At 40.8% G+C, this 57,671-nt stretch carries 51 protein-coding genes (2 of these 51 cut by a window edge); 25 read left to right on the top strand and 26 right to left on the bottom strand.

Translation table 11 applies throughout. From position 1 onward, the window contains the following. The 3 genes from LPA49_RS08030 to LPA49_RS08040 form a co-directional block, all read left to right on the top strand. Nucleotides 1-604, top strand: the 3' end of a protein-coding gene (locus tag LPA49_RS08030; RefSeq protein WP_036972767.1) for an efflux RND transporter permease subunit. It extends 2,528 nt beyond the left edge of the window; only the last 604 of its 3,132 coding nucleotides appear in the window; its start codon lies beyond the left edge, outside the window; its stop codon occupies nucleotides 602-604. Continuing rightward, nucleotides 604-2,007: an efflux transporter outer membrane subunit gene (locus LPA49_RS08035; RefSeq protein WP_065979144.1), complete on the top strand. Its 1,404-nt coding sequence runs from the start codon at nucleotides 604-606 to the stop codon at nucleotides 2,005-2,007. The genes LPA49_RS08030 and LPA49_RS08035 overlap by 1 nt, the downstream gene beginning before the upstream one ends. 129 nt (nucleotides 2,008-2,136) lie before the next feature. Next, nucleotides 2,137-2,754, top strand: coding sequence for a TetR/AcrR family transcriptional regulator (locus tag LPA49_RS08040; RefSeq protein ID WP_065979145.1), 618 nt, complete (start codon nucleotides 2,137-2,139; stop codon nucleotides 2,752-2,754). 25 nt (nucleotides 2,755-2,779) lie between these two features. Here the strand turns inward: LPA49_RS08040 and LPA49_RS08045 are convergent, their stop codons facing one another. The 6 genes from LPA49_RS08045 to LPA49_RS08070 all read right to left on the bottom strand — a co-directional run bounded on the left by LPA49_RS08045 (nucleotide 2,780) and on the right by LPA49_RS08070 (nucleotide 8,396). After that, entirely contained in the window at nucleotides 2,780-3,877 is a 1,098-nt protein-coding gene (locus LPA49_RS08045) for a HupE/UreJ family protein (protein WP_230236324.1), read from the bottom strand. 13 nt (nucleotides 3,878-3,890) lie between these two features. Next, nucleotides 3,891-4,889 (bottom strand): lipopolysaccharide assembly protein LapB, encoded by a 999-nt coding sequence (locus LPA49_RS08050; protein ID WP_118844950.1) that lies wholly within the window; start codon nucleotides 4,887-4,889, stop codon nucleotides 3,891-3,893. Nucleotides 4,890-4,932: 43 nt separating this feature from the next. Then, nucleotides 4,933-5,451 carry an Ig-like domain-containing protein gene (locus tag LPA49_RS08055; RefSeq protein ID WP_065979148.1) on the bottom strand — a complete coding sequence of 173 codons (519 nt, stop codon included), beginning with the start codon at nucleotides 5,449-5,451 and terminating at the stop codon, nucleotides 4,933-4,935. An 11-nt stretch (nucleotides 5,452-5,462) separates the two neighbouring features. Continuing rightward, nucleotides 5,463-7,055 carry a DUF4331 domain-containing protein gene (locus tag LPA49_RS08060; protein WP_065979149.1) on the bottom strand — a complete coding sequence of 531 codons (1,593 nt, stop codon included), beginning with the start codon at nucleotides 7,053-7,055 and terminating at the stop codon, nucleotides 5,463-5,465. A 124-nt stretch (nucleotides 7,056-7,179) separates the two neighbouring features. Beyond that, a complete protein-coding gene (locus LPA49_RS08065; protein WP_074989144.1) occupies nucleotides 7,180-7,869 on the bottom strand; it encodes an anti-sigma factor in 690 nt (229 codons plus the stop codon). Then, on the bottom strand, nucleotides 7,866-8,396 hold the full coding sequence (locus tag LPA49_RS08070; RefSeq protein ID WP_036972749.1) for a sigma-70 family RNA polymerase sigma factor: 531 nt from the start codon (nucleotides 8,394-8,396) through the stop codon (nucleotides 7,866-7,868). Before LPA49_RS08070 ends, LPA49_RS08065 begins: the two co-directional genes overlap by 4 nt. A 342-nt stretch (nucleotides 8,397-8,738) precedes the next feature. Between LPA49_RS08070 and LPA49_RS08075 the strand changes: the two genes are divergently transcribed. Then, nucleotides 8,739-10,358 (top strand): diacylglycerol kinase family protein, encoded by a 1,620-nt coding sequence (locus LPA49_RS08075; RefSeq protein ID WP_118844951.1) that lies wholly within the window; start codon nucleotides 8,739-8,741, stop codon nucleotides 10,356-10,358. Here the strand turns inward: LPA49_RS08075 and LPA49_RS08080 are convergent, their stop codons facing one another. Both LPA49_RS08080 and LPA49_RS08085 read right to left on the bottom strand, forming a co-directional pair. Further along, nucleotides 10,359-10,625 (bottom strand): VF530 family DNA-binding protein, encoded by a 267-nt coding sequence (locus tag LPA49_RS08080; protein WP_036972744.1) that lies wholly within the window; start codon nucleotides 10,623-10,625, stop codon nucleotides 10,359-10,361. It abuts the gene before it with no gap. Nucleotides 10,626-10,681: 56 nt separating this feature from the next. Beyond that, entirely contained in the window at nucleotides 10,682-10,978 is a 297-nt protein-coding gene (locus LPA49_RS08085) for a DUF1496 domain-containing protein (RefSeq protein WP_051501899.1), read from the bottom strand. A gap of 95 nt (nucleotides 10,979-11,073) precedes the next feature. Between LPA49_RS08085 and LPA49_RS08090 the strand changes: the two genes are divergently transcribed. Continuing rightward, complete coding sequence (locus LPA49_RS08090) at nucleotides 11,074-11,304, top strand: TIGR02647 family protein (protein ID WP_036972742.1); 231 nt, start codon at nucleotides 11,074-11,076, stop codon at nucleotides 11,302-11,304. Nucleotides 11,305-11,455: 151 nt separating this feature from the next. Then, nucleotides 11,456-14,137, top strand: coding sequence for a hypothetical protein (locus tag LPA49_RS08095; RefSeq protein WP_075593338.1), 2,682 nt, complete (start codon nucleotides 11,456-11,458; stop codon nucleotides 14,135-14,137). 40 nt (nucleotides 14,138-14,177) lie between these two features. Here the strand turns inward: LPA49_RS08095 and maiA are convergent, their stop codons facing one another. Together maiA and hmgA are read right to left on the bottom strand one after the other, a co-directional pair. Next, entirely contained in the window at nucleotides 14,178-14,807 is a 630-nt protein-coding gene (maiA, locus tag LPA49_RS08100; protein WP_230236326.1) for a maleylacetoacetate isomerase, read from the bottom strand. Beyond that, nucleotides 14,807-16,114: a homogentisate 1,2-dioxygenase gene (gene hmgA, locus LPA49_RS08105; protein ID WP_230236328.1), complete on the bottom strand. Its 1,308-nt coding sequence runs from the start codon at nucleotides 16,112-16,114 to the stop codon at nucleotides 14,807-14,809. The genes maiA and hmgA overlap by 1 nt, the downstream gene beginning before the upstream one ends. A gap of 103 nt (nucleotides 16,115-16,217) precedes the next feature. Here hmgA and LPA49_RS08110 point away from each other — a divergent pair, with 103 nt between their 5' ends. The 5 genes from LPA49_RS08110 to LPA49_RS08130 all read left to right on the top strand — a co-directional run bounded on the left by LPA49_RS08110 (nucleotide 16,218) and on the right by LPA49_RS08130 (nucleotide 21,143). Then, a complete protein-coding gene (locus tag LPA49_RS08110) occupies nucleotides 16,218-16,673 on the top strand; it encodes a MarR family winged helix-turn-helix transcriptional regulator (RefSeq protein WP_230236330.1) in 456 nt (151 codons plus the stop codon). Between the two features lie 96 nt (nucleotides 16,674-16,769). Further along, nucleotides 16,770-17,582, top strand: a complete 813-nt coding sequence (locus tag LPA49_RS08115; RefSeq protein WP_036972731.1) for a hypothetical protein — start codon at nucleotides 16,770-16,772, stop codon at nucleotides 17,580-17,582. After that, entirely contained in the window at nucleotides 17,582-18,622 is a 1,041-nt protein-coding gene (locus LPA49_RS08120; RefSeq protein ID WP_118844956.1) for an extracellular solute-binding protein, read from the top strand. Before LPA49_RS08115 ends, LPA49_RS08120 begins: the two co-directional genes overlap by 1 nt. Continuing rightward, nucleotides 18,622-20,121: an iron ABC transporter permease gene (locus tag LPA49_RS08125; protein ID WP_230236332.1), complete on the top strand. Its 1,500-nt coding sequence runs from the start codon at nucleotides 18,622-18,624 to the stop codon at nucleotides 20,119-20,121. Before LPA49_RS08120 ends, LPA49_RS08125 begins: the two co-directional genes overlap by 1 nt. 11 nt (nucleotides 20,122-20,132) lie before the next feature. Beyond that, a complete protein-coding gene (locus LPA49_RS08130; protein WP_075593341.1) occupies nucleotides 20,133-21,143 on the top strand; it encodes an ABC transporter ATP-binding protein in 1,011 nt (336 codons plus the stop codon). 379 nt (nucleotides 21,144-21,522) lie between these two features. On the opposite strand, the gene LPA49_RS08135 is transcribed toward LPA49_RS08130, so the two are convergent. The 3 genes from LPA49_RS08135 to LPA49_RS08145 all read right to left on the bottom strand — a co-directional run bounded on the left by LPA49_RS08135 (nucleotide 21,523) and on the right by LPA49_RS08145 (nucleotide 28,843). Then, complete coding sequence (locus LPA49_RS08135; protein WP_199525171.1) at nucleotides 21,523-24,612, bottom strand: TonB-dependent receptor; 3,090 nt, start codon at nucleotides 24,610-24,612, stop codon at nucleotides 21,523-21,525. A gap of 128 nt (nucleotides 24,613-24,740) precedes the next feature. Next, complete coding sequence (locus tag LPA49_RS08140; RefSeq protein ID WP_199525172.1) at nucleotides 24,741-27,947, bottom strand: TonB-dependent receptor; 3,207 nt, start codon at nucleotides 27,945-27,947, stop codon at nucleotides 24,741-24,743. Nucleotides 27,948-27,979: 32 nt separating this feature from the next. Then, nucleotides 27,980-28,843 (bottom strand): S1/P1 nuclease, encoded by an 864-nt coding sequence (locus LPA49_RS08145; protein WP_230236334.1) that lies wholly within the window; start codon nucleotides 28,841-28,843, stop codon nucleotides 27,980-27,982. A 217-nt stretch (nucleotides 28,844-29,060) separates the two neighbouring features. Between LPA49_RS08145 and LPA49_RS08150 the strand changes: the two genes are divergently transcribed. Continuing rightward, nucleotides 29,061-29,966: a hypothetical protein gene (locus LPA49_RS08150; RefSeq protein ID WP_230236336.1), complete on the top strand. Its 906-nt coding sequence runs from the start codon at nucleotides 29,061-29,063 to the stop codon at nucleotides 29,964-29,966. Continuing rightward, a complete protein-coding gene (locus LPA49_RS08155) occupies nucleotides 29,953-30,900 on the top strand; it encodes a hypothetical protein (protein ID WP_074989150.1) in 948 nt (315 codons plus the stop codon). The genes LPA49_RS08150 and LPA49_RS08155 overlap by 14 nt, the downstream gene beginning before the upstream one ends. Nucleotides 30,901-30,977: 77 nt before the next feature. Here the strand turns inward: LPA49_RS08155 and ushA are convergent, their stop codons facing one another. Continuing rightward, nucleotides 30,978-32,585, bottom strand: a complete 1,608-nt coding sequence (gene ushA, locus LPA49_RS08160; RefSeq protein WP_230236338.1) for a bifunctional UDP-sugar hydrolase/5'-nucleotidase UshA — start codon at nucleotides 32,583-32,585, stop codon at nucleotides 30,978-30,980. 75 nt (nucleotides 32,586-32,660) lie between these two features. Continuing rightward, nucleotides 32,661-32,858 (bottom strand): hypothetical protein, encoded by a 198-nt coding sequence (locus LPA49_RS08165; protein WP_036972706.1) that lies wholly within the window; start codon nucleotides 32,856-32,858, stop codon nucleotides 32,661-32,663. A gap of 248 nt (nucleotides 32,859-33,106) precedes the next feature. Here LPA49_RS08165 and LPA49_RS08170 point away from each other — a divergent pair, with 248 nt between their 5' ends. Next, nucleotides 33,107-33,847, top strand: a complete 741-nt coding sequence (locus LPA49_RS08170) for a peptidylprolyl isomerase (RefSeq protein WP_036972704.1) — start codon at nucleotides 33,107-33,109, stop codon at nucleotides 33,845-33,847. 47 nt (nucleotides 33,848-33,894) lie between these two features. Here LPA49_RS08170 and LPA49_RS08175 read toward each other — a convergent pair whose 3' ends face one another. Next, nucleotides 33,895-34,308, bottom strand: a complete 414-nt coding sequence (locus LPA49_RS08175; protein ID WP_230236340.1) for an MAPEG family protein — start codon at nucleotides 34,306-34,308, stop codon at nucleotides 33,895-33,897. Nucleotides 34,309-34,476: 168 nt separating this feature from the next. Between LPA49_RS08175 and LPA49_RS08180 the strand changes: the two genes are divergently transcribed. Further along, a complete protein-coding gene (locus LPA49_RS08180; protein WP_065979163.1) occupies nucleotides 34,477-37,356 on the top strand; it encodes an insulinase family protein in 2,880 nt (959 codons plus the stop codon). 52 nt (nucleotides 37,357-37,408) lie between these two features. On the opposite strand, the gene LPA49_RS08185 is transcribed toward LPA49_RS08180, so the two are convergent. Then, nucleotides 37,409-38,791, bottom strand: a complete 1,383-nt coding sequence (locus LPA49_RS08185) for a Na+/H+ antiporter NhaC family protein (protein WP_074989175.1) — start codon at nucleotides 38,789-38,791, stop codon at nucleotides 37,409-37,411. A 291-nt stretch (nucleotides 38,792-39,082) separates the two neighbouring features. Between LPA49_RS08185 and LPA49_RS08190 the strand changes: the two genes are divergently transcribed. Both LPA49_RS08190 and LPA49_RS08195 read left to right on the top strand, forming a co-directional pair. After that, complete coding sequence (locus LPA49_RS08190) at nucleotides 39,083-39,487, top strand: NUDIX hydrolase (protein ID WP_230236342.1); 405 nt, start codon at nucleotides 39,083-39,085, stop codon at nucleotides 39,485-39,487. Between the two features lie 10 nt (nucleotides 39,488-39,497). Then, nucleotides 39,498-39,989: a GNAT family N-acetyltransferase gene (locus LPA49_RS08195; protein WP_036972694.1), complete on the top strand. Its 492-nt coding sequence runs from the start codon at nucleotides 39,498-39,500 to the stop codon at nucleotides 39,987-39,989. Here the strand turns inward: LPA49_RS08195 and LPA49_RS08200 are convergent. The 3 genes from LPA49_RS08200 to LPA49_RS08210 are packed head-to-tail and all read right to left on the bottom strand — an operon-like array spanning nucleotide 39,972 to nucleotide 43,479. Further along, complete coding sequence (locus LPA49_RS08200) at nucleotides 39,972-40,589, bottom strand: membrane integrity-associated transporter subunit PqiC (RefSeq protein WP_230236344.1); 618 nt, start codon at nucleotides 40,587-40,589, stop codon at nucleotides 39,972-39,974. The two genes, LPA49_RS08195 and LPA49_RS08200, sit on opposite strands and share 18 nt — an antisense overlap. Continuing rightward, nucleotides 40,589-42,244 (bottom strand): intermembrane transport protein PqiB, encoded by a 1,656-nt coding sequence (gene pqiB, locus LPA49_RS08205; protein ID WP_036972689.1) that lies wholly within the window; start codon nucleotides 42,242-42,244, stop codon nucleotides 40,589-40,591. The genes LPA49_RS08200 and pqiB overlap by 1 nt, the downstream gene beginning before the upstream one ends. Then, nucleotides 42,241-43,479 (bottom strand): PqiA/YebS family transporter subunit, encoded by a 1,239-nt coding sequence (locus LPA49_RS08210; protein WP_036972686.1) that lies wholly within the window; start codon nucleotides 43,477-43,479, stop codon nucleotides 42,241-42,243. The genes pqiB and LPA49_RS08210 overlap by 4 nt, the downstream gene beginning before the upstream one ends. Nucleotides 43,480-43,618: 139 nt before the next feature. On the opposite strand from LPA49_RS08210, the gene LPA49_RS08215 reads away from it, so the two are divergent. Beyond that, nucleotides 43,619-44,395: an ABC transporter substrate-binding protein gene (locus LPA49_RS08215; protein WP_230236346.1), complete on the top strand. Its 777-nt coding sequence runs from the start codon at nucleotides 43,619-43,621 to the stop codon at nucleotides 44,393-44,395. On the opposite strand, the gene LPA49_RS08220 is transcribed toward LPA49_RS08215, so the two are convergent. Beyond that, nucleotides 44,384-45,184, bottom strand: coding sequence for a thioesterase family protein (locus LPA49_RS08220; protein ID WP_074989156.1), 801 nt, complete (start codon nucleotides 45,182-45,184; stop codon nucleotides 44,384-44,386). The two genes, LPA49_RS08215 and LPA49_RS08220, sit on opposite strands and share 12 nt — an antisense overlap. A gap of 239 nt (nucleotides 45,185-45,423) precedes the next feature. On the opposite strand from LPA49_RS08220, the gene dnaK reads away from it, so the two are divergent. Together dnaK and dnaJ are read left to right on the top strand one after the other, a co-directional pair. Beyond that, complete coding sequence (gene dnaK, locus LPA49_RS08225) at nucleotides 45,424-47,343, top strand: molecular chaperone DnaK (protein WP_065979170.1); 1,920 nt, start codon at nucleotides 45,424-45,426, stop codon at nucleotides 47,341-47,343. A 192-nt stretch (nucleotides 47,344-47,535) separates the two neighbouring features. Beyond that, nucleotides 47,536-48,672, top strand: a complete 1,137-nt coding sequence (gene dnaJ, locus LPA49_RS08230) for a molecular chaperone DnaJ (RefSeq protein ID WP_036972987.1) — start codon at nucleotides 47,536-47,538, stop codon at nucleotides 48,670-48,672. 59 nt (nucleotides 48,673-48,731) lie between these two features. Here the strand turns inward: dnaJ and LPA49_RS08235 are convergent, their stop codons facing one another. Both LPA49_RS08235 and LPA49_RS08240 read right to left on the bottom strand, forming a co-directional pair. Further along, nucleotides 48,732-49,862, bottom strand: a complete 1,131-nt coding sequence (locus LPA49_RS08235; RefSeq protein WP_182396610.1) for an HlyD family secretion protein — start codon at nucleotides 49,860-49,862, stop codon at nucleotides 48,732-48,734. Between the two features lie 3 nt (nucleotides 49,863-49,865). Next, nucleotides 49,866-50,210 (bottom strand): DUF3302 domain-containing protein, encoded by a 345-nt coding sequence (locus tag LPA49_RS08240; RefSeq protein ID WP_036972677.1) that lies wholly within the window; start codon nucleotides 50,208-50,210, stop codon nucleotides 49,866-49,868. 480 nt (nucleotides 50,211-50,690) lie between these two features. Between LPA49_RS08240 and ybaK the strand changes: the two genes are divergently transcribed. From ybaK to LPA49_RS08255, 3 genes are all read left to right on the top strand, one after another. After that, nucleotides 50,691-51,152, top strand: coding sequence for a Cys-tRNA(Pro) deacylase (ybaK, locus tag LPA49_RS08245; protein ID WP_065979172.1), 462 nt, complete (start codon nucleotides 50,691-50,693; stop codon nucleotides 51,150-51,152). Between the two features lie 118 nt (nucleotides 51,153-51,270). Then, the gene (locus LPA49_RS08250; protein ID WP_230236348.1) at nucleotides 51,271-51,753 is read left to right on the top strand and encodes a DUF3015 domain-containing protein; all 483 of its coding nucleotides are present in this window, start codon (nucleotides 51,271-51,273) and stop codon (nucleotides 51,751-51,753) included. A 45-nt stretch (nucleotides 51,754-51,798) separates the two neighbouring features. Further along, nucleotides 51,799-53,622, top strand: coding sequence for a DUF4105 domain-containing protein (locus LPA49_RS08255; RefSeq protein ID WP_065979174.1), 1,824 nt, complete (start codon nucleotides 51,799-51,801; stop codon nucleotides 53,620-53,622). On the opposite strand, the gene LPA49_RS08260 is transcribed toward LPA49_RS08255, so the two are convergent. The 3 genes from LPA49_RS08260 to LPA49_RS08270 form a co-directional block, all read right to left on the bottom strand. Next, a complete protein-coding gene (locus tag LPA49_RS08260; protein WP_036972668.1) occupies nucleotides 53,619-54,875 on the bottom strand; it encodes a Y-family DNA polymerase in 1,257 nt (418 codons plus the stop codon). The two genes, LPA49_RS08255 and LPA49_RS08260, sit on opposite strands and share 4 nt — an antisense overlap. Then, nucleotides 54,863-55,276 carry a LexA family transcriptional regulator gene (locus LPA49_RS08265; RefSeq protein WP_036972666.1) on the bottom strand — a complete coding sequence of 138 codons (414 nt, stop codon included), beginning with the start codon at nucleotides 55,274-55,276 and terminating at the stop codon, nucleotides 54,863-54,865. The genes LPA49_RS08260 and LPA49_RS08265 overlap by 13 nt, the downstream gene beginning before the upstream one ends. A 63-nt stretch (nucleotides 55,277-55,339) precedes the next feature. Then, nucleotides 55,340-55,774 (bottom strand): MarR family winged helix-turn-helix transcriptional regulator, encoded by a 435-nt coding sequence (locus tag LPA49_RS08270; protein WP_065979176.1) that lies wholly within the window; start codon nucleotides 55,772-55,774, stop codon nucleotides 55,340-55,342. Nucleotides 55,775-55,865: 91 nt separating this feature from the next. Between LPA49_RS08270 and LPA49_RS08275 the strand changes: the two genes are divergently transcribed. Both LPA49_RS08275 and LPA49_RS08280 read left to right on the top strand, forming a co-directional pair. After that, a complete protein-coding gene (locus LPA49_RS08275) occupies nucleotides 55,866-56,639 on the top strand; it encodes a siderophore-interacting protein (protein ID WP_230236350.1) in 774 nt (257 codons plus the stop codon). Between the two features lie 64 nt (nucleotides 56,640-56,703). Then, nucleotides 56,704-57,671, top strand: the 5' portion of a protein-coding gene (locus LPA49_RS08280) for an LLM class flavin-dependent oxidoreductase (protein WP_230236352.1). 28 nt of this gene lie beyond the right edge of the window; only the first 968 of its 996 coding nucleotides appear in the window; its start codon is at nucleotides 56,704-56,706; the stop codon falls past the right edge of the window.

The following is a 57,671-nucleotide window of genomic DNA, read 5'->3' on the forward strand; positions in this document are numbered from 1 at the left end:
TGAAAAAATAGTGAAACAGCTTCCGCCAGGTGTGGCATTTGAGTGGACCGGTATATCGTATGAAGAGCGTTTAAGTGGGGGTCAGGCACCGTTACTTTATGCATTGTCATTGCTGGTTGTATTTTTATGTCTTGCGGCATTATATGAAAGTTGGTCTGTGCCGGCTGCGGTGATGCTGATTGTTCCACTGGGTGTCTTTGGTGCGGGTGTTGCGTCATTTGTGTTTAATTTATCGAACGACATTTACTTGCAAGTTGGCTTATTAACAACCATAGGTTTAGCCTCTAAGAATGCGATTTTAATTGTTGAATTTGCGATTCATAAAATGGACGAAGGTATGAAGCTTGTTGATGCTGCAATTGCTGCTATTCGCTTACGTTTACGCCCAATCTTTATGACGTCAATGGCGTTCGTATGCGGTGTTTTACCGCTTGCGATAGCATCAAGTGCAGGCTCGGGAGCTCAAAATGCACTCGGTATTGCAGTGATTGGGGGCACGCTTGCTTCATCAACAATCGTGGTGTTATTCGTTCCGTTATTCTTTGTGTTAGTTCGTCGCGTATTTCCCGGCAAACAAAAAGTGAATAGTGAGGAGCAAGCATAATGAAACTTAAACTGGTCTCTATTTCAGTCGCGACCTTAGTGCTTTCGGCCTGTAATATGGCTCCTGACCTTGAACAGCGTGAATTACCTGTTGCACCACACTATGCAGATGAAACCAATGCGGGAAATATTAATGACCTGCATTGGCAAGCATTCTTTAGTAACGCGCAATTACAACAGTTAATTGAATTAACGCTCGAACATAACAAAGACATAAAAACGGCTGCACTTAATGTGCAGCAGGTGAGAGCGATGTATCAAATTGAGGATTCAAATCTGTATCCAAGTATCGATTTGAATGCATCGGGTACACGTCAACGTTTACCCGGGAGCCTAACGGGCACCGGTGAGGCAGCTATCAGTGAGAACTATTCTGCTACCGTGGGGTTAACCGCGTATGAGCTCGATCTTTGGGGAAAGGTTCGTAATCAATCTGAACAAGCTTTGCAAAATCTTTATTCTGCTGAGTATAGTTTATCCAGTGTTCGTATCAGCTTAATTTCTGAGCTGGTTAATGCATGGCTAAATTACGCAACGGATAAAGCACTGTTAGAGCTTGCTAATGACACATTAAAGTCGCAGCAAGAGTCACTTGCGCTTACGCGTAAAACATTTGCGCTTGGTGCAGCATCACAACTTACGTTATCGCAGCTAGAAAGTACGGTTGCGAGAGCGAAAGTAGATATAGCGAATTACCAGCGTTTACTTAAGCGTGATAAAAATGCGTTAGATTTTTTGGTCGGCCAATCAGTCAATGTCGATTTATTGCCTAAGCAAAGTATCGATACTGTACTTAGTATGCCTGAGGTGCCGGTTGGTTTACCGTCGGAGTTGTTAACGCAACGTCCTGACATTAAAGCTGCTGAACATGATTTACGTGCTGCAAATGCGAATATTGGTGTTGCTAAAGCGGCTTTTTACCCAAGTATTAGCTTAACAGCCAATGCGGGGACGGCATCAGCAGATTTAAACAATTTATTTGATGCAGGCTCGGGCACGTGGAGCTTTGTGCCTTCTATTAATTTGCCTATCTTTAATATGGGTCGTAACCAAGCAAATTTAGAGGTGGCTGAAACGCAGCAAAAAGTGGCCTTAACGCGTTATGAGCAAACAATTCAACAGGCATTTAAAGAAGTGTCTGACGCATTAGCAGACCGTCAAGGTTATAAGCAACAATTAGCAGCGCTAAATGACCTTTACCAAAGCAATGAGCTGTCTTTTACCTTATCGGATGCACGCTTTCAAAAAGGGGCTGATAGCTATTTGCAGGTACTCGATGCGCAGCGCAATTGGTACAGTGCGGGCCAGCAGTTAATTATGGGTAAGCAAGCGTATCTTGCAAGCCAAATTAATTTGTATAAGGCCCTTGGCGGTGGTTGGAATGCACAAGGTGCTGTTCAATAAGCCAGCAATTGCATTGTTTATTCAAGGATTTACACGATCTTAGTTGTTTTGCTTTAGCGCTATGATTAAGATCATGTAAACCTTGTTTAAATTATAGTTAACTATACGGGCGAATAGTGTGGAGAAAACATGACGCAAAAAACCAAAAGACACAGCGATCCTGCGCTCGCAGAAGCTAGACGTAATCAAGTTCTTTGTGCTGCGGCAGATTGTTTTCGTCGCAAAGGTTATCATGGCGCTGGTATGGCTGAAATATCGAAAACAGCCGGTATGAGTGCAGGCCATATTTATAACTATTTTGCCAGTAAAGAAGCCATCATTGAGTCTATTGTCGAACGTGACATGGAAGAAATGTTCTCAATCTTTAGAGAGTTTGCAGACAAGCCAGGAGACCGTGTTTCGGTGTTATTGGATGGCCTTAATAGAGGAGTAGAGCGACACACAGATTTAAATCAAGGCGCCCTTGATTTAGAAATGCTTGCTGAAGCTGCACGCAACGAGAAAATTGCAAACCTTTTAAGAGAATCTGATGCTCATGCGCGTGATTCAATGCGCGAATTATTAATTGGTGAACGAGGTCCTTTACAAGGCACTGCACTGGATGAAATAAACGCACGCATCGAAGTCATGTTTTCAGTGATGGGCGGGTTGTTATTACGCAAAATGCTTAACCCTTCATTAGATACCGAGCAGTTAATAAAGGCATTAAGGCCTACCATGCAGACCTTATTATTGCCTTTCGAATAAAGGCATTTAGCCTTTATTCTGGTTTTTAAAAACGCTCAATTGACCACTGTAAGGCAATAACAGCAATGGTTAATGAGCCCGCGGGCATCAGCCATTTACGATACCAATCACGATTCCTTAGACTGATTAATACCGGTAAACAGATAGCAAGTATCACAAGCTGACCTACTTCAACGCCTAAATTGAATGCCAGTATGCTCATTAATTGATAATCGCTTGATAAACCCATTTCCCCTAGAACACTGGCAAAGCCCATTCCATGTAATAAACCAAATGCAAAAGTCACCCAGCCTAATCGAACGATTAATGGCCATATATTGTTTAACGCTGCAAAGAGAACAGAGAGCGCAATACCTAATTCAACCCAACGACTATTGGGTGACACTAATTCAAGGGCCGTGGCTGTCAAAGTAATGGAATGAGCAAGCGTAAATGCGGTGACTATCCAAGCTGTGCCGACGGCAATTTTTTTCTTTGATTGGATCCCTTGCCACGTATTTTTGTCTCTCACAAGTACGCAGGTTAAAAGCAACGCCACTAAAAATAAAATATGATCAACACCCATCCAAATATGCAAAATACCTTGATACACATATTCAACAAATGTTTGACCATAACTTGTTTGAGAGAAATTAAGCGTTTGTTGCTGATTATTCCGACTAAACACTCGACTTGTGTTATTGATTGCTGCGATGGCTTTGTGATTAGCATCAATCTGCATTATTGCATTGTAGCTGAGCGTCAGTGCTGATTGTTCAGGACAGTAAATTTGTAGCGGTACATCGATATACGCTTGGTTAAAGTGGTTATCAAGTTTAAGTGACCCCTCAGCGCTTACCGTACAGGTAGCACCTGCTTGCTGAGCCGTAATATGATTAAGTAAGTACGACGCTATTGCAGCCTGTTTTGCGCTAATTTCCTGCCAAATAATCACGTTATCTTGGTTTAAATCAAATGGAATAGCTTGCTCTATGTCTGCAACTGCAACTTGCCACGAGCCTGATAAAGACACGGTGTCGTTGCTGTCGTTTTGTAAGTTAATGTACGCTGTACTTAGTTGGTGAGCAGACACATTAAAACTAGTAACAACGATTAAGAATGCAATTAAAATTATGTTTTTCATCGTGGTTATGTTCCTAATCGATATCGTTTGCTAATTTGAGTAACTGCTTATCGCTGTCCATTTTCGCGTGTTTCCAGTTAATATTTGCCCAATAGCGTGCTTTAGACTGATTTTCTTCAATTGTTAAATAGTACCAAGTAAGATCGCTGGCATGAAATAGATCTTGGCGTAATTCTCTTAAAATAATGCGCTCTTTTAATTTGAGTCGCCATTTATTCGATTGATTATCGACCTTATTTTTTTCTGCCTGTGCAAGACGCAGCAAAATGGCATCTTCAAGGTTGGCGCTATCGTCTAATAATGCACTCAGAGTCGATAATACGGTATCTAGATTATTCATTGCCAAGTGTGCATCAGCCCATAACACCACCAAACTCACTGGTGAGTTTTTTAAATTCACAGTCGCAAGATAATCAATTGTTTGCTCAGGCTTATTTAATCTAAAAGCCATCTCGGCAAGTACATGGCGGGTATTTAGACTCATCGTCTCTTTGCGAGCGATCTTTTTTAATGCCTGAAAACTTTCTTCAAGCTTACCCGTTTGACTTTGTGCATCTAAACTACATGTGGTCACAGTTTCAATACTTGCATGGCCAATTAAGTTTAAGCACTCAGACTTTGCGTCGTCGAACTTACCTTGCACCATTAATATGTTTGCTGTTAATAATGCGGCATTCACATGATGAGGACTTAGCTCTTTTACTCTGGCTAAAAAGGCTAAAGCCTCGTCAAATTGATGCTCGCGTTGTAGTACACGCGCGTAATAATAAAGAATTTCGGGATCGTCGCTTGTATTGACTTGCTGTTCTAAGTAGCGTTTTAGGAGCCCTTGCTTACTTTCTGTTTGGCCCGCGTATTGTGTTTGTTCAAATAACGTTGCAAGCTCTTGAAGTGTCAGGGTAGCAGCAAGAGGGGTGCTTGATGTGGCAATAACGTCGTTATCGTTTGGAATGTAAGGTTCAGCGTGAGCGAATGTGTTTACAAAAATAAACGACCAGATTAAATATTTCATTGTTGCTCCTTATAAAAGCCATCCATGGCCAAATTTCTAAACCTTAGTTTCCAGTAACTAAATCATCGAAGTTTGCTTCAGCACCGGTGTTTAAGAACACACGACCATTGAGGCGTAATGGTTCGTCAGAAGCAGCTTGATTAAATGCAGCACGGCCAATAGCAGCAAAATCAACCTGTAATGCTTCAATGGTAATACTGACAGTGGCAGTTACTTGGCTGTTTACACCGTCACTGACAGCAAATTCGAAGCTATCAGCGCCGGTGGTCTCTGCATTAGGGGTATAGGTATAGCTGCCATCACTTTGCACAACCACACTGCCTAATGTGGGCTCTGATACAAGACTGTAAGTAAGAGCATCACCTTCAGGGTCAGAGCCCTCTAGCATGTCTTCGATAACAACCTCTGTTTGCGTTGTTACCATTGCATCAGTTGCACTGGGTGCCTTGTTAACTGGAACAGGCTTCATATCATCTTTGTCATCATTATCACTGTCATTACAGCCTGCAAGAACACCAGCCATAATCATCAGTGTGATTGTAGAGCGTTTTAAATTACGCATCGTAGCTCTCCTTATTTAGAACCAGCAATTGGAGTCGCAAGGTATGGGAAGCTCGCATCCATCATGGTTGCATCTAAAGGGGCACCATCTGTGAACGGTACATTACCTACACTCGCATCGTCTGATGTACATAAGCCTAAGTCGGTGTCAGTGCCATTTACTGGGATTGGGTAACACAAGCGGCCCATTACGACACGCAGTGCAATATCAACCACGTCATCACCTGGACGGCGACCATTAGGGAAACCTGCAAGGTCATCGCCCGCAACACCAAATGCTGATTGTTCAGTTTGCGGTGTTGCCGCAATCGCTGTATTTAGACGCAGCATTTCAGACGGTGTGACTGTGGCTAGTTGGTTTACACCTGGGAAGCCAGTTAAAAATGCAGTGACTAAATCATTACGAGGGAAATTAGTCGGCGCGAGTGTTTCAATATTTGTGCCTAAGGTGCTGTTCACGGCATCTTTAAATAAGATGTTAAGCAGCTCAGGCAGTGATGGATGCGTTACATAATCAGCAAATTGACCATCGTCAGCAGGTGCTGAGGTAGAGAAGGTGTCTTTGTCTTTTAAGCCAATAACAAGTTCATTAACCAGTGGGCTACCCAAACGTGATACTTGAGTTAATGCACCACCGTTAACCGCTGTTTTAGCAAATGACGCATTTGGATTTAAAATACGCGCTTGCGGAAGACTTGCTGTTGTCCAGCTACCAATCGTGCCATTACCTTCACCTGTCACACAGGCTTTAGGTACTTCAACAGCAATGGCTGTCACATTTTTCATTGCTAGGTCGTCATTATCAGCTGATTGTGTGATGCCACCAGGAAAACCACCGCCATCACCAGCACCCGGAGCACTATCACCTTCGACAGGGACATAATTTACAAGGTCAAAAGTTTTACCTAGGTTAACAACAAATGGGTCTTTACGTTGACCTACAAACACTTTACCCATACCGTCGCAGCCTGGGATTGCCACGCTGTAAATGTACTGGTCAGCGTATTCTTTGTAAGCACTCATTGAAGAGAATGTTTTGTTACCAATGTAATCAAGCGGTTTGTAAAATTCATTACTGCTATTCATTGAATTTGTTAGCATTGTTTTAGAGCCAGTACGTTGTGGGCCTTTTACAATGCTCACTGTATATGACTCGCTAAAGTTAACCGCTGCATTATTACCGGCCGCTACACCGCCGACATTCTTTAATGGCACTGCAACCGTGCGTTGATTGCCTTCTGGGCCGACTGTTAAAGCAACACCCATGTTGTCATTAGGTAACATGCTTTTGAAATTAAAAGCAAAGGTCATATCTTCTACAGCATCGCCGTCATTATCGATATGAATGCTGTAGGTTGCATCTGGGTCCATCGCAAAATAATTTGGACCGCCGTAAGCATCTTGAAGTGGAATATAGTTTGCGATGAACGTGACATAATCGCCACGGCCTTCTTCGTAACTATTAAACGCGTAAAAGTCTGTTGAGTCTAATGTTGGGAAGCGTGTAATGTTCGGTGCTTCTCGGTGACTAGATGCCTCTGTAGGCAAGCTGAACAGGGTACTACATACTACAATAGCAATTAGAGATGGAGTTACGTTCTTCATGACTTTTTCCTTAGTTTTTAAATTAAGTCATAGTGAAATACGGGCGAAGAATTTAATTGGATGCAATAATTTGAAAATTTTTTAACAAAAATGCAAAAAGCCGTGCAATGCACGGCTTTTAGATTTAAAGAATAACCAATTCGGTGGTGTATAAGACCTCGGTTGGGGAGCCATTAGGCGATCCTCCCAAGGGTTCTAAGCTAACAGCCAGGAGTGCAATGTCATTCGCATTAAATTGGGTATTTTTAGGTAGCTCAATTCGGCCTGACTTGGGCAGTAGACCTAAGGATATGGGCGCTTCTTGCCCTTTTAAAATCATCCATAACTCATAATCTTTGTCTGTGCGTGGTATAAGTGCTGTCGATGCTTTAATTGCAAGGCTATCGTCTTGGACATCAATAAACCAAAGTGCAGATTCGGCTTGATTCTTAAAAAGTGCAATTTGTTGCGCTTGCGATGTAACCGACTCATGAGGCTGCCAAATAATAAGCGCAAGGACAATGCTCGCAGCGGTGGCAATAAGTGACCATGCTTGTAGTATCGTTGAGCGTGGCTTTTTGGTTTTTAATTGCAAAGGGACAACGTTGGGGTCGATACGACTGGCAATTTTTTCCCATACGGCTTCATCGGGTGGCACAGACTCAATTGAACTTGCTAAGTTATTGAGATGTTGCTCCCACATCCATGTTGCTTCTCTTGCACGGGTAGAGGTTAACATTAAACGAGCAAAACGGTCGCGAGCGGGGCCTCTTAATGTCCCAAGAACATACTCGGCTGCTAACATATCAATAAGTGTTTGGTTTTCATAATTCATAACGTTAGGCACCTTTGTAGTTGTTGTAACCCACGTCTGATCCAGCTTTTAACTGTACCAAGAGGGGATGCAATGTGATCAACAAGCTCGTGATGAGTCAACCCTTTATAATAAGCCAAGTGAATTACTTGTCTTTGCTGTGGATCAAGTTGTTCGATACAGTCGACCAACTTTGAATCATCTTCGTAAGCAACTTGAATAGACGTTAAATCTTCTTGTTCTTGCTCATCAGTTAAGCTCTGTTCTTTACGCACTTTGTGGTGGCGTAATAAATCGAGGCAACGGTATCTGACTATGCTTATCATCCATGACATAACTGCCCCTTTTGATACTTGATAGTCACTGGCATTGTGCCAAATTTTTACAAAGGCATCTTGCAATACTTCTTCAGCCTGAGCCCGATTACCCAGCATTTTTAAGCTAATGGCAAATAACTTAGCGCTAGTTGATTTGTACAAACTTGCGAAGGCATTTTTGTCACCTTTCGCTGTTGCACTCAGTAACGCTAATAGTTGATCGTTGTCCATAAAGTTCCTGTTTTTCTTGTTGTATAGAAGTAACGGTTTACTCACCGGTTTAGATGCACGAAACATTATTTTTAGAAAAAAGGATGTGAAATCAATGTTAACCCACCTCTTTTCTATTAATTAGGTTAGCAGGGATGTGCTTATTGGCAAATTTATAGGTTTCAAGTTATTCATAATGTGTAAGTTATTCATATGTTATTGAAAAAATGTCCTAAACTTATTTATATATAAATAGTAAATCTGCTAAGTTATTGATTTAAGGTATATCAAAAGGCGTGGTGTACTTTAAACTCTGGAGTGAAACTTGCTATGTATAAATAATTACAATAACAAGGAGTGATTATGTGGGCAGCATCAACCTATTTAGTTTTAGCCGTAGCGTTTATTATTGCTGCGTTGCGTGTAGATACGGTGTACTTTGCGCTATTTTTTTATTGGACAGCGCTTTCATTATTATTAGTGAGCGCGGCTTATTTTTTTGATATCGCGCGAATATTCCGTAAACGTGAAAATGGCATTATTCCCATGTATATACGGTGGGCGTTTATTCCATTTTTACTTGGCGCACAACTTTATAACGCGTGGTCTAGAAAACACGATAAAGTGCCGCCACTTCAACAAATAAACGAGCATTTGTTTTTGGCTTGTCGATTATTTCCATCTGACATAGACAGTATGAAAGAAATGGGGATCACAGCCGTTTTAGATGTAACCTGTGAGTTTGATGGCTTAGAATGGTCGTCTACTCAAGAAAATATCCGTTATCTAAATATTCCAGTACTTGATCACAGCGTGCCAACCCGCGCACAATTAAATCAAGCCATTAATTGGATACATCATCAGATTAAAGAAGACAGACGCGTTGTAGTGCATTGTGCATTAGGACGTGGTCGTTCCGTATTTGTCATGGCTGCTTATTTATTGAGTCAAAACAAAGATGCAGATGTGCACACGATACTTGAGCAAATTAAAGAAACACGTGAGACTGCAAATCTTAATAAACGTCAATTACGTCATTTAATAAGACGTCATAAAGCCGGTGATTTATTAATTAAAAATAAAGCTGTACTTATTGCTAACCCTGTATCGGGCACGAAATTATGGGAATCTAAAAATAAACAAATTACCGCCCGTTTATCACAGTACTACGATTTAACAGTACACACGACAACGGCCGAAATTAGTGGCATTGATTTAGCAAAAGAGGCCATTAAATCACAGCCCGATGTAATCATTGCATGTGGGGGAGATGGCACTGTGACAGAGGTTGCAAGTGTGTTAGTTGATACCCCCTGTAAATTAGGGATCATTCCATTAGGTACAGCAAATGCGTTAGCGCATGTTTTAATGGGCATTCGGTCAAAAATAATTCCTGTCGAACAAGCCTGTGAGCTCATTATTGAAGGGCAGGCGAGTCGTATTGATACCGCACTGTGTAATGGCGAACGTATGCTATTGCTTGTAGGGATAGGTTTTGAGCAAAAGATGATAGAAAAAGCGCATCGTGATGCAAAAAATGAATCGGGGCAATTGGCCTATTTACAAGGTTTTTGGCACGCGCTCGGCGAGCATGAAGCTCAAGATTACACCGTAAAACTTGATAACAATGAACCGCAGTCAATTCATACCACAAGCCTGATTATCGCCAACGCAGCACCATTCACCACCTTGTTAGCGCAATCAGCAGGGCAGCCCGACCATAAAGATGGGTTACTAGATGTTAATTGGCTTACCCCAAGTGCAGACTCGAAAGCCAGTACCTTGAGTATTGCTGAGTTGGTTTTTTCGAGCATTACTCAGACAAGTTTTGCAATTAACAGCCATCACACAAATGCTATGCGTGTCTGTGTTACGGCAGAAAATGAATTAAGCTATGTAATTGATGGCGAAGTGAAAACAGCTGATGAAATCGTTGTAGAAATATCACCGAAATCGCTTTCGGTGATAATGGCAGAAGAATAATTATTTTTTAATGCTTTTCCACTGGAAAGTTGCCATATCGTCCTCTTGGGTATTGAAAAACGTATCGACATAAAGTTGCTCTACTTTTTCACGTGCCCAGGGCGTTTTACGTAAAAATTTTAAACTTGATTTTACACTGGGATCATTTTGAAAGCAGCGAACATCGACATGCGCAGCGAGGCCTTCCCAGCCAAATTTTTCTTGTAGCTTAGTGACGATATCGGCAAGTTTTACGCCATGCAAAGGATTATTAGGTTGATTATCCATACTAAATCTTAGGTTACTTATTACCGCGCAATAGTAACCTATCTCGTCACTAGATGCTAATTGACACGAATTGTTTTCGCCTGCTTAGGGTAAATAATATCGCCGTTTTCATTCAATCGATACCACATGAGATCACTATTAGACAGATGGTCTGTTTTTGTAGCGCATATAAGCATGCTGTTCGCGACAGCAATAATCGCACCCTCGGTATAGCGTTTATTTTCATACCAGCATACCTTTGCGTTGGTTAATGCACTGTCACCATCTAGCACCACTAACGGAGTGTCTTTCGCTGTTGCTATATGAGAAAACACTAAAAAAAATAATAAAAAGATTGAGATACGTGTAAGCAAATTTCACCCCGCAGTAGCAGTTTTTAATATCTTCACTAAGCTTAAGTCTATATGCTATAAAAACACAATGATGGAAATAATAAAAAGGTGAACATATGCAATTTGATAAAAATATGATTGACGAATTAACACTCCTCGCTAAATTCCCGCGAAATTCAAAAATGCAAGGTATTAAGATTCATTCTGATGCAGATTCTTCACTGATTGATGCAGCGAAGCGCTTATACGATAAAGGAATTACTGATAGCAGCGATGGAGGCTACCTAACCGATTTAGGTCTTGATTTAATAGAACATGTTACATTGATCCACTCGGCTTTAAAATAGCCACAACTGCTTAGATAAGCCTAAATCCTGCCCACTTTAGCCAGTTTATTATTAGTTTTTTGCTAATAGTCAACTGGCAAATTCACTAAACCATACTATCATTCAGTTTTCATTCATTTAAATTCATTTTATTTAAATAAAGGGACTCGTGATGAAAACGAATAAACTCAAACTTGCACTTCTAAGCAGTACAATTACTTTATTATTAGCTGGCTGTGGTTCGGACAATGATGAAAATGAACCTGAAGTCGTCGACACTCCCCCCGTCATTCAACTTGATAGCACTGCGAGTGTAAAAGAGGGTGAAAGCACAGAATTATCAGCAACGGTTACCGATGATAACGCGAGTATTAGCTACAACTGGGTACAAGATTCAGGCCCGAATATTACGCTAACGGGAGCAGACACAAACTCTATCAGCTTTATTGCGCCAGCACTTGATAACGACACAGAAGCTATGTTTACGCTTACGGCTACGGACTCAGCAGGCCAAGCTACATCAAAATCAATTACGGTGAGTTTGTTGAATAATGTTGCCCCTAAGGTCTCTGCAGACTTTGGCTCTGCACAAGAAAAGTCGATGGCGACACTCTCAGTAAATGCGACTGATGACGATGGCAGTATTAGCAGTTATAACTGGGAGCAAACAGCAGGGCCCACAGTTACGTTGAGCAGTGCGACTGAACAACAAGTGTCATTTACTTTACCAAGTGTTGCCGAAGATACCGAGCTTAAATTCAAAGTAACAGTTACAGATGATTCAGGCGATAGTACTGAATTAGAACAAAGTTTCACTATAGCGAGTATCGATAACACGTATACCTTAGCGGGTTCAATTACGGGTGATAAGTTTAGTAATGCGACCGTTAATGCAACTTTACTCGGTACTAATTACACACAAATGAGTGATGCTAACGGTGATTTTACGTTTACGTTTACTGTTGACGATGATGAAACGAATCTGTTTAGTCGTATTAATGCTATATCTGCGACTAATTCGAGTCTTGAATACAGTGCATTTGTTTCCGATTTAACTGCCAATGCCCAAGTACAAGCAGCACCCAAAATTAAGGCTAATTTTGCCCATGGTGATGAAGGCGCTAATACGGTAAGTTTAAGCGCTGTTTCTACGGCGTTAGTTGCGCTTATTACAGCGGCAAATGAGGGGATACCACCGGCTGACCTTGAAAGCTTTTCATTGGTAGAAAAAGGGGTTGATCCAGATGTGTTGATTGAAGCTGCAGCCGTCGTGAAATATGCGACCGAAAATGAAGTGACCCTTCCAGAAGGAACGGAAAATTTAATTGATCTTATTGAAAACCCAGACGCTTATAACGAGTTTGTCGCCGCTGTTGAGCAATCAAACCCAGGCGCAATCGAAAATGAAGTTGCAAAAATAATAGCAGATCCAGAACTAACCCCACCTGTCGATGAATCATCTCTACCTGCTTACTATGTAAGAACATACCCTACAGCAAAAGGGTTCCTTTCACGTGGTGGCCAGCAATACACATTTGAAGAAAACGGTATGGGCAAATATGTTCATAGTAGTGGCGCTGTTAATTACAATTGGGCACTTACTGAAGGTGTGATCACACTTGATTTTACTAGTGGTCAGGGCATTATCGGGTTCCTTTCTGTTGATGTCGGCGTTGCAGGGCTTTCTCAGCAACAAGTTGATGATCTTTTCAATGCAGGGATTTATCAAGTTGAAGTCACCTACTCACCTCAAACAGCGACGCTTAAAAGGATTGTCGAAGGTGAGAGCATTGATAGTTATCGCTTAACAATGTCACAAACGGCTCAAATGACACCTATTTACTTGGGCGAAAATGTGATTGAAACACCTGAATTTAACGTTTCAAATGAATCAGATGTCTCAATGAGAAAGCCATATTCAGGCTCTGACCTTGCGTTTAAAGCTGAAGATATGGGAGGCACTTGGGCAATACAACATTATCAAAGTGATAGTGATGATGGGGTTGTCGGATTTGTTTTAGACCCATACGTTTTTTCTGCTGATAATACGGGTAAATTACAAGATGCAGAGACAGCACTTCAGTGGCAAATCGAAGAAGGTGTGCTTAAAGTTACTTTCCCTGATCAGCGATATCAAGAAAGCCGAATTATTGACCAGTTAAATGGTGATTTACAATTACTGAATGTTGCATACTCCGCAGAGGGCGCTGTTATCGCAACTGAAGTTATGTATGGCTTTAAGGTTGACGAAACGAGTGCAGCCGCCGTTGATGTAACAAATGAGCCCGGCAATTTCTGGCAGACTATGATAAATCAGTGGACAAAAGCAAACTGGAAAGATGGCAAGCTTGAGTTTTATTATGAAGGTAACAGCGATAATGGCTTTAATGTGTTTGGCTTTCAGTTAACAAAAACGGATAGTCGCCGTTTAAATCTAGTCAATGGCACCGAGCAAGATTATACCTTAGATGGCGTAAATGTAGGTTGGATGCAAGAATCTAGAGACGTCACGATTAACTATTTTGGTAATTTTTCATGCAGTGATGATATGTCTAAACCTTGTCGTAAACGTGAATGGGAGATATTAAAATCTCAACCCGGTGTTGCCGGTGAACGATTATACGTAAAAGAAAAAGACTATTATTTGTTAGATGAAAATGGTTGGTACAATAGCCAAGGTGCGCCTTCTTTAGTGATTGCTCCACGGATTAATATCTATGAAACAATTCCTGAAAATTATTGGATGCCAGAGACGATGAAGTCGAGTGGAGCACCTAGCTTGTTTAATACAACCAGCAGTTCAACAAACTATACGATACTTTCACCTAATAAAGATAAATCATCCGTTAACTAATCCTTGCAGCAAAAGGCCCGATTAAATCGGGCCTTTTAATTTATATTGAATCGGGTTGATTCTGCGGGGCTGCATCAATAAATGCATCAAGTGTATTACAGTGTTCATACACTGCGGCGATTTTTGGATATTTTTTCATATCAACGTTAAAACGCAGTGCATTAAATACTTGAGGCACTAAACAGACATCAGCTAAGGTTGGCTCATTCCCTACACAAAAACGATTACCCTCACCTAACATTTTTTCTATGCTGTCGAATCCGACCTCAACCCAATGCTTATACCATGTGTTCTTAGCCTCATCATCGACACCAAGATCATTGGCTAAGTATTTTAAAACGCGTAAGTTATCAATTGGATGAATATCACAGGCTACGGCGTAACAAATATTACGGATCTGTGCTTTTTGCCATGCATCACCCGTCAGTAAAGGGACTTCTGTATGGGTTTCTTCAAGCCATTCTAAAATAGCTAATGATTGCGCTAAAACCCCGTGATCGGTTTCTAACGCTGGCAAAAGGCCTTGTGGGTTTTTTGCCAAATAGGCGTCGCTTTGCTGTTCCGATTTTAATAGATTTACGGTTACAAGTTCATGATCAATGTTTTTTAAATTAAGGGCGATACGAACGCGGTACGCCGCAGATGAACGAAAATAGCTATAAAGTTTCATTATACGTCCTGTTTACCTGTAAAGTGTTTTTTAATAGTTCGCCAACAATCTGTGTAGTTTGCTTGACGCTCTTTACCTTCAAGGGCATATTTTGTTGGTGAAATAACGTAACGTGATTCAAACATAAATGCGAGTGTATTTTCATAGCGTTGTGGCTGTAAATCTGCATTCGATGCTTTTTCAAATACATCAGCTTCAGGTCCATGTGGTGACATACAATTATGTAGACTTGAGCCGCCCGCTACAAAACCGTGCTCTTTGGCATCGTAAACACCTTCAATTAAGCCCATAAATTCACTCATAATATTGCGATGATAATAGGGTGGGCGGAAAGTGTTTTCTGCTACCATCCATCGTGGAGGGAAAATAGCAAAATCTATATTTGCGACACCCTCAGTACCTGAAGGTGACGTAAGGACAGTAAAAATTGATGGATCTGGGTGATCATAGCTTACGGTGTTCATGACATTGAAACGCGCTAAATCATATTTATAGGGCGCACTATTACCCGTCCATGCGACCACATCGAGTGGTGAATGACCAATATCACAACGGAACATGTTACCGTTAAATTTCGCAACTAATTCAAAGTGACCTTCGATATCTTCAAATGCAGCAACAGGGTAGTGAAAGTCACGGTCATTAGCGTAACCGTTTGCACCAACTGGACCACGCTCAGGCAATATGTACGCATGGCCATAGTTTTCACAAATATAACCCCGCGCAGTCTCCGTTAATAAATCAACTGCAAACTTAATGCCTCGTGGAATAACGGCAATCTCACCGGCACGCACTGTTAACTTGCCGCACTCAGTTCTAAGCAGTAGTTCGCCTTGTTGAGGAACAAACAACATCTCGCCATCTGCATTGTAAAAGTAACGGTTATCCATAGACTTGTTAGCGACATAAATATGAATACCAATACCTGTTTGTGCATTTGCGCTACCATTTGCCGCCATTGTGACGAGACCGTCTATAAAGTCAGTCGGTTCTGTTGGGAAATCAATCGGATCCCAACGTAGCATCGTCGGTGGTGTTGGTACTTCGGTGATTGGTGCAGTGCGAATTAAACCATTATCAATTGCTGTATAGTCGCCTTGAACAACCGAAGGACGAATACGATAAAACCATGTTCTGCGATTATCTGCACGCGGAGCTGTAAAAGCCGTTGTGCTAAATTGCTCAGCGTATAAATCGTAGTTTACTTTTTGTGGGCTGAACTGACCAATTGGTAATGCACCCGGCAGTGCTTCGGTTTCAAATTCATTACCAAAGCCTGTCATATATTGTAATTCGTTGTTATTCATCACTAGACTCCTGAAAGGTTTTAGGTAAGATACTCTCATGTGAGAGTAAATTCAAATAGGATAGAATTTAACTCTGTAAATATTTTTTGACAGTAAAAAAGCCATGACAAAAGAGATGAAAGCGACATTTGATTTAAACAGTTTTCTGCCCTACACACTCAACAATATTGCAACGCAAATGAGTGAACAATTTAGTGAGCTATATCAAAGCCAATTTGACTTAACCGTGCCACAATGGCGCATTATTGCCAATCTAGCCCAATACGGTCAGCTAAGTGCAAAATCGTTATGTGATTTAGCACACATGGATAAGTCTACGGTATCAAGAGCGGTTAAACGCTTATTAGAAAGAGACATTATAAGCGCCCAATCTGATCCACTCGATAAAAGAGCAACCTTACTGTCATTAACACGTGATGGCAGCGATATGGTCGAAAAAATTAGTCCGGTGGCATTAGATTGGCAAGCAGAGATGCTAAAAGACATAGATGAACATGAATATGAAAACTTTATCTCAACGCTGAATAAAGTTTACGATAGCCTCAATAAAAATGTTTAATTCTGTAATCTTAGCGCTGCTACATATTGATTTAGTGAATCGATACGGATATGATAATCGATATCATTTACAATTAGAAATTTGGATGCTCTCCCTATGAAATTAGCGTTAAACACAATGAAGACTTTTGGCCTTAGCCTTGTATTAGCATCAGCATTTATTACGCAACCAGTATTGGCAAATGGCCCAATTGGCGAGCACGTTAATCACCTTAAAGCAAACTTAAAAGATTATTCTGATGATGTTGAGTGGATGATAGCAAAAGTGGATGCTTTAGTGACAGAGTATGAAAAAAATGGCGCTAAGGCTGTTAAAAGCGATGATTTAATTGAGTATTGGGAATCAGTGAAGTTTCACAGTGCCATCGAAACTAATTACGTTCCAGTTTATGCATCTATTTGGCAAAGCATTTATGGTATTAAAATGGCCATCGATGATAAAAAACCTGCAAGTGAAGTACGTCAACACCAGCAGGCACTAGATGCGGCTCTATGGCAGGGGCTAGGGGCTGTTAAATTAGCCGCTGATTTTCAACAAAAAGGCTTGTTGAAAGCGGTAAAAGCAACGGCCTCTGAAAACATGACGCAAAGCGCCACTATTGATGAAATTAAACATAAATTAGACCGCGTTGTCGCAAAATATGCCGAGCGTTTAAGCGACGAAGCGACTCAAATTGTACACGATACTTACCTTCACTTATTTGAAGGCGTAGAAGGTACTCTTATTGAAAAAGACGCAAAACTTGTGGAAGTACTTGAAAAAGATTTTAACGTCACACTTCCAAAAGCCATTTCAGACAAAAAAGACGTTGACCAAGTTAGAAATGTGGTTATTGATATGCAAGAAAAACTTGATCGCGCTAAAGTGCTATTAGAAGAAGCTGAAAAGTCACGTAAGGATGTATTTTAGTGAAACGCAGAACCTTTATTCAAGGGCTGGCTGCGTTAGGGGTAGTGGGCAGCATGCCATTACCTCTTTCTCGTGCTTTTGCCGCAAGCCCAGTAAGCCCAATTTCAGTGAATGACCTACCAGCCCTAGAGGGCGATCTGACTTTATACCTAGGCCGTGGTGAAGGTGGTTTATACGAAAACGTATTGAAATCAATCGAAAAGAAAAATCCAAAACTTAACCTATCAATTCGTCGCGGGCCGACAGCAGCGCTTGGAAATATGATTGTTGCTGAAGCAAAAGCAGGCGTGAAACGGGCTGATTTATTTTGGGCTGTGGACTCAGGTGCAATTGGTTTAATTACCGATGCGGGACTCGCCAAACCGTTACCAGGCGATTTAGAATCGCAATTACAGCCGCAATTTCGCTACCCAGGTTGGGCACCCGTGACAGGGCGTATCCGCACCTTACCCTATAACACGAAGCGCCTAACCAAAGAGCAAATTCCAGATAGCATTATGGCGATAGCCGATAGCGATTTATCAATTGGCTGGGCACCCGCCTATGCATCATTCCAGTCATTTGTTACTGCAATGCGCATTCTTGAAGGCGATGATAAAACCGCTAAGTGGCTTAAAAAAGTCCAGAAACGTTCTAAAACGTATGCCGGTGAATTAGGTGTGGTGATGGCTGTTGAGCGTGGTGAGGTTGATATTGGTTTTGCTAATCACTATTACACACTTAGATTAAAGTCGGGCAAACCTGATGCAAATCTCGATCTTGCCTTCACAAATCAAGACGCGGGTTGCTTAGTTAATGCCTCGGGTGTACTTTCATTAACTGATAACCCGAATGCAATGAACTTTATGCGCTATTTATTAAGTGCAGAAGTACAAAGCTACCTTGCTCGCGAGGCCTATGAAATTCCGCTTATTCAAGGGATTGAACAGCCTTCTGGCTTACCTGCTTTATCAGCAATATCACCACCCAAAGTTGATTTAACACAATTGGCAGATTTAAGGCCAACACTTGACCTTATGCGAAGTAGCGGTGTTCTATAATGCGCATACCTGCTTCATATCCTATGGCGCTGCTTGCAGCGCTTTTGGCGTTAGCGCCTGTTTATATTTTGATCACCTTAGCCAGTGATGCAACAGCTATTTTTGATAGTCATAATTTAAAAATTCTTGGTAACACCTTATCCCTCATGGTGTTAACCGTAATAGGCTCAATTTTAATTGGGGTTCCTCTGGCATTTATTAGTGCCTATGTGCAGCTTCCTTTTAAGAAGCTTTGGCTGGTGTTGTTTGCAGCGCCGCTTGCAATACCAAGCTACATCGGTGCATTTACGCTCTACGCAGCGTTTGGTCCAGGTGGTGAGATAAACCAGCTATTAGGGTTTCAAACCCCACCTATGTATGGATTAACAGGTGCAGCGATTGTGATGACGTTGTATACCTTTCCATTTGTAATGCTGACTACACGTTCATCATTGCTCAGTCTTGATGCAAGCATGGTTAACGCTGCACGCACCTTGGGTATGTCGATGACAATGAGTGTGTTTAGAGTCATATTACCGCGAGTAGTTAATGGGATTGCGGCCGGCTCTTTACTGGTCGCTCTGTATACGTTGTCGGACTTTGGTACGCCAGCTATGATGCGACTTGATACGTTTACCCGTGTGATTTATGTCGAATATAACGCGTTTGGTTTAAGTCGCGCGGCAATGTTATCACTGCAACTAATGGTAATTGTCGGCTTTTTATTGTTTATGGAGTCGCAAATAAAAACGGCCTCAGAGCGTCATGGTCGGCCATTAATGTTATTTCCAACGAATGCTCAAAAGTGCATGATGCTATTAACTTTTGCACCCATTTTGATTTTGGCGATTTGCTTACCGCTCGGTATTTTTTGCGTGTGGTTAGCGCGTGATGGCTTTGCTAATTTTGACTTCAGTATTGCATGGAACTCAGCGTACGCCTCGGGCCTAGCTGCCATTGTTGCTGTAATAGTTGCTGTGCCCGTAGCGCATGCCGCTCTGACCGGTAAAGCGGGACGTATTATGGAGCGCGTGACTTATTTTGGTTTTGGTATACCGGGTATCGTAATGGGAACTGCGCTGGTGTATGGTGGATTGCAATTACCAATGTTGTATCAAACTCTTGCTTTATTAGTCATTGCGTATGTATTACGTTTTTTACCGCTAGCAGTTGGTTCTGTACGCACCAGTACTGAGCACTTAGATTCAAGCTTGGTTAAGTCTGCAAGGGTGTTAGGAGCAAGTCCTCGTGAAGCATTTTTACGCATTACGTTGCCTTTAACCTTACGCGGTATTATTGCCGGGGCTGCGCTTGTTTTCTTAGAATCGATGCGTGAGCTTGAGGCTACTTTGTTACTTGGCCCAACAGGGTTTGAAACCTTATCTACGTATTTATGGCGTGTTTATGAAGCGGGCTATTTTGGTCGCGCAGCGATTCCAGGTTTGCTTCTTGTCGTGATATCAGCGTGTGGTTTAGCTATAATGCTGTCCGGTGAAAAACGCAGTCAATTAGAACATTAAGGATCAGTTTAATGCTATCAGTTAGTAAGCTGTCTATCGATTATGGTAGCAATCGAGTGGTAAGTGATCTTAACTTGTCACTAGGCGAAAGTGAGATCCTCATGCTAGTTGGACCAACTGGCTGTGGTAAAAGTACAATATTACAAGCACTCGCAGGGCTTATCCCTATCAGCGAGGGTGAAATTAACTTAGGTTCGTGGCGTGCAACGCCAAAACAAAAAGTTCCGCCTGAAAAGCGTAAAGTGGGTATGGTGTTTCAAGACTTTGCGTTATTTCCGCATTTAACAGTGCAAGAAAATATTTGTTTTAGACTGACAGATTCAGCTAAAGGAGATCATTGGATTGCATTATTGGGTCTTGAAAAGTTTCGCAACAAGAAACCGGCCACGTTATCAGGTGGTCAGAAGCAACGTGTTGCACTGGCACGTACACTTGCGCATGAACCTGATTTTGTTTTATTGGATGAACCCTTATCAAACCTTGACGCGGCATTAAAAGATACGTTGCGATGGGATATTCGCAATGCATTAAAAAAAGCGGGTGTTCCCGCTATTTGGGTTACGCATGATCAAGAAGAAGCATTATCTATTGGTGATAGAGTTGGTGTATTGAAAGAAGGGGTTATTCAACAACTCGACACACCAGAACGTTGTTTTAGTTTACCTAGTAATCGTTTTGTTGCTCGTTTTCTTGGTGAGGCAAGTTTTATTTCTGGAAAGTCGTTAGGTGATATCGCAACAACTGACTTAGGGAATGCGCCTATTATTAAAATAGATCACGACTCAGCCGATGTTGATGTACTTTTGCGCCCTGATGATGTTCATCTTATTCAAAATGCCAGTTCAACCAATGGCAAGGTGACATGGGTGCGCTATGAAGGTGGCAGCCGTTTGTGTGCAGTGAAACTTGCATGTGATACGGTTGTGACAAGTCGCGTAAGCCACGAAGTGATTGTCCGCCCAGATGATGAAGTTCATGTGTCAATCAACACCACTCACCCCCTTGCGGTCTATGCAGTTTAAATAAATCATTTATGCAGGTCTTTAAGGCCTGCAACTTCTCTTTTCTATTCTATTTAATACTTGTTCGCACTCATACTTAATCATTTTGATGGGTTAAACCGTTGCTACCTAGGTTAAAATTTGTGTTCTACGACTGCATGGATGCAGGAGGTAGAGCAATGCAGGAGCAATTGCCGAGAACACCTAAATAACGAAACTTTTGCCTTGTTATCATCGAGGCTTTTTGCCTCAGAATAGCTCATTTAATTAAGCGCAATGGTATAAGCTTTTCTTTTAGGCTCTTTAATTTATAAATTAGCAACTAACAAGAATAACGTTTAAAACGTAAAAAGCCCGCCAGTAGGGGCGGGCTTTGTTTTATAACAAGACTAACTTGTTATTAGAATGTGTAACGAACGCCTACACGCATTTCCCAAAGTGAGGGTTTTGTTTGTACGCTTGTACCAGCTGGGTTGTTGAAAGAGTTGTAAATATACTGCCCATCAACAAGTTCTGTCGTTACTGCACTTTGCAATGAACTACCTGATTTTAAAACACCCCAATCATCGTTTATTAGATTACCAATGTTTTTAATTACAAAATAAGCAGAGCCTTTTTGATCAGGTGTAAAGCCCATAAACTCTTGCTCAACTTTTAGATCAAATGTAACCCACCAGTCGCCATCAATATTATTTCGTTTTTGGATTTCACCTCGTTTTAAGCCTTCACTTTCAACCCAGTTATTAAAGGCGGTTTGATCGAAGTCAGGGCCATAAACAACTGATGCATCATCAACTTCTGGTACATATAAAAGTTGGCGGCTCGCATCATTATAGCCTAAACCTTTTGAATCTTTATCGAAGGTATAAGAGTACGGGTTAGTTTGTTGTGCTTGACCAAATAGATTGAATTTAGTTTCATAGCCGTCAAATATTTCATGGCTGTAACCTAGAGACAGTGTAAAGCGATGTGGTATTTCATAGTTAGAAGTTGTAACCCCAGGGTTCTCTGAATCAGACACTGCAATAAAGTGATAATTCGAGAATGCAACAGAGCTGGTCATTGGGCTCACATCTTTAGCCACGGTATAAGCATAAGAAAGTGCTAAATCAATGCCATTATCAAATGCTTTATTCATTGATAAAGAAAGTACATGCGAATAAGCATCACTGCCTTCTACATTTGTCAGCATAAAGTCAGATACACGCGGGTGTAAAACATCGTTGTAAACAGGGCGGCCATCTGGCGCTGTGTCTGTTTGTACGTTGGCGATGTTGCGAATAATTGCTGAGTCTTGTTTATCTGTGTAGAGGTAATCAACATTGAACACATAATCATTGCTAGTGATGTAAGTACCACCTAAAGAGAACTTCCATTCTGAAGGAATTTCAAAGTCAGGATCTGTAACATTTGCACTTGCATCTGCACCACCTTGTCCAACCTCGTCATAAAGAGATTGTGGAATGTCATAACCAGGCTTACCGCCGCCATTAAATGCAATGGCATCATCACCAAGAATTTGCAGGCCTTTTTGGTCAATCTGAATATTTCTTACACCGTCATTAGAGTAGCTGTTTGAAACCCAAACATTTGGATTACCACCAGAATATAGACCAAAACCACCACGTAACTCTAATTGATCGTTATAAATCCAATTGATACCTAAACGTGGTTGAAGAAGGTCAATACCATCAAGGTTTTGGCTATTTGAAAAGCCATATCTGTCTTCAAAATTTTGGTTATGGGTTGGTTTGTCGCTACTTGTATACCAATCATAACGAAGACCTGCCGTAATCGTAATGTCATAGTCGATTAGCTCAAACTTATCTTGAAAGTAAACGGTGTTCAAAGCGTAAGCAAATTCGCCAGCTGCATCGTCTGGGTTTTGTGATGATGCGTTGCCATAGTAAACACGAGCAATACCATTTTCAAAATCTTCAATTGAACTAAATCGATATTCGCCCTCAGTATGTTGAACAAATAAGTTGTATACATCTAGTTCTTCACGCTCATAGCCAAATGATAATTCATGATCTTCTAAATAGTATGTGCCACCTAATTTAAGTGATAGGTTGTCATAATTTAGGATATTTGATTGGCGTGAGTCGTCAGGGCCGATATAAACATCAATATCACCGGTATCGATACGGAACTCACCAAAACCAGATGCTGCATCCAATGATTGTTGGCGGTTATCTAGTTTTGAATAACCCACTCTTACTTCTGTTGAAAAGTTATCTGTCCAATCAGAGTAAAGAGACGCAACATAAGACTCTAGTTTTGCACCACGCTCATAGAAATGGTTTGAAAGAGCAATTTCATCAGAGTCTGCATCAGATTGAGCAAGCGAGAAACCGTCATTATAGTTATATACAAGGCTTGCACGGTGGGCATCGTTAATGTTCCAGTCAAGCTTTACTAAAATCTTTTCGTCTTCGACAGGTAGGCTCGGAATCATGCTACCAGGATCGTAGTCGTAGTTATCTATCGAGATTTGTGTAATTCGATCGATTGTTGCTTGGTCAATACGGCTGTCAGCAAAAGGAATATAATCAAAGATTTGTGCTCCTTCTAGCTTTTCGTAAGAAGTAAAAAAGAATAATTTATCTTCAATTAAAGGTAGTCCTACATTAAAACCATAACGTTTTTCAGTGTAGTTCCCTGTATCAAATTTTTTACCTTCGATAGAGTCGCCAGACATTGAGTCGTTGGTATAGTCGTAAAATAAACCACCATGAATTTCATTGGTGCCTGACTTTGTAACCGCATTAATATTACACGATGTAAAACCACCGTATTGCACATCAAATGGTGCAAGTTCAACGGCCACTTGGTCTATTGAATCGAATGAAAACGGCATGCGTTCAGTCGGGTAACCACTAGAATTTAAACCGAAGTTATCATTCATGCGGACACCATCAACAGTTAGGCTGTTGAAGCGAGGGTTACCGCCTCCACAATTAATCGAGTTTGCATTTGTTTCATCAATAAAGATGCGTGGATCGGCGCGAATAATATCTTTTAAATCACGGTTTATGGCAGGGCGAGATTCTAGATCTTCAAGCGAGAAGTGACTTGCAGGGCCTGTGCTACCAGTTTGTGCGCTTATAGGCGCTCCAGATACCACGATTTGTTCCATTTGCTGTGTTTGTAAACTAACAGTCACAGGATAATCTTGACCTAGGGTCAAATAAATACCATCAAGTTGTTGATCTTCATATTGATCAGAATCGACGATTATTTTGTAAGGCCCGCCAACGCGGAGGCCTTGGCTAGAAAAATTACCTTCATTTGTTACAGTTGTTTTTTTAACTGAGCCTGAAGGGATATGGATTATTGTTATTTGCGTACCAGCAGCAGGATTGCCATTTGGGCCTGTAACTTGTCCTTTTATAGAAGACGAGGTTTCATTAGCCATTGCAGCATGGCTGAACGTTAAACATGTCGCAACAGCTATTGCCAGTGTACTTTTATTAAATGTTGATTTCATGAGGTTTCCCGTTATTAAATTACGATACTTACTGGGTGTAAATACCTTTCCTTTTTTAAAATCAATGTGTGTCATTTTTATTACAGATATAAAAAAGCCCGTAATAAAACGGGCTTAAATAGTATAGATTAGAACTTGTAACTAATACCAATTTTAGCTTGCCATGCAGAAGCACTTTGATCGATTAGAGTGTAATTTCTTACATCGGCACCATTGTATGCTTCATGAATTATATAGCGGCCTTGGTCATCTAAACCACCAAAGTCATAAACTGATTGGTCTTGATAGCTAAGACGTTTTTCAATACCCCAGTCGCTATTAAGTAAGTTAGCAAAGTTATCAATCATGAAATACACTTCACCGCTATGACCTTTAGCGAAACCTGGGATTTCTTGCTTAACGCTGATATCCATAGTTGTAACCCAAGGCATAGTACCCGTATTACGGTCTAAGATTTCACCTCGCTCAGAAATACCGGCTCTATCAAGTAGTGCTTCAAGTTCACCCCAGGTAAGTTGCGATTCATCCCAGTTTACATTTGGATCATCCGCACCTGTTGGAATATAAGCTAAGTATGCAGAGCTTGAGTAGAAGTCACGCGAATCACCTAGCGCACCGTCTTGGTACGAAGCCATTGTGTGACTGTAAGGGCGACCTGAACGACGCTCAAAGTAAAGGTCAAACTTTGTGTTATAGCCTTTAAAGAATTCAGTGTGGTAGCTGATGTTCACTTTAAAGCTATGTTCTACTTCATAGGCACCACGCTGTGCTAAGTCTTGGTTACGGTTTTTAGTAACATTATGCTGGTAGTTACTTTGTGCTTGCGAAGATGAACCTGAAGCAGCTTCAGTGATATCTTGGTGTGCATAGCTTGCTGAGATGTATAAACCGTTATCCCATTCTTTTGCAAGTGCTGTTGAGAAGATAACTGAACGGCCATCATCAGATGAGTTTGTAAGCATGATATCGAAGTTATCAGCTAAATCACCTGAGTAGATGCTTTCTTGGATTAAACGCTCGCCATCTGCTGCAACGCCCACAGGGACGATAGCCGTGTTGTGCCAAATCGCTTCGTTTTCTTTCTTGTGGTAAGCAATTTCAGCTTGCCATTTGAAACCATTACCAAGTAATTCAGAGTCAAAGTCATACTCGAAACCAATTTGGCTACGGATGCTTGAAGGTAGTTTAAAATTAGGGTCAATGTAGTTTGTGCTACCCGCACCTTTAACCAGTGAATCTTGAATTGCACCTGGCACAGATGTGATATCTGCAGGGTTATTTGCGTAGTAATCATTAATAACTGATTGTGGTGCATCAACAAGAGTAATACCGTCTTTTTGGTACGAGTTGTTATACCAAACGTTAGGAATACCACCCTGGAAACGACCTACACCACCGCTGATTGTTAGGTTTTCTGTTGCGTAATATTTAAACCCAACACGTGGTAGGATGATATCTACACCATCAAGGTTTTCTTGGTTTGAAAAACCATAAGTCTCTACGAAGTTTTCATTTAGAGTTGGCTTGTCGTCAGATGCCAAACGCTCATAACGAATACCTGCATTTACTTCTAAATCGTCACCAATGTAAAAAGTATCTTCTAGGTAGATTGCTAATTGGCTACGCGTTGCATCATATGCTGTGTCTGCAGCGTTGTTTGTGTATGCATTACCATAAGAGAAGTCATAAGTACCATTAAAGTTACCTACCTCACGGTTTGCAAAACCAGCAACACTATCAAACTCCCATGAACCTAATGAATTTGCAGCAAATAAGTTATAAAGATTAAGTGATTCATACTGAATACCAAAGTTAAGCTCATGCTCCTCAAGAAGGTAAGTACCATCAAATGTCAATGTTAGGTTTTCAGTTGATGACTCATTCGCGTGACGGTATTGGTCTGTACCAAACTGATATGCTGGACCACGGTAGTATTCTTCAACTTTAACACTACCAATATTCGAGTTTGTTAAGCTGTTTGAGCTGACATCTTTGTATGCGATACCAATCTCTGATGAGAAAACATCGCTCCAATCTGAGTATAGTTTTGTCGAGAAGTTATTGAACTTAGTTGCGTATGTATAACGGCTTGAAGCTAGAGATATCGTTTTGCCTCCAGTGCCGAAGTTTTTTTCGTCTTGATCATCTTGCCACTGGTATGTGAAATCTAGACGGTGTGCGTCATTGATGTTCCAGCTTAGCTTAACAAGTAATGATTCATTTGTGTCTTCAGGATCGCCACCTAAAGAGTCTTGGAAACCATATACATTGTCTAATACAGATAAGAAATTGCTGAACTGCTCTTCAGTTACATTGTATTCGTTCGTTGCACCAGAGCCCTCAAAACCATAATCTAAATCAAGCTCGCTCTTCCAACTGTTGTAGTTAACAAAATAGAAAAGCGTGTCTTTGATTAGTGGACCGCCCACGTTAAAACCGAAACGTTCTTCTGTTTGAGTAGGTTCAACCTTGTTAATTTCAAATGTTTTATGGCCATCTTCGTCTAAAACTGGGCGCCCATCGACAGAAACTTCTGAAATATTATTTACATCACCCGCCATATCTGGTGTTGATGTTTCGTAGAAACCTGAGAACTTGAATTCATTAGTACCAGATTTTGTAACAGCATTAATTGTACCACCACCAAAGTTACCTTTTGATGCCGAGAACGGTGATACATCTACAGAAATTTGCTCGATTGCATCAAGTGCAACAGGTGGTTGAGCAGTAGGGTAGCCGCCATAGTTTAAGCCGAAGTCATCGTTTTGGCCAATACCATCAACGGTCAGGCTATTTGTACGCGGGTTATTACCGGCAAACGTAAGCTCTCCGCCACCATTAATACTTGCAAGAGGATTTAATCTTGCGACATCTTTAATGTCTTTATTAAAGCTTGGCATATTATTGATTGTGTCTTCACCGAAAACACTGCTTGAACCGCCAGACTGTTGAACAATTTTATAGCCAGAAACTTCAATTTTTTCCATTGCTAATGAGTTTAGTTGTTCTTGTAAGCGGTAAGTATCACCAAGCTCAAGGTAGATATTTTCTACCATGCTGTCACTGTGTGTATCTGAGTCGATAAGTACAGTGTATGGGCCACCAACACGTAGACCATTTGCGATGAAAGTACCGCTTTCATTTGTAGTTAACTCACTGACTGTGCCAGTTGGTTGGTGAATAACCTTTATTTTAACATTTGCAGCTGCTTCACCAGAAGGGGTTGTGATTTTACCTCTCATTGAAGATGAGGTATCTGCAGCCATAGCACTTGTTGAAACACCAAGAGCTAATATAACTGCTCCGGTTAATTTCGAAAGGCGTAACTTATTCATTATGTTATTTCCCGTGTTAGAGGTTTGTTAGTTTATAGTTCACTGTTAGTTGGCATCTTTAGTGCCTTTACTAACGGTTTTGCTGATTTATCAAATAACGAATTTAATAAACCGGCTAATCTGATCCCACCTTGTTGTAGGCGAGTTTTTATAACTGGTACATTTTTGTATATGTAACTGTAACTTATGCTTGTTTCATTTTCTTTATAGATTGATTTTGCAATATTATGAGATTCTATTAACCAATCGCTTGGAGAGCTTGAGAGGTAATCTGCTATAAGTTCTTCATTTTTAGTGTCTATAAATTGCGCAAATTCACTATAGGACAAGTTTTCGTTTTCAATTAACTTTGTGTCCCATAAGCTATGTAAATTGGTATTCTGACCGAAGAATGTGACAGAAATATTATTTCCGCCGCGGTCTTCGCCTCTACCTGCATGAAAAGGTTGGTGACTATCGCCGACCAAATGAACTAAAAAGCGCAAAGCGAACTGCTTTTCAGCAATGGATGCATTGTCATTTTTTAATACTGTAATTGAGTATTCAATGCCTTCTAAAATATCTGTAACAGAGTCTTTATTATGGTGTGCGTGCTCATCGTACTTTGGCTTTGCATCACCTTCATCAAAGTTTATGTAATGCCAGCGTGATGATTTCTTTTGCCAAAATGTTTCAGGTGCTGAGCGCATTTCGTCGGCCCAGGTAGCAATTTGAGGTAATGATTCACCGTCTAATAGGGGAGTTAAAGCCTGGCGAGTGGTGTCGGTAATATGGTTTGCAGCTACTTCACCTACAATACGGTGGCCGTTTTGCCCCCATGCGTGAGAAGGTGAGCTCATTGACATAGATAAAATGCCAGTTGATATGAGCAACATTGTTTTTGTTTTTTGTAACATTGAGTCAGTGTCCGAATAAATGCGTAATTAAGCACGATTCCATAATGTCAATTCTCCTGAATTTCAGCTGAAATAGAAAGGACTCAATAAGATTCATAATTTCTTGTTCATAAATTCATAAAATCAATAGGTTACAATGTTTAAGTAAAGTTACCTATTGCAATGAGTAAGAATAATTGTTCAAATAGAGACAACAGTGCGTTGTTGGCTATTAAAATTGAATTTGAAAACAATACTAATAAAAAAATCATCGATTGTTACATTTTTGTTTCTGTCTCTTATTTTGTTTTTTTGCATCGGAACGATGCAGAGTAAAGCACCGATTTCTGATATTGACGCTTTCATAGAAACTTCGTATCAATGTGCAACAAAGTCAGATGTTAATCTTAATGAACTTGTTGTTTATTCATCAGGTAAAGTGCTTGCTGAGGACGTTGCGAAAGTACTGTGTAGTGATGACACTATTAGTAAGCAATATGGAACTGTCACTTCTTACTGGGGCTATAAAACCTCAGACACAATCGAGTTTTTAGGTAAAGGAATTGCTGATCTTATTCTCGCTAAAGAGAATCTTATAAATGCGTTTATGGCAGAATCGACCTATAACTACCAAGCTGTAGTTGGGTTTCCAAATTACACCGCTTATTTAATTTCAAGTACTGAAAAACCTCGTGTAGAGAAAAGTTACTTTCTTGATAAACGTATTGGCCTGTTAGATTATCCGACAAGTCGTTCTGGTCATATACTACCGAAGCAATTATTCAAAAAGTTAGATATTAACCTTGAGAATTTAAACATTGTTTATGCCAGCTCTCATTTTGAACTGAGAGAATTACTTGCCAGTGGTCAGGTCGATTTGATTTCTTCATATTGGCAAGATTCGGATCAAGCAAAGTTTTCCGCAAATTATATTACCCCGATTAGCGATAATATTAGTGGTAGTCGCTGGTACTTAAAAATGGAAAATGAAAATACTGATCTACTTTGCGCAGTGCAATTACGCTTAACAGAATTAGCGCGCAGCCAGAATTCACACTACTTCAATCATGTAGAATCATTTTGGAAATGTGATGCTGAAAAGCAAATAAAACGCAGTACAGGGGAAAACAATGCTGCCAACTAGAGTAAAGTTTGCCTATGCAGTGGTTTTCTGTGTCGCAAGTATTATGATGTTTGCGAGTTATATTTCTGCAAAATATAGTGATAACCGTGCGAATAATGCGTTAACAATCGTTAAAATAGAAAATCGGATTGCACTTGACCTGAACTACTTAAATTTACCCGATGACTTTCTTAAACATTCGGGTAGTAAAGACATGGTGCTTAATTATATTGAGCAGTTAAATAGCCAGTTATCTGCCTCTGATGTGTTTGTTTACTCTATTGAGGGAATTTCAGAATACCCTGCGCGTGCAGATTTGATTGTGAAACAATTGCATACACCACAAAAATCTCTCAGTGTTAGTTTTGTCGTAGACTCCTCAATATTTGAAAAGAATGACATTGTTGTATTGATTTTAGTTTTTGGATTTGCAGGATTGTTTACCTATTTACTCTTTTTGAGTGAGCGCACTAAGATAAAAATTGCGAAACATACCCCTGATGTTGAAAAACATACTCAATTGCAACCAAAACTGATTGTTGACCTTAAAAGTAAAACATTGTCAGCAAATTGCGACAAAGAAAAAACCGTTGCTTTAGCGAATAAGCCGCTGTGTTTTTATTTGGCCCTAGTTGAGTTTTGTGTTGAAAACCCAGACGTCATACTTAATCAAAATAAAGATGTTCCCGAAGAGTTGTTAGCACTGGCTAATAAGTATTTTTACCGGTTAGTAGAACTTGGTCACACCATACGCAAACGACCAAATTTCACGAATAGTTTAGAAAAAACATTAAGTGAAATACGCGCGGCCCTTGATGAGGTTTGGCAGGAACTCCCAGAAATTAAAGACACCTATTATCCACCTAAAGCACATGGGGAAGGGTCTCGCTCTCGTCTACACCATTATGGTTTAAAGGGCATTACGCTAGATGACATTGAAGTCATTGGAAAATAACAACCACAAAGTAGCTTATAAGAAATAAAAAAGGGAAGTGCATGTTACTGACTTCCCTTGCTTTATTTACTTTGCCCCTAATTAGGCGCGTAATCAGCCGCTTTTAGAGGACTGTTTTGTTCGAAGTAACGTTTCAATGCCTGTGCATCGGTATCATCAGTACTAACGAATCCGGCTTTTTTGGTAAGCGTTGGATAACCATCACCGCCTGAGGCATTGTAGCTATTGATACTCATACGGTAGGTTTTAGTCATTTCAATTGGCGCACCATTAATTTTAACATCGGATAGCTGATTGTTTTCGCGTTTAAAACTAAGCTTATGATATTGTAAATACGCACCTGAGTCGGGTGGGAATGATGTCACAACGTCAAGGTAATCAAACAGGTCTTTACCTGTTATATCAATGTACGTAATTCTATTTTTAAACGGGTGTACTTTTAAAATATCTTTGTAGCTTACATCACCTGCGTGAATACTATCTCGGATACCACCGCCACTAATTATGCCAAAGTCAGCTCCGACAGATTGCATTTGTGCTGCAATAATCACGCGAGCTAGGTTTACTTGTTGATAACGCACTTTATTACGATCTCCTTCTAGCTTGCTATCAACTTCACCTATTTTCCCTGCAATTTGGGCTGCGCCTTTTTCTTGGTATACAGCAAGCATGTTTTTGAGTGACTTATCGGGCTCTATATAATCACCTGCTAGCTGTTTTTTACCCTCTTTATTTTCAACATATAAGTTAACAGGAATAAGTGAATAGTTAAGGAGAGTCAATTCGTCACCTTCTAGTTTAAACTCGGCTTTACCAACATATTTACCCCATTCATGGGCTTGCATAATCCATGTCCCATTTTGTTGGTCTGGTTTACAGGCCTTTCCTGGTGCAAAATTAACATCTGCGACATTCTCTTCTGACATACACACAGGTTCTTGAGAGTGGCCGCCTACGATAATATCAATCATACCCTTCGGTAAATTGCGCGCCATTGTCACGTCGCCGGGTGCATTAATACCATAGTTGGCATCGACATAATGGCCCATATGCGTAACAGCAATTGTAATATCGGGATTATATTGCGCCTCTATTTTAGGGGCTAAGCGGGTTGTCACAGTGACCGGATCTTGAAAATCTAGCCCGCCAATGTATTGCGGATTACCAATCTTTGCCGTATCCGTGGTCGTTAAACCAATGACGGCTATTTTAAGGCCATTTTTTTCGAATACTTCATAAGCCTGATAGGCTGTTTTTCCGGTTTCTTTATCAAAAATATTGGCAGATAAGAATGGAAAGTTTGACCACTGTTGTTGTTTATCTAAAACAGCTAATGGGTTATCAAACTCATGGTTTCCAATTGCCATTGCATCATAACCAATTGCAGACATTCCTTTAAAATCTGGTTCAGCGTGCTGTAAGTCAGATTCAGGAATACCAGTATTAATATCGCCACCAGACAATAATAATACGGCGTGTCCATTGTTGACTGCTTCTGCTTTTAATCGATCAATAAGGGTCTTACGAGCAGCCATGCCGTATTCACCTTGTTCATTGTGCCAAAAACGGCCATGGTTATCGTTCGTGTGGAGAAGTGTAAGGTATTGAACACTATCAGTATGATTTGAAGGGCTACTACATGCAGTGAGTGTGACAAGTAGTGAAGATAAAATAAAAAAGCGCATAATATGTTGCCTGATAAAAGCATGAGGTTAATTATGCGCTTAGTTTAAACGACTGAGGTTTAAATTAAATGACTTTTATACGTTTTTATTGCTCATTTGTGTATTTAATTGTCCCGTCGCCGCTAATTGTCTACGTTGTAACTCTTGTTCAGCATAATGGGATTTTTGGTGGTTATTACCAACCATCCAGTTAAGGAAGCTTGCTGGGAGCTTATTGTATGGCTCACCTTGGTGTAAGCCAAAATCGCAGATTGCGGTTTCTTCATTAGCCATAGTGGTGTTCCTATGTGTTCATTGTTGTCGTGTAGATACTAACAAACTCAGTGTATTTGATAAGACGATTTTGCTTTTAAAAGCAATTTTTATATAACTAAAATGAATACGCGATGTAAATAAGTGTAACTAAGTTGTGATTGATTTGATGTGTTTTGTGTAACTGTTTGGTCTGCTATTTTACGACAGCTGTTTTTTGTTTAGTCTCTTGGCAGTTTTATAATAAAAATTATCAGGAATGATTAATAATGAAAAAGCACTTGGTATCTTCATTGTTATTTGCTGCGTGTTTCCAAGCAAATGCAACGGTTGTAGAAATGCAAACCGATCACGGCACTATTACTATCAACTTATATGATCAACAAACACCGGTAACAGTTGAAAACTTCTTAAGCTACGTTGGCGATGGCGCGTATGATGGCAGTGTTATTCATCGCTCTGTAGATAACTTTGTTTTGCAAGGCGGTGGCTTTAGTTATGATACTGATTTTAAAGAGATTGAAACGAAGCCTGCAATAAAAAACGAACCTGAGTTATCAAATGTGAAAGGCACAATAGCGATGGCCAAACAAGGCGGCAATGCGAATAGTGCAACAAGCCAATGGTTTTTTAACTTAAAAGATAACAGCGCGAATTTAGACGTACAAAATGGTGGTTTTACTGTGTTCGGTGAAATTACAGCAGATAGCCAACAGGCAATTGATGCAATTACGTCTTTGGTCCATTGTGGTGAAATTCCCGTTGTAGGCCTTAATAAAGATCAGTGTCCTGATACGACATCGGGTTTTAATGCTGAGGACTTAGTGACGATTAACAGTGTTATTATCGTAAATGACGACCCTAACTCATCTGCATCGCTGCAACCTAAAGAAAACACCTTAATTGACAATGTTGATTCTGGGGATGGGACCAGTGGCGGAAGTTCAGGGAGCATGGCATGGCTACTATCTCTTCTTGCCTTTGCAGGCGTGAGTCGCTTTAAAAAATAAACACCTATTTCGGTAAGGCGTTTAATTCGCCTTACCGAGTATGGACGCTAAAAAACGCGAGTTAAAATGACCACCCACATAGATAGCATTACTAAACTGCTAATAACAAAACTGTAATAACGCACTTTTAACGTATTTGATGTTAAATGAATATAACTGTGCACAACACGCAGCAAAACATAACCCCACGCTAATGCCACAAACATATAACCTACCGCATTTAACTGTAAGGCTGTTAAACAGGCAATAAAGAACAACACAGGCATTTCGAATTGATTAATAAAATTTCGATCTGCGACACGTACATCTGAGCCGGCTTTTTCGAGCTCCATGGTAAGAAAATCTTTCATTTCAATTGTTTTTTGCTTTGCAGCACGAAAACGGCGTTTACCCATTATGAACATAATAATGAACGTAAGTAAGACCTGTGTGAACATTGCTACAATTAGCCACTTTTCCATAGTTCATCCTTTGTTATAGTTATAGTTGTAAAGTTTAAGTCGTTAGTCCTGCTTTTTTCACAATGTGTTACAAACTTTTAGGGTTGTTACGCTAAAAAGCATTGAATTGCGACCTATGAAAACTCATGATAAATAATAATTAATGTAATATCTAATGGATACAATAAAATGACAAAAATAATAGGGCTTAGTGCGATTGCATTTGCAGTATTAGCAGGCTGTTCTTCTACTTCTACACCACCGAGTGTTAATACCAGCCTGATCCCAGACTCGTTGGTTGTTAGCCCAAACGATAGCCGTGAATACAAAACACTTAAATTAGACAACGAAATAGATGTTATTTTAATTTCAGATCCCAGTGTTGAAAAATCAGCGGCAGCCTTAAGTGTGGGTGTTGGTCTTTTGCATGACCCTATGTCACAACAGGGGATGGCACATTATTTAGAGCACATGCTATTTTTAGGAACCGATCGTTACCCGGATACTAAAGGGTACAGTGACTTTATGACTAAAAACGGTGGGGCACATAATGCTTATACGTGGTTAGATATTACCAACTACATGTTTAAAGTGAATAATGATGCATACGATGAAGCATTAGACCGTTTTGCAGATTTCTTTAAATCACCCAAGCTATATCCTGAGTACACCGATAAAGAAAAAAATGCAGTAAATGCGGAATGGTCAATGCGCCGCGAAATGGATTTTTTTGGGCAATTTAAGTTAGCGCGTAAAATGATGGGTTCACACCCAGCTAATCGTTTCTTAATCGGAAACCTTGAAACTTTAGGGGATAAAGAAGGCAGTAACTTACATCAGCAAACAGTTGAGTTTTATAATAAGTACTACTCATCTAACATCATGAAAGTTGCAATGATTTCTAATCGTCCGCTTGCAGAAATGGAAGCTAAAGCTAAGCAATATTTTGCAGACATTGAAAACAAAAATATCGAGAAACCCACTGTCACAGCTAAGTTAGACTTTGACCAAGCCGGTGGCAAACGCGTTTATTACTCGCCAAATGAAGATGTTAAGCAACTTCAGTTAGAGTTTACGATTGCTGATAACAGTAATCAGTTTGCCGTTAAGCCAAACCGTTTTGTTTCTTACCTGCTGAGTAATGAAATGCAAGGTAGCCCCGCTCAAATTCTACGAGATAAAGGTTGGGTTTCTCAATTAACAGCGTCTGCTGCTCCGACACAATATGGTAACTATGGCAGTCTAACTGTGAACGTTGAGCTGACAGATGCAGGCATGCAAAACCGCGAGGAAATTGTCGCTACCATCATGCAATACATTGCATTGATAAAAGAGCAGGGTGTTGATAGTAAATACTTTAATGAGATCCGCACTTCTTTAAACAATGAATTTCAGTTTTTAGAAAAAGGCGATGAGTTTGGTTATGTGAGTAATCTAACTGATAGCATGCAAAAGTTCCCTGTTAATAATGCAATTAATGCACCTTATTACTACGCTCAATTTGATGCTGAAGCCGTGCAGAATGTGCTGTCTCAACTCAATGAAGATACTTTGCGTATTTGGTATATATCTAAGCAAGAAGAAACAGACTCACAGTTACACTTCTATGATGGTAAATACCGTATTGAAGATATTAGTGAAGATGAAATTAAACGTTGGAGTCAACCAAGTGAATTTGCACTTGCCTTACCAACCGTCAATCGCTTATTACCCGAAAGTTTTGCTATTAAAACGGGTGAATTTAAGCAGCAAGATCATCCTAAACTCGTGTTTGATAAGCAAGGCGTAAAAGTATGGCGTCAAGCAAGTCAGCAATTTGCTGAGCAACCTAAAGGCTTAGTCGAAGTTTATATCAATACACCCGATGCATTAGTTGACGCAAAATCACAGGTTCTCTACTCAATTTGGGCTGATGTCTATAATTTACAACAAAGTAAACTAAGTACTGAAGCTGCTGTTGCGGGGATGAGCCTTGGCTTACAGCCAAGTAATGGATTGATTTTATCACTCAGTGGCTTTACCGATAAGCAAGACGTTTTACTTGCACAAGCGTTAGAAAATCTGCAATTAGACGTGTCTCAAGAAGGGTTTGCACAAGCGATTGACCGCTTTAAGCGCGATTTATTAAACCAGCAAAAGCAATTTCCGTTTTATCAAGCTTTTGGTGAGTATTCTAAATTAATTCGCAGTGGTAAGTTTGATACTGAGACATTAATTGCCGCAGCAGATGAACTCACTTTGGCTGACTTTGAAAGTATTAAACAATCAACCCTAGCAGCTAATGACTTACGTGTATTCTCATTCGGTAATTATAATCAAAAAGATGTTGAGTCAATTGCAAATAAATTGATAGCCATTTTACCAAAGGGTCATAAAACGACGGAGTTTGCGCGCAGCAAAGCGTGGTTACCACAAGAAGGTGAGCGCATAGTATTACAAAAAGACATTGATGTAGCTGATGTTGCGATCATCGATATGGTCGTTCATCCTACGCCGGGTTATAAACAAAAAGCACAAGCACAAGTGTTGCAAAACCACTTCAGAACCGTTGCTTTTGATAAACTGCGCACCGAAGAGCAATTAGCTTATGCGGTGGGTGCATTGGCTCGACCTATTGAAGATTACTCTGCGCTTGGTTTGTACATTCAAACACCTGTTAAAGGGCCAAAAGAGATGCAAACGCGTTTTGATGAGTTTAAAAAACAATACGCGGTAGAGCTTGATAGCATGACAGAAGAGACATTTGCTCAGCTTAAAAATGCCACCCTCGTGTCGCTAAAAGAGCAACCAAAGAATCTCAGTGATGAAATGTCGCCACTTATTAACGATTGGTACCGTGAAAACTTTGACTTTGATTCGAAAGAGCAGTTAATTGCTGAAGTTGAAAAAGTGACGTTGGCTGACTTGAAAGACTATTACAAGCAAACCATGTTAAATGATAAGGCGCCGCGTTTAAGCGTGCAAATGCGTGGTAGTAAGTTTGCAGACAAACCATTCGCCGACTTCGAAAATCAAACTAAAGTGACTAATCTAGAAACCTATTACAAAGGAATTAAATTTCAAAAGTAAGTTTTCTGGTTGTCATTACAAAAGCCCAAGCATTTGCTTGGGCTTTGTAATTTTAGGCAACGAGTAAGAACCCGATAAAGGCTGCCGTTGCTGCTATAAGGGTATACGGTAATTGTGTGACAGCATGGCTGACTAAATCGCAACCCGAGCCTTGTGCTGCTAGTACAGTGGAGTCAGAGTAAAAACATGCTTGGCTACCAAATGACGAAGCCGACAGTAATGCCCCAATCACCAATGGAATATTGGCGTCAATTGCGTATGCTAATGGCATAACTATAGGGATTGTCACTGCAAATATTCCCCAGCTAGATCCCGTGGCAAAGGCAAGTACAGCCATTGCTAAAAAGACCACCGCAGGTAGATATTGTGCTGTCATATAGGGGCTTAAAGTATTTATCACATACTGTGGAAGCATAAGCTGATCACAAACATCTTTAAATATAAATGCCGCCACGACTGTGCCGATAGCTGGGATCATGCTTTTAAAACCATCAAGCATTCGCTCAATAAGCTCCCCTAATGACATAAGTTTTTGCAACATATAAAACGGTAGTACCACAGCAAACGTTGCCAGTAACCCTTTGAATACATCGATATCAAAGTACACGGTAAAAGCAACTAGCAAGATGATAGGGACCAAGAAATTATACAATTTGCCGTTAGTAGCCGCTGTTTCGAAGTTTTCTTCAGCTGCCTTTACCGCGTATTCATCCGCAGTATGAACGTCGTTATATTGGTTGTTCGACACGGCTATTTCGTTGTGCATGGCACGACGTTGTGCTTTTTTCATTGGCCCAAATGCAGGGATCACATTTAAGCTAACGAGCAATACGACAATAACGGCAAACCAAGCGTAAAACATATACGGAATCGCTTGGATATACACGGCAATGCCTTGACCTTCAGCGGCCACATTGTTGTCGACTAGAAGCCCACCAAAAAACACGGCCCATGTTGATAATGGCACAAGTACGCAGATAGGGGCTGCTGTCGAGTCAACGACATACGCGAGCATTTCACGGCTGATTTTAAATTTATCAGTGATGCGTTTCATTGTCTCGCCAACAGTCAGCGCATTTAGGTAATCATCAATAAATATAATTACACCCAAAGCAAACGTCATAAGTAAAGAAGAGCGTTGCCCTCTTGCAAACTTAAGTGCTAACTCGGCAAAGGCAGTTGCCCCTCCGGTCCTGACTAACAAAGCGATTAATGCACCAAAGCCACCACAGACTAAAATAAGCCAAGCGATAGTTTCATCTTGCATCACCTTAAGAGAAATATCAGCAAAGTTTGCTAATATAGCAGTAGGTCCCAACATGGCTAAACCAAAGAGGGCACCTATAAGTAAAGATAAAATAGGGCGGCGTAAAAATACGGCCAAAACCACCACCAATATTGGCGGTAGTAAACTTAACGCAGAAGGTTCTTGCATTATAATTTTCACACAGTTAAGCAAAAGTCTTTTGCTTACATAAATCAAAAGTTGTTTTTTCAACTCATGTCACTGCTTTACGCGAACACACTTTAAGGCCGCTTTACGGTAAGTGCCTGCGTTGGCTGGCGCCAGACAGTATAGAGGATATACTGCTATTGTTTTGCCCAAAACATCGCGTGAAAAATAATCCTGAATTTTAATTTAGTCAATAAGAATTTTTATCTTATCTTAATTAATTTAAGCAGTGTATTCATGTTAGGCTTAAGTAAAATTTTACGAAGGGTTTTTATGGCTTTTTCAGATACATACAGGTTAAGTAGTCATGCTGTGATCACGAATGATCAGGGCCAAGTATTATTACTTAAAGCAGACTATGGGCAAAAAAGTTGGGGATTACCGGGCGGTGCCTTAGACCAAGGTGAAACAATACATCAGGCTTTAGTGCGTGAATGTAAAGAAGAGCTCAACTGCGACATTCAAATTGGCTATCTGAGTGGGGTTTATTACCACACAGCATTTAACTCTCACGCATTTATATTTCGTGCCTATTTACCTGAAAATGCGGAAATTATGCTCAGTAGTGAACACACAGAATATGATTATTTTGATATAGACGCATTGTCGACCGCTCAGAAAAAGCGTGTTCTGGATTGTTTAAATTTTACATCAGATGTAGTCAGTAAAGTATTTTAAGGGAACTTAAATGTTTGATATCCATTTACGTGCTGGGCAACCGGGTGACGAGCAATTTATTCTCAGTCTTTTAAATCAACCCTCTTTTATCAAATACATCGGTGATAAGCAGATTAAAACGTTGGCACAAGCACAGCATTATATTCAACAGACCTTTATTAACAGCCACCAGCAGTTCGGTTTTGGCAGTTATGTTGTTTGTTTAGCGGATGGCACAGCGATAGGAATGGTGGGCTTGTTTCAGCGTGACGCACTGGCTATTCCAGATTTAGGGTTTGCTTTGTTAGCAGAGTATGAAGGGCAGGGAATTACCACCCGTGCGGCTGGTTTATTGTTAGCAAAAACGCACGTTAAGGCACTTGGAGTATTGGTTGCAATTACGTCACAAACAAATAGTGCATCGCAAAAAGTACTACAAAAACTCGGATTTGAGCAGGTGGGTGATGTCATTATTAATGACGATCACCAACCACTCACTTTACTTTTAAAGAGTAAGCTTTGAGAGTTCATTGCCTACTTGTTGATTCACTTTAAGCCACGTCGTCTCAAGTGTTGCAACGAGCCCTTCATAATCATTATCGTGTAAAGGTGTTAGCTCGTTAAAGTAGTTAACAGCCTTTATTTTTCGACCAGTCTCTGGTGTTGTGTAATATAAACGCCAAAGACCTGCGATATTTGCGTTACCTTTTTCGTCGCCATTAAAGTGATGAAGTTCGTATTCAAGCTCGTAGTAACGTTGTTGATCGACATCGGTAATAACCGGTAATCCTTTTATTACCATCCAGTTTGTCAGCTGTGTGTATAGTTGCTGATGCGCACTGGCTGTCAGCATTAAGTCAGGCGATTCACTCCACAGGTGATAATTTGCTGCGTTAACACGGTTATTATCGAGAACCATTGCAATACCGCGATTATTCAGTGCGCCTCGCAATTGAACAGTATTAACTCTTAGCTGAACGTGTGTATTGTCACTCGAACGCTTCATAGCCACGATTGGCTGCGAAAACTGATAATACTCGATTGTTGAGAATGACGTTTGGCTACAACCAACTAACAGTAATGCTGCGCCTAAACTAAATAAAGCGAGATGTTTATTGTTCATTATTGTTTCCTCGGAGTGGGATCAGCTGGGAGTTCTTTATCAAAAATCAGCATGTTAGGCTGTTGATTCAAACCTCGGGTAAGTGGCTGTAGCTCTTCACTTAAGCGCTTAAATTCTGACAAGGTTGTTTGTAATTGCTGGTGGAATGTTGAGCCTTGCTCATAACTTGCCATTGTTTTTTCGAACTGTTTCATGGTTTTATCAAATTGCTGCATGCTCTTGGTCATTTCAGCAAAGTTTCGATTAATATCACCGGGTAAATCTTGGGTATCTTGTTTATTAAGAAGATCCCGCATGTCATGAGCGAGCGCTTGGTATTCTGAAAAGGTCTCTTGCATTTGCGCTAAACTGTCTTCAATTTTTAAATTATTCACTTTATTAAGCACATCAGACACTTGGTCTGCAAGCACCGTGATACCACTCGATACACTCGGGAAAACAGTATACTCAGCAATCGTTGTGAGTTCTGCAGGCTTCGCGTTGTCGTAAATATCAAGATCAACGTACACCGCACCCGTTAGTAAGTTACCTGGTTTTAAGGAAGCGCGCAGACCATTTTTAATCCAGCCGTTGAGGCTTGAATGCCAAAACTCTCGTGCCGCTGCACTGTCATGATAAAGCCGCCCGTATTCAATTTTTATGAGCGCAGGAACGGCTGTGTTATCGGTTCGAAAGTGGGCAGGTTTACCGTTTATAATGACACTGGCGGGTGCCTCAACCACACTGCCTATTCGCATTCCTCTGTATTCAACGGGAGCGCCGGCTCTCAGGCCTCGAATTGATTGCTCAAAGTCTATTAAGTAGTAATCAAAATCATAAAAACGCTCTTCTAAAGCGGCTTTATAGCTATCACTTAACGAGAAGCTATGCCCATTGCTGGCTACTTCACCGGGGGCTTGCTGCTCTGGTCTACCGACAGAGATACCGCCTTTAAGCAGTTTACTTAAAGAGCCGGTGTTAACATTTATACCATCGGCAGAAAGATCAATTTCAATGCCTGAGTTAACCCAAAAAATGGAGTTGAGTGTTATTAAGTTCTGGTACGGTTCGTTAATAAAAATACCGTATTTCATTGCCTGATTTTTCCAGTCAAATGTGGCTGTTTCTATTTGACCTATTTTATAATCTTTAAAATAGATGCCCGTACTCACATCAAGCACTTCAGCGTTGTAGCTCAGTAAAGTAAAACGTCCGCCTTTGACATCTTTGCCAATTAATGCCGGTTCTTCTTGTAACTCAAATTTTTCAGTGAGTTTTTTACTTTCGCCAGGAGAGAATTCTAAGTAAACGCCAGAAAGTAGCGTGCTCATGCCGCTGATACCTGTATCATCAATGCGCGGCTTTACAACCCAAATTTTGGCATCTTCGGTGAGTAAGTCTTCGTAATGTTTATCTATTTGAGCGCGAGCAATAACACTGTTTTGTTTGTCGGAGAGTCTAACATGATCGATTTGACCTATTTTTACACTGCGAACTTTAATCTCTGTTTTACCAGCTACAATCCCCTCCGCATGGGGCATTTTAATAAAGACGGTTGTCCCTTTATTTACTTGATATTGATATAACATCCATGCACCAATTAGCAAGGCAATAACGGGAATGATCCAAATTGCCGATATATTGGGCGCTGTTTTTATTTTAGCGGTTTCGCTCATACCAAGGTCTCTTGTTTCGCTGTTTTTAAGTTTTCAGGGTTATCCCACAATAGTCGTGGATCAAATGCATGGGCTGCTAACATTTGGCAGATCACCATGGTTGTAAAAAAGACGGTGCCGATACCGGGTGTCACTGACATTAAGTTTCCTAGTTGTACTAAGGCTACTAAAATAGCGACAACAAATACATCTATCATTGACCATTTACCAATAAACTCAGTTAATTGATAAATTCGAGTGTAACTTTTTGTTTGCCTATTCGCTGGCCGTGCCACCATAAAACATAAAAAACTCATTACCAATGCTTTAGCCAAAGGCACGACTACACTGGCTAAAAATATAATCATTGCAATAGGGTAGGAGCCACTGTTCCATAAAATCATCACACCGCCAATTAATGTCGACGGGGTTTCATCACCTAGGCTCGTTGTGTACATAATGGGAAAAATATTGGCAGGAATATAACACGCGATAGACGTTATTAACCAAGCTGCCGCTTTTTGAACACTATACGGGTTACGAGTGAAGGTTTTAGATTCACAACGCACGCAAATATCGGTGTCTCCTAACTGGCCACAAACATGGCATGCACGCAAGCCTTGATCGATGGCCCTAGTGTTAGGCTTTGTTTGTTCGATGTAAACTGGGGGTTTGATTTGTTGCCATAAAGCGTGCTTGTTGAGCTTTGCTATCGCGCTTACATAGCAGATAACAAAGGCGGCATACGAGTAAAAGCTGACACCAAATTCAATATCAGCCATCGACATTATTTTAACCATACTGACCATGACACCAATTAAGAAAATTTCGGACATGATCCAAGGTTCTAAAGCAAAGGTAATTTTTAACAGTCGTTTACCCCATAAATAGGGCAATGCCTTTAGTAACCCTAAGTGAAGAGGAATAATCAGTAAAAGTAAAAACATCGGTAAGCCGATGATGCTTACATCGATAAAGAGGCCTAGAAAGTCACTGTCGTAATTAAATAATATTCGCGCAGCATCAGGCAGCGTAATTGTTTGCGTTATGCCACTGCTGGTAAATGATAAGAATGGGTAAAACATACTGCTTAATAGCATCACAATGGCGCTTAAGCTCAGTGCAACAATGTGGCTATCTTGATTTGCTTGTGAAGATAACAGCTTTGTATTGCAATGCGGGCAGACTGCTAATTGTTTTGCTTTAAGGTCTGGGATCTCAATGACATGATCACAACTTGGGCATGCTGTTTGCAAACTAAGGGTCTCTTAAACAAGAACTTAATTAATTCTGCATCAATTAAGGCTTAAATACAAATGCAGAATTGTTTTAAATAAGTTAATATATGTACAGATCTTGAGTGTATTTTATGCAATATGTTGTTTAAGGTGAGCGGTGAAGCAATTACTTTTCTTTTTAATGCTGTGTATTAATTTTAAAGCTTACTGCTTATCTTCTCAGCATACTGAGAAGGCGCTCGTGATTGCTGCAAGTGCCTATCTACCTCCTTATATGATGGAGCGTACCAACAGCGGTATTCAATTAGAAATAGTCAAAGCGGCACTTAAATCACAGGGCATCACTCAGCTTGATATCCACTACATGTCGAATAAGCGTATAGAGCAGCAGCTTATTCAAGGCAAAATAGACATCGCCCTAAATTTTCCTGCCACGGTACATGCTGACGTATATAAAAGTGAGGCATTGCTTTATTATCAAAATGTTGCGATTAGTCTAGCTGCCAGCGAGTTTACAATTAATAGCGTGTACGACCTTGCAGGTAAAAGTGTGTTGGCTTTTCAAAATGCGACAAACTTTATCGAACCGCCCTTTAAATCAATTACTCATATTTTACGCTCTTACGACGAAGTGATAAACCAAGAGGCACAGGTTGATCATTTAATGAAAGGCTGGGTCGATGTCATTATTCTAGAGCGTCGTGTGTTCTTATATTATCTAGAAAAATACAAGCAATCAGCCAAGCATCTTCCTTTTGTGGTCCACCCTATTTTCCAACGTGCGCCAAGACCCGCTTTTTTCAATAATAAGGCACTTAAAGAGACCTTTAATATTGGCCTTGGAAAAATAATTGATTCAGGCGAATATCAAGCGATTATTCGCCTTGATGGTACTGAGTACGCAAAGCTCAGCACCGATAAGTTAAGCAAATAAAGCGACAGTTTGGCGACTGAGTGCGATAAGCTTGCCATCTTCACGCCAAATGCAGCCATCTTCTAAGCCATAACCCCCTTTACTGTGATGGGTGATTGCTTCATACCCAACCCATGCATCAGGTGCAACTTCGGGCTCATCTAAAAATTCAATGTACCATGACATACTACTGGCAGGTGCAGGTTGCTTGAACATTTGTAATAATGTCGGCGGCCAGGCATCTGTTAGCGCAATAATATGTGCCTCAGCCATTTGCGAAGGCCCCTGTTTAAACTTCATCCAGCCACCAAGGTGTGAGGTATCGGCAGCAGAAAATGGCATATTACCATCTTGCAAACACAGCGATACGTGTTGGAAAAACGCAGGCATCATTCCTTCTTTATAAGGGAGGATGAATCGCTCATCTACCGGTTTGAGTTGCATTATTTTACTCACATCAACGCGTACCGCTGATTCTCGATTGGCTCCAAAGCAGGCTTGGGTTATCACGCATACGTCACCATTTTGAATGACTTTGGCAAGTACTTGTGCGCTGTTTTTACCTTCGCGCAATACCTCAACATCAATGGAAAAATCAGTATCAGCCAATAATGGCCCTACAAAGTTGGTGCTCAGTGATAATAAACGACGCGAGCCATCAATATGCTGACGCATAGCTTGATATAATAAAGCGGCCGATAACCCCCCAAACGCGGTACGACCCTGACACCAGTTTTCGGGGAATTGCATGACTTTGGTTTTATCTTTACCAAGCTCACTGGCTTTAGCGAGTAATTGTTCAAAATGCATAAATATCCTTAACATTTATTATTATGTCGTTGGTTATAGCACAGTAAAAGTCATCAGACCAGTTTGTTTGGCACGCCGTTTGGCTTAGAAACCGGCGGTTTTTGCGGAAAAAGTATGCATTTAGAAAATATTTCAAAAAAAAGTAAATTTTTTTCATTTTTATAGTTGAATTCAGTTTGCTGCACCCCTATTTACTAGTCATCGAACGTTTTAACGAATTTTGAAGTTGGAGAAGATTCATGGGTAGAATTATTGGAATCGATTTAGGTACTACTAACTCTTGTGTAGCAGTACTAGACGGTGATAAAGCACGCGTAATTGAAAACGCGGAAGGCGATCGCACAACACCATCGATCATTGCATACACGCAAGACGGTGAAACATTAGTTGGTCAACCTGCAAAACGCCAAGCAGTAACAAACCCAACTAACACATTATTTGCTATCAAGCGTCTAATTGGTCGTCGCTTTGAAGATGAAGAAGTGCAACGCGATATCGGCATCATGCCTTTTAAAATTGTAAAGGCTGATAACGGTGACGCATGGGTTGAAGCACGCGGTGAAAAACGTGCTGCACCACAAATCTCTGCTGAAGTACTGAAGAAAATGAAGAAAACAGCAGAAGACTTCTTAGGCGAAGCGGTTACTGAAGCGGTAATCACTGTACCTGCTTACTTCAATGACTCACAACGTCAAGCAACGAAAGATGCGGGTCGTATCGCAGGTCTTGAAGTAAAACGTATCATCAATGAGCCAACAGCCGCTGCACTTGCATACGGTATGGACAAAAACAAAGGTGAAAACGTTGTTGCAGTTTACGACTTAGGTGGCGGTACTTTCGATATCTCAATCATCGAGATTGACGAAGTTGAAGGCGAGCACACATTTGAAGTACTTGCGACTAATGGTGACACACACCTAGGTGGTGAAGACTTTGATAACCGTGTAATCAACTACTTGGTTGAAGAGTTCAAGAAAGATCAAGGCATTGACCTTAAAAATGATCCTCTTGCAATGCAACGTGTTAAAGAAGCAGCTGAAAAAGCGAAGATTGAACTTTCTTCTGCACAGCAAACAGAAGTTAACTTACCGTATGTGACTGCTGACGCATCAGGTCCTAAGCACATGAACGTGAAAGTAACACGTGCAAAACTTGAGTCACTGGTTGAAGACTTAGTTACTAAGTCAATCGAGCCACTTAAGCGTGCACTTGCTGATGCTGATTTATCAGTTAGCGACATTAATGACATCATCCTTGTTGGTGGTCAAACACGTATGCCACTAGTGCAAAAAACGGTTGCTGAGTTCTTTGGTAAAGAACCACGTAAAGACGTTAACCCCGATGAAGCGGTTGCAGTAGGTGCAGCGATTCAAGGTGGCGTACTTGCAGGTGACGTAAAAGACGTACTACTTCTTGACGTATCTCCGTTATCACTTGGTATCGAGACGATGGGCCAAGTAATGACGGCGTTAATTGAGAAAAACACGACGATTCCTACTAAGAAATCACAAGTGTTCTCAACAGCGGAAGATAATCAGTCTGCAGTAACGATTCACGTGTTACAAGGTGAGCGTAAGCGTGCTAGCGATAACAAATCACTAGGTCAATTTAACCTAGAAGGTATTCGTCCAGCGCAACGTGGTACACCACAAATTGAAGTTACTTTCGATGTTGATGCTGACGGTATCTTACACGTATCTGCGAAAGACAAAGATACAGGCAAAGAGCAGAAGATCACTATCCAAGCTTCTTCAGGTCTAAGCGATGAAGAAGTTGAAAAAATGGTACGTGATGCAGAAGCTCACGCTGAAGAAGACAAGAAATTCGAAGAGCTAGTCGCGACTCGTAACCAAGCTGATGCAATGGTTCACGGTACACGTAAGCAAATCGAAGAAGCAGGCGATGCATTACCTGCAGAAGATAAAGAAGCAATCGAAGCTGCAGTTTCAGAACTTGAAGCGGCGATTAAGAGTGACAAGAAAGAAGAGATCGAAGCGAAGACGCAAGCGCTTGCTGAAAAGTCACAAAAGCTTATGGAAATTGCACAAGCTAAAGCACAACAACAAGGTGGTGCTGACGCAGGTGCACAACAATCTTCTGCTAAGCAAGACGACGATGTTGTTGATGCAGAGTTCGAAGAAGTGAAAGACGACAAGTAATTGTTCGTACCGCTTCTGCCTAGCTTAAAAGAGGCTGCTTTATTAGGCCAATTAAGTTAGGATGAATGATTGAGGCGCGCCGGCGATTTCGCTTGACGCGCCTTTTGCATGTATATGGATGGTAAAGCGATACCCTTTATCGGTTTACTTTCATGCAGTGAAAACTGCAGTAAAAAGAGTAGTGTGATAGATATGTCAAAAAGCGATTATTATGAAGTTCTCGGCGTTAGCAAAGATGCCAGCGAACGAGACATCAAAAAAGCGTATAAGCGCTTAGCGATGAAATATCATCCAGACCGTACAGCAGGCGATAAAGAACTTGAAACGAAATTCAAGGAAGTAAAAGAAGCCTACGAAGTACTTACTGATGACCAAAAACGTCAAATGTATGACCAATATGGTCATGCTGCCTTTGAACAAGGTGGTGGCGGTCATGGCGGTGGCTTTGGTGGTGGTCACGGTGACTTTGGTGATATTTTTGGTGATGTGTTTGGTGATATTTTCGGTGGCGGTGGTCGTCGTCAATCTCGCCAACAGCGCGGTGCTGATTTACGTTACAACATGGACTTAAGCCTTGAAGAAGCTGTTCGTGGTAAAGATGTAGAAATTAAAGTACCGACATGGGTAAGTTGTAAACCTTGTGATGGTAGTGGCGCAAAAGCCGGCTCTAAACCAAAAACATGTACAACGTGTCATGGTGCAGGCCAAGTGCAAATGCGCCAAGGTTTTTTTGCTGTGCAGCAAACATGTCCTACCTGTCAGGGTACTGGTCAGATTATTTCTGATCCCTGTGATAGCTGTCATGGTCAAGGCCGCGTCGAAAAGACTAAAACATTATCAGTTAAAATCCCAGCGGGTGTAGATACGGGTGACCGTATTCGTCTTTCAGGTGAAGGTGAAGCGGGGATGCATGGTGCCCCTGCGGGTGATTTATATGTTCAAGTCTCTGTTCGTGAACACCCAATTTTCCAACGTGATGGCAATAACCTGTATTGTGAAGTACCAATTGGTTTCACAACGGCAGCATTAGGTGGTGAAATTGAAGTGCCGACGTTAGACGGTCGTGCCAAACTGAAGATCCCAGCAGAAAGCCAAACGGGTAAAATGTTCCGTATGCGTGGTAAAGGCGTTAAGTCTGTACGCAGTGGTGCTCAAGGTGACTTAATCTGTAAAGTCGTGATAGAAACGCCTGTTAATCTTAATGAACGTCAGCGTGAACTGCTTGAAGAACTTGAGCAAAGCATGGGTAAAGATGGTTCTAAAAATCGCCCAAAAGAAAAAGGTTTCTTTGACGGTGTGAAGAAATTCTTCGATGATTTAACTAAGTAATTTTAGTTAGCTGAATATAAAAATGGCGCTTATTTTTAAGCGCCTTTTTTATGCTTGTTTTAGTGATCTAAGAACAAATAGTTTTGCCAGCTTTTCATTCTGATTAACACTTTTCGCATAACAGAAACATGCTCAAAATGTTCTGAATACACGGCCACTTCGGTACTTGTGCCTTGTGGGAGATGATATTCACTCATATCGTCGGTAATTTTCAGTGTCACGATTGCCCGCCCTTCACGTGCAAAAAACTCACTGCCCATTAGCGTACCTTGTGCTTGAACTTGTCCTTCACCTATTGCTGGTAGTACATCAACGACTTCGCCAGCAAAGGTTTTGCCGGGAATGGCTTTAAAAATAAAGTCAGCTTTATAGCCAGGCTCTAATCTAAGTAATGAATTTTGTCTAAATGCGGCCACGTAACGAGTGTCTTCTTTGTGTACAAAGGTCATCACTGGGCGCAATGGCATAGGGACGGCAATCATCCCTGGGCGAAGAGTTAATTGGGTAACGTAACCGTCTGTCGGTGCATAAACACGAGTGCTATCAAGGTTAAACTGTGCTTGTTCTAAATGGGCCCTAGCTGCGGCTATTTTGGTTTGTTCACCATTAATTTCTGATTCGTACGCAAGCTTCTGACGTAACTCTTGTGCTTGTGACGCTTCGTAGTTTGCTTTCGCTGCGAGGTAGACTCCTAGTTTATTATCAACTTGGCCTTTTGAATAGGCACCGCTCTTTGCCCCTTTTTCATAGCGTTCGTATTCTTTTTTACTTCGCTCGAACTCTGCTTTACTCATAAGAGTACTTGCTTGTGCTGACTTATATGCGGCTTCTAACCCTAAGACTGATTGCGTCGCATCTTGCAATCCAGCCATTGCCTCATTTAGTTTAGCTTTATATAAGGTGTCATCTAAGCGAAAGAGTAAATCCCCTTTTTTAACCGGCTGATTTGCATTTACCGCAACCTCTTCAACAGTGCCTCTAACGTTTGGAACAATGGGGGTGGTTACATAGACACTGCTTGCCATGTTCGAGTGTGGATGATTGTAATTCATCAATAAAATGAGTGTGCCAATTAAAACGACACCGCCGAGTACAGCGGTTGGCACTGTCCATTTATTTAGGGGGATCTTGAATACTTTAAATATGCCAATACATAGTGCGGTATAAGATAGTATTAATAGTAAATCCATATTTTACTTCTCTTTATTATTCGATTGGGCGTTTATTTGTGCCTGTAATGCAGCGACAGTCGCTGACAAGCTAGCTACTTTTTCGGCAAGTTCTTCTTGTTCTTTTTGAATTTGGTTAAACCCCCAGCCTCTGTCGTCGCGCCATAAGGTTGCCCACACCCACAGCAAAGGCCATAACACATGTAGTGTAAACAAGCTGACCCAGCCAGCATAATGAATGGCATCTTGATGAGGGTGATTACGTTTTTTGGCAATCTCGTAGGGAATATCGTGGATGGCTATTACGCCATAAAATATTACTACAGTAACAAACACCAGCATAACTAGTGCAAAGTAGTCTAAAAACATGTACTTTCCTTCGTTCTTTCGTTAGTAGAATTTAATAATACGTTAAATTTTATTTTTTCCTAGTTTCTATTTTTATACAAAACATTAGTTTAGCACCACATAGTAGTCTGTATCGGCAAGACACCGACACAGAGTCACATCCTCTGAGAATGCAGTTTTTTGAATTTTTCCTTTATCAAGCCCTAGGGTATGACACTTATTTTGACAGGCAATATACGCATTCCAAGCTGTGTATTCGTTGCAGATAAAGTTTATGGTGCTTAGTAATGTAACGATAACTATGCACTGCTTTATAAGATAGAAGCAGGTGTGTTTCGACATGATACTGACCTTGCTTGGTGCTCATACCTTTAGTGTAGCGTATGCAGGAATTTTTATTGGTCATTAAAGAACGGTTTTTAATGTGTTTGCTTCTTTCTCTATAACAAACAGTTATGATACTTTTTAATGAAACAGCATTGGTTTTTTAAGGATTAATAGATGACACCTGCAATTAACTTACTCAAAAAAAAGGGAATTAAGTTTAATGTTCTTAGCTACGACCATGACCCCAATAACACACAATACGGTCTTGAAGCGGTTGAAAAGTTAGGCTTACCGGCAGAGCAAGTATTTAAAACGTTGGTACTTGAAGATAACGACAATCATCTGCTTGTTGCGGTGTTGCCAGTTATGCAGCAAGTAAACCTTAAAATGTTAGCCAAAGCGGCCGGTGTAAAAAGGGTGCAGATGGCTGCTCAGCAAAAAGTTGAAAATAGTACAGGTTATATTTTTGGAGGAGTAAGCCCGCTTGGTCAGAAAAAGCGACTTGCTACGTTTATCCACCATTGTGCATCAAACTGTGAGCTTATGTACGTGTCTGCAGGAAAACGTGGTTTAGAGGTTTCGATTTCTGTTCACGACCTCAGTCGCTTAACAGGGGCTAAGTTGGTTGATTTTTGAACATGTCTGTTGTTTTTTCTCTATTTTAGGTATTTTTTATTTGATATAGAGTGCATTCTGTATAAGCTTAATTTGCCTTATTAATGTTAATAACGGTTTATCTAAAAGGATTCAGGATATGAAAAAATTAATTGCTATTTCTGCACTTTCACTACTTCCACTTTCAACTGCAATGGCCGACCAAGATATTGGTTGTGGTTTCGGTTCAATGTTATTTGCAGGTAAAGACGGTAAAGTTGTTAAAGTACTTGGTGCAACAACAAATGGTATTTCTGGTAACCAAACATTCGGTATTACATTTGGTACGCTAGGCTGTGATGGCACAGGCACAGTAACTGCATCAACGAAAGTTGCAACGTTTATTGATGGCAATATGGAACAACTTGCACGTGATATGTCTCGCGGTGAAGGCGAAGCACTTGAAACACTTGCTGAAGTTTGGGGCGTAGAAAGCCAAGATAAAGCGGCATTCAATAAATTAGTGCAAACACAGTTTTCGCATGTTTTCACATCAGAAAATGTGACATCTCGAATTGTGCTTGAAAATCTAAATACACTTGTAGCAAATGATGCACAACTTGCATCTTACACTTTGTCTTAATTAACGTTTTTCTTTATAAAGCCCTTTACGGGCTTTTATTCTCTTATGCATAGACTTTTATTGCTCTGTTTAGTGCTCTTTAGCAGCGCTGTTTTTTCTAGTACGGTTACAAAAGATATCGCTTATAACCCTTACTGGCTTAAACTAGGACATTATAACCAGCAACGTTTTTCTTCGTATGAAAGTGAAGTAGACAGTAATGCATTTTTCTTTTCGCCTGTAGGTAAGAGCGATCCTCATGCTGAGCTTATTGCCACGATAAAAGCATTTGAGTTGGCTGATAATAATGAGGCTCAATGTCGTTTTCCTGCTCGCTATAGGTGGCTGAAGGATCATTTTTTTCCGCAGTGGCCTGAACTCTTGTGCCCTGAGATAGATGTTTGGCAACAGCTTATAAACCCTAAAGGTATAACCTTGGTGTTTCCAACTGCGTTTATGAATGATCCCTCATCTATGTTTGGCCATACGTTACTGCGCATAGACGCAAGGGATCAAACTCGCAGTCGTGAACTAATAGCCTTTGCGGTAAATTTCGCTGCTGAACCAGATGCAACAGATAATGCGGCGCTTTACGCTTTAAAAGGCGTTATTGGTCAATACCCCGGTAAGTTCACCTTAATGCCTTACTATAGAAAGGTGCGTGAATATAATGATCTCGAATCGCGTGATATTTGGGAGTATCCGCTTAACTTATCAGAGCCAGAAATTCAGCGTATCTTGCTTCATTTATGGGAGATGCAGTGGGCTACATTTGATTATTTTTTTATTGATGAGAATTGCTCATATCAGCTATTAGCCTTGTTACAGCTAGCGCGTGATGATTTGTTTTTAACCTCGGAGTTTTCTACACACGCAATTCCCTCAGATACGGTTGCTGCATTAAAGCAATATGGGTTATTACAGCCCCCTAAATATCGCGCAGCGTCGGGCAGCAAGTTACTTAATTATGAAAGCCAGTTAACCGATGAACAACTTGTCATGGCACAAGCATTACGTGATGGAAAACCTTTGCATGATTTATCACTTTCGGCTAAAGATGCTGTGCCAGTACTCGAAATGGCCTATGAATGGCTTAATTATCAGTACTATGATCAAGGTCTTGCTCGCGACGAAATAGCCCCACGATTAACGCGACTTCTTCATCAACGAAGCAAATATCATGTTGTCTCACCCTTTGAGCCACCTCAAATACCGCGTGTTAGTCCCGAGCAGGGACATGGCTCTGCGCGTATTGGTGCTGTGGTTAGCCACTATGAAAATAGCGCCAACCGTGTTGGTTTAAGTTATCGTGTTGCTTATCACGATTTATTAGATAATGCAGGGGGCTTTATACCCGGCGCTCAAATCAGCTTTTTTGATGTAGAGGCGAGTATTGATAACAACGAGCGCCTTTTTTTAGAGCGTTTATATGTGATAGATGCCATGTCTTTAGCACCTGACAATCGACTTTTTGATTCTTGGTCTTGGAATGTCCGTGTTGGTTATGACCGCCAACCTACGCTAAAAAAGCGAGCTGGCCGTAGCTTTATTCAAGGTGGATACGGTAAATCTTTTGGTGATGCCAACCATTTTCAAAGCTATATTTTAGCGTCGTCTTTGTTGCAAACTGGTTCGTTAATTGATTCGCTTTCATTTGCTTTAGGCAGCGAGGCCGGTGCTATATGGCAAGTGACAGAGTCACAAAAGCTAGCTTTATCGGGCCAAGCATTATGGCTGTTCAATGAGCCCCGCAGTGACAAGCACATTGAGTTTTCTGCGCATTGGCAAATTGCCTTAGCGCAAAATTGGGGGTTCAGAAGCTCTTTTGTATATCAAGATTGGCAAGTATCAGAGCAGCAATTTAAATTACAGCTACTGCATTACTTTTAACAGTGTATTTTTGGCAAGTTATACCAGCGTGTTGTGTAATGGGGTGATAAATACTCTCGTTTCATATGCCAGTCAGCGCTAGACGTTTCACTGGCTATGGCTAATGTGCCGATGCCAAAGCGTGCATTTATTTTGTCTAAGCATTGCATTAACTTAGGGTTATCGATGGAGGCTTGAAATAAGTCGGGTTGTTGGAACATGTGGCTTGTAAGCTCTAGTGCGCCAACACCACATTTGTAAAAAAGCACATTGGGTTTGTATAACTGCTCGAATACCTCGCTAATTGCATTAGCAAATACACGGCTGTCGGCGGTGGCGATATTGAACTCATAAATATACGATTTCTTGTAGTAGCCTTGTTGGTGTGGTGAACTGGCGACAAATATCAGTAAACGTTGAGTTAGCGACCCTTGAGCGCGTAGTTTACGCGCTACAATAGCACTGTGGTTAATCAATGCGGTTTTTAGCGTTATGGGATCTGTTACGCGCTCACCAAAGCTACGTGTTGAAAAAATTTCTTTTTTATCTTGGCGTACATCATCCCAGCTCAAACAGCGTTTGCCACATAGTTCATTAACGGTACGCTCAAGTACTACACTAAATAAGCGTTTCATTTTTCGGGGGTCTTGCTGTGCAAGATCAAGTGCGGTGTTAATGTTCATTAACTTTAGCTTTTTAGCTAACCGTTTTCCCACGCCCCATACATCTTGTATATCCATGGCGCGTAAAATATTGACCCGTGAAGACTCAGAATCTATGACGGCAACACCATCAAAACCCGGTAGTTTTTTGGCCGCATGGTTTGCTGCCTTTGCAAGTGTTGCCGTAGGACCAAACCCTACGCCCACGGGCAGTTTTGTTTCACGCCAGACTGTACGTCGAATGGTATGCCCATAACGATACCAATCAGTTATGAGTGGATTAAAACCGTTAAAATTTAAAAAAGACTCATCAATCGAATAAATGTGTTGGTTATCACAAAAGCGACCTATCACATTCATCATACGCTCGCTTAAATCTGCGTAAAGCTCATAATTAGAAGAACGGATCACAACCTGATGATCAAAGAGGTATTGTTTAACTTGAAAATAAGGTTGAAATTTTGGGATAGCAAGCTTGCGAGCAATAGGGCACACAGCACAAATACAGCCATCGTTGTTAGTTAGAACTACAACGGGTTTACGACGAATCGACGGGTCAAAAACTTTTTCTGCACTGGCATAAAACGCCACTGCATCAACTAAGGCGTACATGATAGTAGTTCTTTGCTACTGCGGTGCATACGAATAGAACGGGTAACAACACCTTCGAGTTGAAATTCATCAGAATCTCTTAACTGCACTGCGGGGTACTTGGCAGAGGCTGACAATAACTGTGCATTGTGTTTGTCGAGTAATTTACAAACAAATAAACCGTTTAAGTTTGCGACGATTACATCGCCATTTTTAACATCTTCAGCGCGATCAACAAGCAATAAGTCGCCATCAAAAATACCGACACCTTGCATTGATTCTCCCGACGCAATACCAATAAAAGTCGCATCGGGGTGCTTAATTAACAGCTGATCTAATGATAAGCCAAGTTCTTTGTATTGAGCCGCAGGTGATTCGAAACCACATACGCCTGCTTCAATATAAATAGGAATAACACGCATAAAAAAACCACTATACTGTATGTTTGTACAGTATAGTGGTTTATCGTAATCTTGCCAATGTGATTAACGGTCGATACGGTTAATATTTTCGATCATGATTGTGGCTGTCGAAATGAATTCGCTGATTTGTTGCTCTGTTAACCCTTGGCACAGAGTCTTGTCTACCTCTTGCTCCGCGACCTCTAGGCGTGAGAACAAAGCACTCCCTTGTTCTGTCAATGATAAAATTAAGCAGCGTTTATCATTTTCATCAGCGCATTTTGTAATTAATGCGAGTTTGAGTAGTTCTTTAATAAGCCGTGCTATTTGTGCTTTGTCACGGCCTGTTTTAGCGACTATATGATTAGCAGTACAGTGGTTGGTTTCAGCAATAATGTGTAAACAGCGCACATGGAGGGCATTTAAACCTAATTCATTCGCGTTAATCGCATTACGTACTGTGACACGGTAGCTCTGCGCCAGTGTAAATAAAGCTGAAGAAAGTGATGTTTGTGACATGGTTTACCTAGTTAGTTGACAAAGTCAATTAAAAGTATATAGTTGATTATATCAACTAATGGGGCGGTGTAAAACTTTATAGGAGACAAGCATGGCAAAAAAAATTCGTCGTGCAAATGTATTAAATACCACGCGCATTTCGCCGCACTTACAACGGATCACGGTTGGTTCACCAGACTTTGTCGATTTTCCACTCGATGCGAAAGGCGCTTATGTAAAAGTGTTATTTCCGCATGCAGGTGAATACCACGTAGAACAAGATCTAAACGCTGAGCACCCTGCAATTATGCGCTCTTACACAATTCGTGATATTGACCCTGTAACACGTGCTATAACACTGGATTTTGTTATTAATCAACATCAGGGAACTGCGACAAATTGGGCAAAGAACGCATGTATTGGTGATGAAGTAGGGATTGCTGGGCCAGGTCCTAAAAAATTGACTGACTTTGAACAGGCTCAATATTTAATGCTTGCAGACCTCACATCTATCAATGCTATCAATGGTTATCTGCAAGTACTTCCAAGTAGTGCGCATGTTGATGTGCTCATTCATATTGAAGATAAAGACGATATTATTGAGCTTGAGCAAAACAAAGCGGCTATTAATCACAGTGTTCATTGGCTTGTCACCAATAAGCCAGAAACAGAACTTTTAGACCAAGTAGCACAATTATGTGGCGGGTATAACACCCAGCCTTTGGTTTTTATGGCGCTTGAAGCAAATCTTGTTAAAGAGATTAAACGCTTAGTAACCAGTCGCTTTTCTGTAGCGCGTGAGCACATTGTTGCATCCGCATACTGGAAACGTGGTATTGATGCAGATGGACTAAAAGTGGAAAAACAGCAACAAAGCCGTGCTTAATTAGCATTTGAAAAAAGCACATTCGCACTCATTATAACGTTATCAACCCCATTATGGAGAGCTTATGTCTGAATTAAGCGGTATGCCTTTTTCATTGCTTGAACTGAGCCCAATGAAAGAGAACGAAACAGTTTCACAAACCCTTGCTAATAGTGTTGCCTATGCACAAACTGCCGATGAGCTAGGCTTTAATCGCTTTTGGATGGCTGAGCATCATAATATGCGTGGCATCGTATGTGCGGCGACATCAGTACTTATCGGCCATGTTGCAGGAAAAACGCAGCGTATCCGTGTCGGTGCGGGTGGGGTCATGTTACCTAACCATCCTCCTTTAGTTGTTGCTGAGCAATTTGGCACGCTTGAAAGTCTATATCCTGGTCGTATTGATTTAGGCTTAGGACGTGCACCCGGTAGCGACCCCATTACAAGTCGCGCGTTGCGACGCGATGAGCAGCGTGCTGAGCATTTTGCAGACGAAGTCACCGAGTTACAAAGTTTATTAGGCCCCTATAAAGGTGACTCACCTGTTAGGGCTATTCCCGGTGAAAATACAAATGTTCCTATTTGGTTGTTAGGATCAAGCTTATACAGCGCTCAATTAGCAGCGAAAAAGGGGTTGCCATATGCATTTGCAGGTCACTTTGCGCCACGATTTGTTCATGATGCTATAGCGTTGTACCGACGCGAGTTTCAACCATCAGACATATTAGATAAACCTTATGTGATGCTTGGGTTGCCTGTGGTGGCTGCTGATACTGATGAGCAAGCACAGTTTCTGGCTACAACTTCAAAGCAGCGAATATTAGCGTTAATGCGCGGTCAAGCATTGTGGTTAAAAGAGCCGATTGCAAGTATGGATGGACTGTGGTCACCTCAAGAAAAAATGCAAGTTGAAAGCTTTTTAGGGCTTGCTGTTGTAGGTAGTCAAGCGAGCGTTAAGCATAAGTTGAGTATGATTAAAAAAGAGCTACAGGTTGATGAGTTTATTTTTACTAACGACCTGTACGAATTGAGCGACAGACAACACGCGCT

It is taken from the genome of Pseudoalteromonas sp. MB41, from assembly GCF_020966275.1.
GTDB classification, from domain to species: domain Bacteria; phylum Pseudomonadota; class Gammaproteobacteria; order Enterobacterales; family Alteromonadaceae; genus Pseudoalteromonas; species Pseudoalteromonas lipolytica.

Coding starts and splice junctions, on each gene's coding strand:
- LPA49_RS08035 (WP_065979144.1), top strand. CDS start 604: ATGAAACTTAAACTGGTCTCTATTTCAGTCGCGACCTTAGTGCTTTCG.
- LPA49_RS08040 (WP_065979145.1), top strand. CDS start 2,137: ATGACGCAAAAAACCAAAAGACACAGCGATCCTGCGCTCGCAGAAGCT.
- LPA49_RS08045 (WP_230236324.1), bottom strand. CDS start 3,877: ATGAAAAACATAATTTTAATTGCATTCTTAATCGTTGTTACTAGTTTT.
- LPA49_RS08050 (WP_118844950.1), bottom strand. CDS start 4,889: ATGAAATATTTAATCTGGTCGTTTATTTTTGTAAACACATTCGCTCAC.
- LPA49_RS08055 (WP_065979148.1), bottom strand. CDS start 5,451: ATGCGTAATTTAAAACGCTCTACAATCACACTGATGATTATGGCTGGT.
- LPA49_RS08060 (WP_065979149.1), bottom strand. CDS start 7,055: ATGAAGAACGTAACTCCATCTCTAATTGCTATTGTAGTATGTAGTACC.
- LPA49_RS08065 (WP_074989144.1), bottom strand. CDS start 7,869: ATGAATTATGAAAACCAAACACTTATTGATATGTTAGCAGCCGAGTAT.
- LPA49_RS08070 (WP_036972749.1), bottom strand. CDS start 8,396: ATGGACAACGATCAACTATTAGCGTTACTGAGTGCAACAGCGAAAGGT.
- LPA49_RS08075 (WP_118844951.1), top strand. CDS start 8,739: ATGTGGGCAGCATCAACCTATTTAGTTTTAGCCGTAGCGTTTATTATT.
- LPA49_RS08080 (WP_036972744.1), bottom strand. CDS start 10,625: ATGGATAATCAACCTAATAATCCTTTGCATGGCGTAAAACTTGCCGAT.
- LPA49_RS08090 (WP_036972742.1), top strand. CDS start 11,074: ATGCAATTTGATAAAAATATGATTGACGAATTAACACTCCTCGCTAAA.
- LPA49_RS08095 (WP_075593338.1), top strand. CDS start 11,456: ATGAAAACGAATAAACTCAAACTTGCACTTCTAAGCAGTACAATTACT.
- maiA (WP_230236326.1), bottom strand. CDS start 14,807: ATGAAACTTTATAGCTATTTTCGTTCATCTGCGGCGTACCGCGTTCGT.
- hmgA (WP_230236328.1), bottom strand. CDS start 16,114: ATGAATAACAACGAATTACAATATATGACAGGCTTTGGTAATGAATTT.
- LPA49_RS08110 (WP_230236330.1), top strand. CDS start 16,218: ATGACAAAAGAGATGAAAGCGACATTTGATTTAAACAGTTTTCTGCCC.
- LPA49_RS08115 (WP_036972731.1), top strand. CDS start 16,770: ATGAAATTAGCGTTAAACACAATGAAGACTTTTGGCCTTAGCCTTGTA.
- LPA49_RS08125 (WP_230236332.1), top strand. CDS start 18,622: ATGCGCATACCTGCTTCATATCCTATGGCGCTGCTTGCAGCGCTTTTG.
- LPA49_RS08130 (WP_075593341.1), top strand. CDS start 20,133: ATGCTATCAGTTAGTAAGCTGTCTATCGATTATGGTAGCAATCGAGTG.
- LPA49_RS08135 (WP_199525171.1), bottom strand. CDS start 24,612: ATGAAATCAACATTTAATAAAAGTACACTGGCAATAGCTGTTGCGACA.
- LPA49_RS08140 (WP_199525172.1), bottom strand. CDS start 27,947: ATGAATAAGTTACGCCTTTCGAAATTAACCGGAGCAGTTATATTAGCT.
- LPA49_RS08145 (WP_230236334.1), bottom strand. CDS start 28,843: ATGTTACAAAAAACAAAAACAATGTTGCTCATATCAACTGGCATTTTA.
- LPA49_RS08155 (WP_074989150.1), top strand. CDS start 29,953: ATGCTGCCAACTAGAGTAAAGTTTGCCTATGCAGTGGTTTTCTGTGTC.
- ushA (WP_230236338.1), bottom strand. CDS start 32,585: ATGCGCTTTTTTATTTTATCTTCACTACTTGTCACACTCACTGCATGT.
- LPA49_RS08165 (WP_036972706.1), bottom strand. CDS start 32,858: ATGGCTAATGAAGAAACCGCAATCTGCGATTTTGGCTTACACCAAGGT.
- LPA49_RS08170 (WP_036972704.1), top strand. CDS start 33,107: ATGAAAAAGCACTTGGTATCTTCATTGTTATTTGCTGCGTGTTTCCAA.
- LPA49_RS08175 (WP_230236340.1), bottom strand. CDS start 34,308: ATGGAAAAGTGGCTAATTGTAGCAATGTTCACACAGGTCTTACTTACG.
- LPA49_RS08180 (WP_065979163.1), top strand. CDS start 34,477: ATGACAAAAATAATAGGGCTTAGTGCGATTGCATTTGCAGTATTAGCA.
- LPA49_RS08185 (WP_074989175.1), bottom strand. CDS start 38,791: ATGCAAGAACCTTCTGCGTTAAGTTTACTACCGCCAATATTGGTGGTG.
- LPA49_RS08190 (WP_230236342.1), top strand. CDS start 39,083: ATGGCTTTTTCAGATACATACAGGTTAAGTAGTCATGCTGTGATCACG.
- LPA49_RS08195 (WP_036972694.1), top strand. CDS start 39,498: ATGTTTGATATCCATTTACGTGCTGGGCAACCGGGTGACGAGCAATTT.
- LPA49_RS08200 (WP_230236344.1), bottom strand. CDS start 40,589: ATGAACAATAAACATCTCGCTTTATTTAGTTTAGGCGCAGCATTACTG.
- pqiB (WP_036972689.1), bottom strand. CDS start 42,244: ATGAGCGAAACCGCTAAAATAAAAACAGCGCCCAATATATCGGCAATT.
- LPA49_RS08220 (WP_074989156.1), bottom strand. CDS start 45,184: ATGCATTTTGAACAATTACTCGCTAAAGCCAGTGAGCTTGGTAAAGAT.
- dnaK (WP_065979170.1), top strand. CDS start 45,424: ATGGGTAGAATTATTGGAATCGATTTAGGTACTACTAACTCTTGTGTA.
- dnaJ (WP_036972987.1), top strand. CDS start 47,536: ATGTCAAAAAGCGATTATTATGAAGTTCTCGGCGTTAGCAAAGATGCC.
- LPA49_RS08235 (WP_182396610.1), bottom strand. CDS start 49,862: ATGGATTTACTATTAATACTATCTTATACCGCACTATGTATTGGCATA.
- LPA49_RS08240 (WP_036972677.1), bottom strand. CDS start 50,210: ATGTTTTTAGACTACTTTGCACTAGTTATGCTGGTGTTTGTTACTGTA.
- ybaK (WP_065979172.1), top strand. CDS start 50,691: ATGACACCTGCAATTAACTTACTCAAAAAAAAGGGAATTAAGTTTAAT.
- LPA49_RS08250 (WP_230236348.1), top strand. CDS start 51,271: ATGAAAAAATTAATTGCTATTTCTGCACTTTCACTACTTCCACTTTCA.
- LPA49_RS08255 (WP_065979174.1), top strand. CDS start 51,799: ATGCATAGACTTTTATTGCTCTGTTTAGTGCTCTTTAGCAGCGCTGTT.
- LPA49_RS08260 (WP_036972668.1), bottom strand. CDS start 54,875: ATGTACGCCTTAGTTGATGCAGTGGCGTTTTATGCCAGTGCAGAAAAA.
- LPA49_RS08265 (WP_036972666.1), bottom strand. CDS start 55,276: ATGCGTGTTATTCCTATTTATATTGAAGCAGGCGTATGTGGTTTCGAA.
- LPA49_RS08270 (WP_065979176.1), bottom strand. CDS start 55,774: ATGTCACAAACATCACTTTCTTCAGCTTTATTTACACTGGCGCAGAGC.
- LPA49_RS08275 (WP_230236350.1), top strand. CDS start 55,866: ATGGCAAAAAAAATTCGTCGTGCAAATGTATTAAATACCACGCGCATT.